This is a genomic window from Actinomyces radicidentis, from assembly GCF_001553565.1.
GTDB classification, from domain to species: domain Bacteria; phylum Actinomycetota; class Actinomycetes; order Actinomycetales; family Actinomycetaceae; genus Actinomyces; species Actinomyces radicidentis.
Window position 1 is genome coordinate 1,034,848 of sequence record NZ_CP014228.1, and the last position, 57,671, is coordinate 1,092,518.

Here is a 57,671-nt window from a genome sequence, read left to right on the forward strand (position 1 = left end):
GCACGCCGGGCGGGTCGAGCACCCCGGTCTCGTGCCCCTCATCACGGACGAGACCGGCGACACCGGCCGGCGGCTGTCGCGCGGCGGCGCGCACGGGCTGCCACATCCCGTCATCTGAGTGCGGACGGCCGAGCATCGGCCGATCGAGTGACCCGATGGGCCGATCCGCACCGGCCCGAACCGTCCGAAGGTGGAGCAAGGAGAGTCCCACCAGCCAGGAGAGGAGGCACCGTGCGCGACGAGTCGAGCCGGCCGCTCTTCGTCCACGGGCGCGCGCCGTCCGAGGCCCCGCCCGCTGAGATCCGCTCCGTCCTGGAGGTCGTGGCGGTCCTGCGGGCCGACCCGGCGCTCCGGGTCCTGGAGATCGGGAGCGGTCGCGGGGGCGTGACCCTGGCCCTGGCCCGCGCGGGCGCGCGGGTGCTCGCCGTCGAGCCGGACCCGCTCGGCGCGGCGGCCCTCCGGGGCGTGCTGGAGGCCGCCGGGCCGGGGGCCTCGCAGGGGGTCGAGGTCCTCGTGGACGGGCCGTGCGGCCTCGCCCTGACCGAGCGCTTCCGCGCGGTCGTCCTCCCCGCGGCCGGGCTGACCCGTCTGGCCCGTCCCGAGCAGCTCGACCTCCTGGAGGAGGCCTCCGCCCTCCTCGCACCGGGCGGGTCGCTCATCGTCTCCACCGAGCACGTCACCCTCACCCGGGCGCGGACCACCACCGTGGACCTCGACGACGGCGGGCGCTACACGGAGGTCGTCGACCCGGCGCGCGGGCTGCGCCGCGCGGTCCTGACCGGATCGGGACCGCGCACCGTCCAGGAGGTCCACTCGGCCCCTCCCGCCTGGATCAGCGCCCGTCTGCGGGCGCTGGGCCTGGAGGTCGACTACCAGCACTCGGTCCCCGACCCCGTTCTCCGCGGTCACGCCGCCGTCGTCATCGCCGCGACCGCCCCTGCTCGCCGCTGACCGGCTCCGGCCGGGCCCTTCGGCCCACCGTCCCCGGGTCGACGAGCGGCATGCTGCGTGCGCGCGGTCCCCGAGGCCCTTCTGCGCCCTTCCGCGCGTACCGCGTCGGCTAGGGTCGACGTCGTCAGGCACGGCCACGGGTGAGGGGCAACCATGAGGCGGTTCGCGCTGCGCGCGGGACGGCACGGCGCACGGACCGCCGACCGCCCGGCCGTCGGCACCCGCATCCCCGTGTCCATCGCGGAGGCCTTCGCTCGGCGACGCACCCTCGTCGCCATCGCCGTGGTCTTCGCGACGGCGAACATCCTCATCAACGGGGTCCTCCCGCCCGCTGTACCACTCGCCGACTGGTCCTTCGTCCTCGTCGCCGGCGTCCTCCTCGTCCTCCTCCCCTTCCGGCCCCTGGCCACGAGCGTCGCCTACGCGCTGACCTGGGTGCTCCTGCTCATCCACCCCACGGCCTACGCGAGCGACCTCCTCGTCACGACCTTCCTCTTCTGCTTCCTCACCGTCTTCCTCCTGCTCAGGCCGCTCGGGGTGCTCATCGGCACCTCCCCCTTCTGGACGAGCGCCGTAACGGTCCTCGCCGGCGGCAGCCCCACCAACAGCGACGTCAACACGCTGTTCATCACGGGCATCACCTGCGGCGTCATGGTGCCCCTGGGCCTCATCGTGTGCGAGCTCGACGTACAGCGGCGCGCCGCCTCCGACACGCTCGAGTCGCTGCGGCTCGAGATCGCGCGCGAGATGCACGACCTCGTCGCGTACTCCATGTCGCAGACGGCGCTGCGCGCCCAGCGGGCCTCCCTCGACGAGCGGTACTCCCCGGAGGCGCGCCAGGAGTTCGCGGCCCTGGAGGCGACGGCCTCGGACGCCCTCCATGAGCTCCGGCTCCTGCTGCGCACCCTGCGGCACTCCACGCCCGACCTGTACCAGGACGTCTCCACGACGACCGGCCTGGGAGGGGGCACCACCGCCCTGCCCGTCGCCGTCCAGGCGATCGCCGACGACGTCGCCGCCGCCGGCTTCGACGTGACCTACCGGTGCGTCGGCCAGGCCGAGCCCTCGATGCTCCAGGCGAGCACCCTGTCACGGGTGGCGCGCGAGATGGGAGCGAACATCATGCGGCACGGCGACGCCGGCGGCCCGGTCACGATGACCCTCTCCCTCGGTCCGACGTCGCTCTGGCTGGTCAGCACCAACAGCATCGCCCGGAGCACCTCCCCGCTCCCGCGATCGGGCACCGGCACGCTCGGGATGCGGGAGCGCCTCAACGCCATCCAGGGGACCCTGACGACCCTGGCGGACGAGGACTCCTGGATCTGCACGGCGACCGTCCCCCTGTCCACCCACCAGCTCGGGGCGGCTGCCGTCGCGGCAGACGCTCCTCCTCCCGACCCTGCAACGGAGAAGCCATGATCCACGTCGGCATCGCGGACGACGACGCGCTCGTCCGCCACACCCTCACCGACCTCCTCGCCACGACCGACGACATCCGTGTGGCGTGGACCGCGTCCGACGGCCTCGAGGCCCTGGAGCACCTGCGCGACCCCGAGCGCGAGGAGGTCACGGTCCTCCTCGTCGACGTCCAGATGCCCCGGCTCGACGGGATCGCCCTGGCGGAGGCCCTCCACGAGGAGATGCCGGACATCGCGATCCTCATCCTCACGACCTTCGTCGCGGACTCGGTCCTCGACCGGGCTCTGGCCGCCGGCGTGCGCGGCTTCATCGCGAAGGAGGACCCCATCGGCACGCTCGCCGACACGATCCGGCACGTCGCCTCCGGGAACATGGTCCTGTCCCCCGCGTCCTCCGCCATCATCGGGCACCGTGTCCCGCCCGCCCTCGCCCCGTCGCCCGCGGCTCCAGTGCGGTCCGCTCCCGCTGCGGGCGCCCTCCCGCCCGCCGTGGCGCTCTCACCGAGGGAGCTCGAGGTCCTCAGCCTCATGGTCGAGGCGCTGTCCAACAAGCAGATCGCCAAGCGGCTCAACCTCTCCGAAGCGACCGTCAAGACCCACGTGTCCACGCTCATCGCCAAGCTCGGGGTCCAGGACCGTGTCGGCGCGGTCGTCCACGCGCTGCGCACCGGGCTGGTCTAACCCACCACCCATCGGAGGAGCGGAGATCACCGATCGGAGGATCCGATCGAAGGATGTGGCGGGGGTCTCCCTCACGGCAGGGTGATCCCTGTCAGACGGGCACCGCCCACCACGCCTCAGAAAGCGTCGCCACCATGCTCCTCCCCATCATCTGCAGCCCCATGTCGACCAACTCCCGCTTCCCCCCGTGGATGCCGTGGCACTGGTTCGGGTGACACGCGGCGCCGGGCCGCGCACGAGCCCTCGCCCGCACGCGCCGACTCCGCGCCGGACGTCCTCCCACCCCTCTGAGCCGCGTCAGCCCTCGACGAGACGCCGCTGCAGCTCAGCCCGGGCGCTCGGCGTCCCGGCCAGCAGCGAGCCGGGCTCGCGCACGTCGACGCGCGTCCCGTCCAGGCGGGTGACGACGGCGCCCGCCTCCGCGCACAGCAGCACCCCGGCGGCCACGTCCCAGGGCTGCAGCCGCGTGTGGACGAGGCCCGCGGCCCGCCCCGCGGCGACCTCGGCGAGCTCGAGGGCGGCCGCGCCGTAGCAGCGCATCCCGCGGGTCGACTCGCAGATCGCGGGCAGGTGGCGCAGGGCCGCGAACCCGTGGGCGTGAGCGATGACGACGCCATCGGCGAGGGGGACGTCCTCGACGCGGAGCAGGTGCGCGCCCGGCACGAGGCGGGCGACCTCCGCGGGGACGACGTCGGCGGGTGCGCCGTCTGCGGCGTCGGGCGCCGCGACCGACGGATCCGCGGAAGAGCCGTCGGCCACTGGTCGCCCGGCATCCGGGGCGCCGGCCACGGCGGCCGACGAGCCCGCCGCAGTGCCGTCGTCACCGTCGTCGAGCCGCGGCACGAGCCGCCCCTCCCAGGCACCCCTGCCCGCGAGCGCGACGTGGAGGCGGTCGTCGACCGGGTCCGCGACGATCCCGAGCACAGGCTCGCCGTCCTCGACGAGCGCGAGCGAGATCGCCCAGTGCCGGTGCACGGCGACGTAGTTGAGGGTCCCGTCGATCGGGTCGAGGACCCACACGCGCCCGGCCCAGGACTCGGCCGCGTGACCCTCCTCCCCCACGAGCGCGCAGCCGGTGGCCGCCAGCCGTCCCGCGATGAGGGCCTCGACGCCGCGGTCGACCTGGGTGACGACGTCGTTCCGGTTGCGCTTCGTCCCGATCTCGAGGGCCTCGCCGGGGTCGAGGGCGAGGCGGGCCCCGGCGCGCACGGCGTCGAGCGCCGTCGGGAGCAGGGTCAGCGGGTCGGGCAGGCCGGCCCCGGCGGCGGGGGCCTGCGGCTGCGTCGTCGTCATGCGTCCTCCTCGGGCGGTTCCGGTCGGTAGCCTATGACCCGGGCCATGCCTCACGAGGGCTGCCCACGGCCAGCTGCGCGACGGCGCGCGGCGCCGACCACCGCACGAGGAGACCCCATGCGTGCACTGCGCAAACCCGCCCCCGGCCCCGGCCTCGAGCTGCAGGACGTCCCCGAGCCGAACCCCGGCTTCCGCGAGGTCAAGATCCACGTCCTGCGCACCGGCCTGTGCGGCACCGACCTCCACCTCGCCGGCTGGGACGACTTCGCCACCGCCCAGCTCCACCCGCCGATGACGCTCGGCCACGAGTTCTACGGCGAGATCGTCGAGATCGGGCGCGGCACCGCCACCGACGCCACCACCGCCGACGACGACACCGACTACCTCTCCGTCGGCCAGCGCGTCAGCGTCGAGGGGCACATCACCTGCGGCCGCTGCCGCAACTGCCGCGCCGGACGCCGCCACCTGTGCATCCGCACCAACTCCATCGGCGTCAACCGCGACGGCGCCTTCGCCGACTACGTCGTCGTCCCCGCCCGCAACGTCTGGCCGCAGGACGACGCCATCGACCCCGACCTCGGCGCCCTCTTCGACCCCTTCGGCAACGCCGTCCACACCGCCCTCCAGTTCCCGCTCGCCGGCGAGGACGTCCTCGTCACCGGCGCCGGCCCCATCGGCGTCATGTGCGCCGCGATCGCCCGGCACTGCGGGGCCCGCAACGTCGTCATCACCGACCTGTCCGACTACCGGCTGGGGCTCGCCGACGCCGTCGGAGCCGTCACCGTCAACACCGCCCGGCAGGACCTGCGCGAGGTCATGGCGCGCCTCGGGATGACCGAGGGCTTCGACGTCGGCCTCGAGCTCTCCGGGGCGCCCGCCGCCACCCGTCAGATGATCGACGTCTGCAACCACGGGGCCCGGATCGCCATGCTCGGACTGCCCAAGGGCGGCTACGAGATCGACTGGAACCAGGTCATCACGCGGATGCTCACCATCCAGGGCGTCTACGGCCGCGAGATGTACGACACCTGGTACAAGGGCTCCTTCATGCTGGGCTCCGGCCCCGAGCTGCGCGACCAGGTGCGCGGCATCATCACCCACCGCTTCGCGCCCGAGCAGTGGGAGGACGCCTTCGACGCCGCGCGCTCGGGCGAGTGCGGCAAGGTCATCATCAACTGGGAGGACTGACATGTACGCCTTCAAGGAGGAGCTCGGAGCCGAGCTCGCCGCCATCCGCGAGGCCGGGACCTACAAGGAGGAGCGGGAGATCACGAGCGCCCAGGGCGCCGAGGTCGAGACCACCACCGGCTCCGCCCTCAACTTCTGCGCCAACAACTACCTGGGGCTGGCCGACGACGCCCGGGTGCGCGACGCCGCCCACGAGGCCCTCGACCAGTGGGGCTTCGGGCTGTCCTCGGTCCGCTTCATCTGCGGCACCCAGACACCGCACCGCGAGCTGGAGCGCGAGCTGGCCGACTGGCTCGGCACCGACGACGCGATCCTCTTCTCCTCCTGCTTCGACGCGAACGGCGCGATCTTCGACGTGCTGCTCGCCGCGGAGGACGCGATCATCTCCGACGAGCTCAACCACGCCTCCATCATCGACGGCGTGCGCCTGTGCAAGGCGGCGCGCTACCGGTACAGGAACGGCGACGTGGACGACCTGCGGGCACGGCTGACGGAGGCCCGCGCGGCGGGCGCGCGGCGGATCATGATCGCCACCGACGGCGTCTTCTCCATGGACGGCTCCTACGCGCCGCTGCCGGAGATCGTGGCCGTGGCCGAGGAGCTCGGGGCGCTCGTCATGGTGGACGACTCCCACGCCGTCGGTTTCATCGGGGCGACCGGCGCGGGAACGCCGGAGATGTTCGGGGTGGAGGTCGACGTGCTCACCGGGACGCTCGGCAAGGCGCTCGGCGGGGCGAGCGGCGGCTACGTGGCCGGGCCGCAGGAGGTCATCGACCTGCTGCGCCAGCGCGGACGCCCGTACCTGTTCTCCAACACCGTGGCGCCGGCGGTGGTCGGCGGGAGCCTGCGGGCGGTGCGGATCGCGCGGCACGCGGACGAGTCCCGCGCCCACCTGGCGCGAAACGCGGCGCTGTTCCGCTCCCTCATGGAGGAGGCCGGGTTCACGCTGCTGCCGGGAAGCCACCCGATCATCCCGGTCATGTTCGCGAGCGAGCGGGAGGCCGTGGCGATCGCGGACCGGATGCTGGCGGAGGGCGTGTACGTCATCGCCTTCTCCTACCCGGTGGTGCCCAAGGGGCGGGCGCGGATCCGGGTGCAGCTGAGCGCGGCGCACACGGAGGAGGACGTGCGCGAGTGCGTCGACGCCTTCGTCCGGGCCCGCGAGGCCGTCGCCGGGTGACGGTTGTCCACCAGGGCGCCTCAGAGGGCTGGAAGCCGGGCTCCTTCTCGGTTCCCAACCGTCTGACCTGCGGTGATGCACCGGCGAGCATCACCCCTGGCGTTCTGAGGCGCCCTGGTGGACAGCCGTCCCAACCCGAGGAGGGCCTGCTCGACCACGGGCACCGCCCGGCTGCTCATGACATCGTCGTACGTGAGACGAACAGTCGGCGTACCGCGGCCGAGCATGGCCTGGTCGCGGTGGCGGTCCTTGGTCCAGGGGCCCGGCGCAGAGTGGTAGGCGTAGCCATCGGTCTCCACGCAGAGGCGGTCATCCACGATCAGATCGACCTCACCCACACCTTCAACCACGACACCGGGGCGGACCGAGTGACCGGCGTCCTCGAGCTCCAGCCGTGCCACGGTCTCGATCATTGATCGGGCCTTCTCGCTGGCGCGAGCGAGGCGTCGGCGCGCCTGCGGGGCACCATGCCTGTTGCCCCGCAGGCGCGCTGCGATCTCCTCACGGGAGGCGAGCCCGCGGTTGAGGATCGCGTCCACGACGACGATGGACTGGACCTCGCTCGCGCACCTCAGCACCCGCGCGGCCAGGATCGGGGGCTCCACGACCGGCGGATCGAGCGGGCCCGGCAGCGTCAGTCCCTTCTCCCGGTGCACCTCACCGCGCTGCGTCCGCACGGGGCGTCCTCGCCTGTTGTCCATCGCCACGTGCGCCGGTCCGCCCGGCCCGTACCAGGGGAGCCCGTAGACCCGCGCGCCGGCCTCGCAGGTCAGGAGGACACCGTCCTCGTGGCAGCGGATGAGCTCCGGATCAGCGCCGGGCAGGTGGATGACGGCACTCCGCCGGATGACGGCGCCCTGCTCGACGAGATCTGTCAGGGCGCGGCGAGTCGTGCGGTCCAGATGAAGGTCAGGCGCCCTCAGTGCTCCGTTGGCGACGAGGAGCAAGTCGATGATCCTGCTGGCGGCCTCTGCACGTCTCATACAGGCAGCCTGCCGGTCGGTGGCACCGCAACGCCCGGGCGAGGCGGAGACCTGTGGAGAAGGTGTCCACGAGGGCGCCTCAGGAGGGTCAAGTCCCTTGTTGTGGTGTTCTTTCAGGCCGTCAGGGTGATGGGCTGGGTGGTGTCGGCGAGGGTGTGGGTGAGTCGTTGCATGGAGGTCTGGGACAGGTAGCGGCGTTCCCCGTACTGCCATTCCTCGTGCTGGTCGAGCAGGACGGCGCCGATAAGGCGGGTGACGCAGTCTGGGTTGGGGAAGACCTGGACGACGTCGGCGCGGCGCTTGATCTCGCGGTTGAGGCGCTCGATGGGGTTGTTGGACCACACCTTGACCCAGTGCTCCCTGGGCAGGACCGAGAAGGCGGTCAGGTCGGCCTCGGCGTCGGTGAGCATGTCGGCGACGTCGGGGAAGGAGGCGCGCAGGGAGTCGATGACCTGGTGGTAGGTGGCGCGCACGGCCTCGGGGGTGGTCTGGGCGAACACGGTGGAGATCAGGGCATTGACGGGCTTGGAGCGCACCGACCCCAGGTGGGAGGTGATGTTGCGGGCGAAGTGGACGCGGCAGCGCTGCCAGGCCGCTCCGGGCAGGATCGCCTTGACGGCGGCGCGGATGCCGGCGTGGGCGTCGCTGGTGACCATGACCACCCCGGTGGGGTCGGAGGGCGAGGGGGCCTTCAGGCCGCGCTCGCGCAAGGACCGCAGGAAGCTGGTCCAGAAGTCGGTGGACTCGCTGTCACCCACCGCCATGCCCAGGATCTCGCGGCGCCCCGCGGCTGAGACGCCGGTGGCGACCACGACGGCCTGGGAGACGACCCGATGCCCGACTCTCACGTCCAGGTAGGTGGCGTCCACGAACAGGTACGGGAACCACGTGTGGTCCAGGGGTCGGTTCAGGAACGCGCCGACAGCCTCGTCGATGTCGGTGCAGATCCGCGACACCGACGACTTGGAGATCCCCGACTCGCATCCCAGGGCCTTGACCAGGTCGTCGACCTTGCGGGTGGAGACCCCCTCGACCCAGGCGGTGGCGACCACGGCGTACAGGGCCTTGTCGATCCTCTTGCGGGGGTTGAGCAGACTGGGGAAGAAGGAGCCCTGGCGGAGCTTGGGGATGGCCAGGTCCACCTGTCCGGCGGTGGTCGCAACCGTCTTGGAGCGCTTCCCGTTGCGGCGGGTGACTCGCTCGGGGGTGCGCTCGTAGCGCGAGGCGCCGATGACCGCCTCAGCCTCGGCGTCAATGAGGTCCTGCAGTCCCGCGCCCAGCAGACGGCGGAAGACGTCATCGTGAGCCAGGTCGGGATCGGCCAGCACTTCCTGGATCAGCGTGGACACGGCAGACTTGGTGGCGGGCATCGTGGGAGCACTCCTAGTGAATCCTGGTCGAGAATCTGGGTCCCACGATGCCCACCCGACGACAAGACCGTCGACGCCGTGGACCCCGCGGGAATTGCCACCACGCTAAGGGACGCACCCCTCAGGAGCCCGGCCTCGGCCAACCGGACCGAGGCTCAGACCCCTGACCAGGGAAGACGCACGGGACCGACGAGTGCCGACAGTTCTGAGGCGCCCTGGTGGACAGCGCGCCTCACGCCGCGGCCCGCGCCGCCCGCCTCTGGTGCAGCCACCACGAGACCCCGAGCGCCAGCACCCACAGGGGGCTCCACGCCACGGCCGCACGGGTGTCGTCCGCGAGCGTCAGCGTCCAGGTGACGAAGACGAAGAACGCCAGGCACGCCCACGCGGCCGCCCGCCCGCCCGGCATCCGGAAGGCGCTGCGCGCCGCCAGCTGCGGCCGCAGCCGCCGGTAGCGCAGGTAGCACACGAGGATGACGCACCACACGAGGATGAAGAGCACGCTCGCCACCGTCGTGACGGCGGTGAAGGCCGCCATGATCGAGTCGGACACGTAGAGCAGCGGGATCGAGGTGAGCAGCGCCGCGCAGGTGAGCAGGAGCGCCGGCGCCGGGACGGAGCGCTTGGACAGCCGCGCGAAGACCGCCGGCGCCTGCCCGGCCTCGGCCAGTCCGAAGAGCATCCGGGAGGTCGAGTACATGCCGGAGTTGGCGCTCGAGGCCGCGGCCGTGGTGACGACGAAGTTGACGACGCTCGCGGCCACGCCCAGCCCGGCGAGCGTGAACATGGCGACGAAGGGCGAGGAGTCCGCGGAGACCTCGCGCCACGGGGTGACGCACATGATGGCGGCGAGGGCCCCCAGGTAGAAGAGCAGGATGCGCACGGGGATCGCGTTGATGGCGCGCGGGAGCGTCACCTCGGGGTCCTCGGCCTCGGCGGCGGTCGTCCCGATGAGCTCGGTGCCGACGAAGGCGAAGACGGCGATCTGGAAGGCGCCGGCGAAGCCGTTGAACCCGTGGGGGAAGAGCCCGCCGTCGTTCCAGAGGTTGGCGAGGGAGGCGTGGGCGCCGTTGGGCGCGGTGAAGCCGGTGGCGACCATCCAGACGCCGACGACGACGAGCGCCAGGATCGCGACGATCTTGATGATGGAGAACCAGAACTCGATCTCCCCGAAGGCCCTCACGGTGGTGAGGTTGAGGGACAGCAGCAGCGCCACGGTGACGACGGGCGGGATCCACAGCGGGAGGGTCGGCCACCAGTAGCGCAGGTAGCCGGTGATGACGACGACCTCGGCGACGGCGGTGACGAGCCAGCAGAAGTAGTAGGTCCAGCCGGTCATGTAGCCGGCCCAGGGGCCGATGAGGTCGTGGGCGACGTCGGCGAAGGACTTGTAGCGCAGGTCGGACAGGAGGACCTCGCCGAGCGCCCGCATGACGAGGAAGAGCGCCCCGCCGATGATGGCGTAGACGACGAGGACGCCCGGACCGGCGAGCGAGATCGTCTTGCCGGAGCCCATGAAGAGGCCGGTGCCGATCGCGCCCCCGATCGCGATGAGCTGGATGTGCCGGTTGGTGAGGTTGCGCTGGAGGTGCTCGTCGCCGGTGGCCACGGCCGTCCTTCCGTCGGGGGGTGGGACCGGGGCAGCCTACGTCCGCGCCGCGCCGCACCCGCGGGACGAGCGGGGCGTCGACGGCGTCTGCCCGGTCACGGTGACGCACGACGGCGCTGGGTAGGCTCGCGGTCGATGAGCACCAGCACCGCGCCGTCCGAGAGCGGCGACCCCCGGGCCACGACGACGGCCGACACCTCCGGACCCGACGCGGCCGCGCGCGCCTCCCGCGACGCCCGCCGGGACCGCCTCACCGACCTCGTCCCGGCGACCACCGCCGTCGTCGTGAGCGCGCTCCTGCTCATCGCCTACTCGCTGGGCCAGTGGCGCTCGATGTACGTGCCGAGCTGGGACCTGGCGATCTTCTCCGAGCTCGCGAAGGACTACGCGCACCTCCAGGCCCCGGTCGTCCCGATCAAGGGCGTCGGCTTCAACCTGCTGGGCGACCACTTCCACCCGATCCTCGTGCTGCTGGGCCCGGTCTGGGCGCTCTTCCCGAGCCCGCTGTCCCTGCTCATCACGCAGGACCTGCTCCTCGCCGTCTCCGCCTGGCCGCTCACCCGGGTCGCCACCCGCGTCGTGGGCCGGGTCCCGGCGCTGGCCCTGGGCCTGTGCTACGCGCTGTCCTGGGGCTTCCAGGGGGCGGTGGCGGCCCAGTTCCACGAGATCGCCTTCGCGGTGCCGATGCTGGCCTGGTCCTGCGCGGCCTTCGTGGAGCGCCGCTGGTGGGCGAGCGCGCTGTGGGCGGCGCCGCTCGTCCTCGTCAAGGAGGACCTGGGGCTCACGGCCCTCATGATCGGGCTGGCGATCGCCTGGCGCGGCCGCCACGAGGAGGCCCCGGTCCACGAGCCGACCGGCCGCCGGCTGCGCGACCGCGCCGCCCGCCTCACGCCGCTGCAGCTGGGGCTGGGTCTGGCGGCCTTCGGCCTCCTCATGTTCCTCCTCACGGTGCTCGTCATCCTGCCGCTGCTGTCCTCGACGGGGACCTGGCAGTACGGCCTGGGCGGCAACGCGGGCGACGGGACGGCGACGACGGCGTCCTCGGACGGTCCGCTCTCGCGCCTGTTCTCCCCGGAGGTCAAGACGGCGACCCTCGCGATGATCGTGTGCACGGCGGGGCTCATCGGCCTGGGGTCCCCGCTCATCGCGGCGGTCCTCCCGACGATCGCGTGGCGCTTCCTGTCCTCGAAGGAGTTCTACTGGGACTGGAAGGCGTGGCACTACAACGCGGTCCTCATCCCGATCGCGCTGGGCGCCCTGCTCGACGTCCTGGCGCGGCTCCGCGCCCGCCGCGCGGCACCGGACGACGTCGACGCGCCGGCGGGCTGGCTGGGGGCGCCGGTGTGGGCGCGGTGGCTGAGCGTCGTCGGCGTCGCGGTGCCGCTGGTGATGACGGTGTTGACGGCGAAGGACCTGCCGCTGGCCTCGATGAAGGACGAGGGCTGGGGCGCGACCTCCTCGCGCGCCGCGGCGGCGCAGCAGGTCATGGACACGATCGCGGAGGGCGCGACGGTGGAGACGGACCTCGGTCTGCTCGCCTACCTCGTGCCGCGCGCCGAGGTGTACTGGGTGGGGACCGCCGGGGTGAGCCCGGAGTACGTCGTCATCGACGAGCAGTCCTCGGCCTGGGGCGGGAACCCGCCGATGGATGCGGCGCAGTGGATCTCTGGCCAGGTGACCGACGGCTCCACCTACACGAACGTCCTCACGGTCGACGGCTACCAGGTGGCGAAGCGCAATGGCTGAGGCCGCCGAACCCGCTGCGCCCGGCGCCCCGACGGCGACGCCGACGCCCCGGCCGATGCCCCGCTGGGCGGAGCTCGTGACGGTCGGGGTCGGCGGCGCGCTCGGCACGCTGACCCGCGCGGCCGCCTCGCACGCCTGGCCGGCCCCTGCCGGCGGCCTCCCGGTGACGACGCTCGCCGTCAACCTCATCGGCGCCCTCCTCCTCGGGCTGCTCCTCGGGCACCTGGCCCTCGCCGGGCCCGACGCGGGCGCCCGCAAGGTCGCCCGCCTCGGCATCGGCACCGGCTTCATGGGCGGGCTCACCACCTACTCGACCTTCATGGTGGAGTCCGAGCGGCTCCTCACCGGCGGGCACGCGGCCCTGGGCCTCGCCTACCTGCTCGGCTCGATCCTGGCGGGCCTGCTCGCGGCGTCCGCCGGGCTGACGATCGCCGCCCGCGCCCACGGGGGTGGTCGCGCGTGAGCCCGCTGACCTGGGTCCTGCTGGCCGTGGCGGGCGGCCTCGGCGCCGTCACCCGCTTCACCGTCGACGCCCGCGTGAGCGCGGCGGTCACGCGGCTTCGGGCCGCCCGCTCGCCGCGTCCGGGCGGCCCGAGCGGGGTGGAGGCGCGCTGGGCGGGGATCCCGTTGGGGACGATCGTCGTCAACGTGACGGCCTGCCTCCTCCTGGGGATCGTGACCGGCTGGACGACGGCGGCCGCGGCGCCGACGGCGGTGGCCTCGGTCCTGGGGACCGGATTCCTCGGCGGCTACTCGACCTTCTCGACGGCCTCGGTGGAGTCCGCACGCCTGCTGCTCGCGCCCCGCGGGCCGGCGACGGCGCTGCACGCGCTGGGCATGGCGGCGGCGAGCCTCGTGGCGGCGGTCCTCGGCCTGGCGATCGGCGGCGCGCTCGGCTGAGCGCGCGACGGGCCCCCTTGTCACCCCGCCCCCGCCGACCACTAGAATGACCGCGCGGTTGTTTTCCGCCGGTCCACTCCCGTCCCCCGGGCCGGGAGCCGCACCCGCTGGCGCGCCCGACCGGGCACACTAGGACCATCACCATCGCCGTCGGCAGGGAAGCCGACCGGACCGAGGAGCGAAGAGGACCATGGCACTGAGCATCGGCGTCGACGTCGGGGGCACGAAGATCGCGGCGGGCGTCGTCGACGACGAGGGCGAGGTCCTCGAGACGATCCGCAGGGACTCCCCCGCCAAGGAGCGCCAGGCGATCATCGACACGATCGTCTCCGTCACCGAGGAGCTCAAGGGCGCCTTCCCCGAGGCCGCGACCGTCGGGATCGGCGCCGCCGGCTTCATCGACGCCGACCGCAACACCATCGCCCACGGCACGAACCTCGACTGGACGGGTCTCAGGCTCGCCGACGTCGTCTCCGAGAAGGTCGGCCTTCCCGTCGTCGTCGAGAACGACGCCAACGCCTTCGGCTGGGCCGAGGCCCGCTTCGGCGCCGCCCGCGGCAAGCAGAACGCCCTCATCGTCGCCATCGGCACGGGCCTGGGCGGCGCGATCGTCGTCAACGGTCAGCTGCTTCGCGGCGCCGCCGGCTTCGGCGGGGAGATCGGGCACATCAACGTCGTCCCGGACGGCCGCCCGTGCGGCTGCGGCCAGTACGGCTGCCTCGAGCGCTACTCCGCCGGCACCGCCCTCGGCGTCAACGGCTGGGAGCTCGCCCAGTACCGGCCCGCCTACGCCGCCCGGATCATCGAGCTCTCCGGTGGGGACCCGGACCGCATCTCCGGCAAGGCCGTCACCGCCGCTGCCCGCGAGGGGGACCCGGCGGCCCTCCAGTGCTACGCGAGCCTCACGCACTGGCTAGGCGTGGGCCTCGCGGACATGTGCGCCATTCTCGACCCCGAGATCATCGTCATCGCCGGCGGCCTCGCCGAGGCGGGCGGCATCCTCCTCGAGCCGACCAAGAAGGCCTTCGCCGAGGCCCTCACCGCCGGCCCGCACCGCCCGGCGATCCCGATCGTCCTCGCCGAGGGCGGCCAGGAGGCTGGCCTCGTCGGCGCCGCCGACCTCGCCCGCCGGAGCGCCTGAGCCCCGGCGTGCACCGCTCCCGACGACGACGCCCCCGCCCGCGCGGGTTTGGACCACTTCCCATCGTCTGGATCGGCCGCGGATTCTTGGGGTGGTCCAAACCCGGTGAGTGCGGAGGGTTCGCGCCCGACCGCGCTCAGACCTCGAAGTGCCAGTCGCGGATCTCGGGCATGTCCTCGAGGTGGGCGACCTTGTAGTCCTCATGGCGAGCGAGCTGCTTCTCGCACCAGCGCTTGAGGTCGGCCGCGCCGCGCACCGTCTTCTTCGCGTTGTTGAGCGCGTCGATGACCAGGTGGTAGCGGTCCACGCGGTTGCGCACGACCATGTCGAAGGGCGTCGTGGTCGTGCCCTCCTCGATGAAGCCGCGCACGTGGAAGCGGTCGGCGTCCGGGCGGCCGTGGACGAGCTGGTGGATCGAGCCCGGGTAGCCGTGGAAGCAGAACAGCACGTCCTTGTCGTTCGTGAAGGTCTCCGCGAAGTCCTCGTCGCTCATGCCTGAGGGGTGGTCCTTCGGGCGGGCGAGGGTCTGGAGGCGCACCACGTTGACGACGCGGACCTTGAGCAGCGGGAGCTGCTGGCGCAGGATCTGCGCGGCGGCGATGGCCTCGGTGGTGACGACGTCGCCGGCGCAGGCGATGACGATGTCCGGCTCCTCGCCGGAGGCGAGGTCCTCGTTGCCGGCCCAGTCCCAGACGCCGTAGCCGCGCTTGCAGTGCTCGTAGGCCTCGTCCTTGGTGAGCCACTGGAACTGCGGCTGCTTGTCCTGGACGATGAGGTTGACCTTGTCGGTCGTGTCGAAGCCGTAGGAGGCGATCTCCAGGAGGCAGTTGGCGTCCGGCGGCAGGTAGGCGCGCACGATCTCGGCCCTCATGTTGAGGATCGAGGAGAGCACGCCGGGCCCCTGGTGGGAGAAGCCGTTGTGGTCGTTGCGCCAGCAGGTCGAGCTCAGCAGGATGTTGAGCGAGGGCACGGGGACGCGCCAGTCGAGGTGGACGCCCTCCTCGAGCCACTTGGCGTGCTGGATGGTCTGCGAGACGGAGACCATGCCGAAGGCCTCGTAGGAGGCCCACAGGCCGTGGCGGCCGGTGAGGTTGTAGGCCTCGAGCCAGCCGTGGGTGTTGTGCTCGGAGAGCACCTCCATGACGCGTCCGGCGGGCGAGATGTTGACGTCGAGGTCCGTGAGCCGCTCCATGAAGGCGCGGTCCGTCTGCTCGAAGACGGCGGAGAGGCGGTTCGAGTCGGCCTCGTCGGGGCAGAAGAGGCGGAAGGTCGTGGGGTTGCGGCGGTAGAGCTCGGCCATGAGGGCGCCGAGGTAGCGGGTCGACTCCTTCTTGACGCGTCCGCGGTCCTCGGGGGCGAGGTCGAGGGCGAGGTCGCGCCAGTCGGGCATGTCGAGCGGGGTGTAGGAGCCGCCGCCGTTGGCCACCGGGTTGGCGCTCATGCGCAGGTCCCCGCTGGGGTTGGCGCGGCGGGCCAGCTCTGTGAGGGACCCGTTCTCGTCGAAGAGCTCCTCGGGTCGGTAGCTGCGCAGCCAGCGCTCGAGGATGGCGAGGTGCTCGGGGTTCTCCTTGACGCCGGACAGGGGCACCTGGTGGGCGCGCCACGTGCCCTCGACGACGGTGCCGTCGACCTCGTGGGGGCCGGTCCAGCCCTTGGGGGTGCGCAGGATGATCATGGGCCAGTGCGGGCGCTCGGCGGTGACGACGCCCTCGCCGCGGGCCTCGATCTGGATCTTCTTGATACGGCCCCAGGCGTAGGCGAGGGCGGCGTCGAGCTGCGGGCCGACGACGGCCGGGTCGTCGCCGCCGACCTCGATGACCTCGTACCCGTGCCCCTCGTAGAGCTTGCGCAGCTCCTCGGGGTCCTTGCGGGCCTGGACGGTGGGGCTGGCGATCTTCGCGCCGTTGAGGTGGAGGATCGGTAGGACGGCGCCGTCGCGGGCGGGGTTGATGAAGGAGATGCTCTTCCAGGAGCCCTCGAGCGGGCCGGTCTCGGCCTCGCCGTCACCGACGACCGCGAGCGCGATGAGGTCGGGGTTGTCCATGACGGAGCCGAAGGCGTGGACGAGGGCGTAGCCGAGCTCGCCGCCCTCGTTGATGGAGCCGGGGGTCGTCACGGAGACGTGGGAGGGGATGCCGCCGGGGGCGGAGAACTGGCGGAAGAGGCGCAGCACTCCGTCGGCGTCCTCGGTGATCCGCGGGTAGACCTCGGTGTAGGAGTCCTCGAGGTAGGAGGCCGCGACGAGGGCGGGGCCGCCGTGGCCGGGGCCGGTGATGTAGATCATCGACTGCTCGGTGAGGCGGATGAGGCGCGAGGCGTGCGTGTAGATGAAGGACAGGCCCGGGCTGGTGCCCCAGTGGCCGAGGAGGCGGGGCTTGATGTCGTCGGCGAGGAGCTCGCGGCGCAGGAGCGCGTTGTCCTTGAGGTAGATCTGGCCGACGGTGAGGTAGTTGTTGGCGCGCCACCAGGCGTCCATCGCCGCGGTGTCGTCCTCGGTGGGGTGGGCCAGCGCGTCGACGAGCTCGTCGACCCGGGCCGCGGTGAGGGTCTCGGTCATCCGTCCTCCTGCGCGGGCGCCGTCGGTCGGGACGGCCCGCGCCCGCGGTGCGGGGCCGTCCGCCTCGAACCTACCTGGGCTGCCGCCCTCCGCGACAGGGGTGCTGGCAACCGACCGACGGCGGGGCGCTCGGGCGGCGCCGACGGCGCACCGCCCGCTGCCGGCACCGGAGGGATCCCGCTGCCGGCCCGGCAGGTCCCCGCCCGACCCCGAGCACGACGAGGCCCCCGGCTCGGATCTTCGATCCGGCCGAGGGCCTTCGTCATCGTGGCGCCGCTCCCGGGTTCCCATTCCCGGGGGGCCTCCTCCTTCGCCGGAGCGCTCCGTTCAGGCTCCCTAGGACCTTCGCGGCTCTCGGTGCGAGTCGGTCATCGGGTTCCCCAACCCTCGCGACCCGTTCCGTCCGGCGGCAGGAACTAGACAACCCTCCCGACCTGGAGGGACACCCCTGAGCAACCTGGGAAGACCATGGGAAGTGCGCCCAGTGACGTCGCCGCCGTCACCGAGCGTCCGACGCGAGGACCGCGGGCTCAGTCCTCGCGGCGGTCGGCGACCGCCGCACCGGGCTCCACCGGGTCGACGTCGTCGTCTGGGTCGTCCTCCCCGACGCCGTCACCGTCGATGTCCGCCTCGTCGAGGGTCTCCTCGTCGAGCTCGTCGGGCCTGCGCACGGGCGAGTCCCCGGCGGACAGGAAGATCCCCACCCAGCGCGAGCGCGGGTCGGAGTCGATGAGGAGCGCCTTGACGAAGAGGGTGAGCGGGACGGCGAGGATGGTGCCGAGCCCGCCGACCACCTGCGACCAGAAGAGCAGGGAGAGGAAGGTCGTCGTCGTGTTGAGCCCGACGGCGTCACCGGTGAACTTCGGCTGGATGAGGCTCTGGATGACGAAGTTGAGGACGCAGTAGGCCACGACGACCCACAGGGCGGTGAGCGGGCCGGAGTCCACGAGCGCCAGGAGCGTCGGCGGGACGAGGCCCACGAAGAAGCCGATGTTGGGGATGTAGTTCGTGATGAAGGACAGCACGCCCCAGGTCACGGCCATGGGGACGCCGAGCAGCCCGAGGGCGATGACGTCGAGGACGGCGACGATGAGGCCGAAGACCGTCGAGACGAGCCAGTAGGAGCGCACGGAGGTCGCGAAGCCGGACATCGCCGTGGCGATCCCGGGCTTGAGGCGGGTGAGGGCCTCGGCGCGCACCTCGATCTTCGACATGTCGAACATGAGGAAGATGACGGTCAGGGCGAGGATCGAGAGGATCGAGCCGAGGCTCGTCACCTGGCTGAAGAGGGTCTGGGCGACCGACACGATCTTGTCGGTGCTCACCGCGTTCTCGAGCTGGGTCTGCAGCGAGCTCGCGTCGACGCCGAAGCGGCCGAGCAGGCTGATGCCCTGGTCCCACAGGGACTCGAACTTCGACGCGTACTGCGGCAGGGTCTCAACGAGCTGGGCGACGGCGATGCCGAGGGCGACGAACATGCCGACGACGAAGGCGTAGATGAGCAGGATCGCGATGACGGCACCGACGACCCTGTGGACGTGGTGCCGGGCCAGCCACGTGACGAGCGGCCTGACGGTGATGACGAGGGTGAGGGCGAAGAAGGCGGGCGCGAAGAGGCTCTTGACGAAGTAGAGGCCGACGCAGCCGACGACGAGGGCGGCGACGACGAGGGCCGTCGTCTCGCCCTGCGTGCGGTCGACCTCGACGGGGACGCGTTCCCCCTCGCGGACGGGGTCGTTCTGGGGGTCGGTGGTCCGGGCTGGGGTCGCCGGTTCGACGTGGGGAGTGTGGGCCATGCCCGGATCCTCGCACGACGGGCACTCAGCTGTCCGTCGAGGACACGGTCCGCTCCGTGTGGGACGCGTCGCCAGCGCTCGTCCCGGTCACGGCCACGGCTCTCGTCGCGGTCGTTGTCGCGTCAGTCGTCGCGTCCTCGCTCGCGCCGACGGCGGTGGCGCCGCCCGCACGGGCTGGGGAGGGCGCGGCGCGCGGCGGCTCGACCCGCGGCGCGGGGATCGTCGTCGACGCCGAGGCGGCCCTCACGACGACGAGGGCCGTGATCGTCTGGGTGAGCATGATCCCGAGGAGGACGACCAGCTGGAACTTCGCGGCCTCCACCGGGCTCGCCCCGCCGAACAGGGCGCCGACGAAGGCGCCTGGCAGGGTGACGAGACCGGTCGCGCCGGTCTGGTCGATGCCGGGCAGGAGGGTCTCGCGCACGGCCTCGCGGGAGACCTCGGCGTGGGCGGCGACCGGCGTCGCTCCGAGCGCCATCCAGCCCTCGACCTCGGCGGCCCGGTCGCGCACGGTCCGCAGGAACATGCGGCCGGCCAGCGTCGCGCCACTCATGGAGTTGCCGATGATGATGCCGCCGACGGAGACGAGGTAGCGGGCGTCGAAGGGGATGAGGCGCAGCGAGAAGATGAGCGCGACGGTCACGGCGGAGCCGACGACGATGCCGGTGGCGGCGGCGCGCCGCCCGTCGTGGAGCTCGCGGACGCGCCCGCCGGAGGTCGCCGACGCCGTCGTCAGCATGAGGAGGACGAACAGGGCGACGGTCCAGGGCACGGCGAGGACGCCGTGCAGGAGCACGGCGATGACGGAGAGCTGGACGACGGCGCGCAGGGCGGCGACGAGCGGTGCCCAGCCGAGCCGCAGGCCCGCCCACCGCTGGATGCTGAGGGTGACGGCGAGGAGGAGCGCGAGGCCGAGTCCGAACTCGAGGAGGGGCATGCCCCGATCGTGCCACCCCGAGGACGCCCGCGACGACGGCGGCGCCGTGCTCCCCGGGGACGACCACCGCGAGCCGGGGCGTCCCCGGCCGGGGCTCAGCCCTCGAGGATCCCCGAGGCGGTGCCCACGCGGACGGCGGCGTCGCGGTCGTGGACGCCGAGGCGCTTGTAGAGGGCCTTCGACGTCGAGCGCACGGTCTCCACCCCGAGGAAGAGCTCGTCAGCGATCTCGGGCAGGGTCCTGCCGGCGGCGAGCAGGGTCGTGCGCGGCGAGGCGTCCGGGACGGCCATCGCCCGGCGCACGAGGTCGAGGCAGCCGGCGTGGTCGTCCTTGAGGTAGGCGGCGGCCGCCTCGACGAGGAGGGCCGACTCCGCCGGGATCGCCTGTCCGACGATCGCGGTGCGCGCGCCGTCGACGTCGCCCTCGCGCAGCTGGATGAGCGCGAGGAGCTCGTGGAGGGGCCACCAGAAGAACTTCGACAGGCCCGTCCAGCGGGCGCGCCCGAGGAAGGTGCGGAGCCACTCGATGGCCGGGTCGGCGCCGCGCTGGACGAGAATGAGGAGGGCCTCCGCCTCGATCTCGTAGGCGGCCGAGTGGGAGCGCTCGTCGACGTCGGCCGTGGGGCGCACCGGGGCGGGGGCGGGGGCGGCCAGGTAGCGGCGGGTCGCCTCGACGATCTCCTCGGGCTCCCACTCGCGCGTGCCGGCCGTCTGGACCGTCTGCTCGTAGGCCGCCAGCGCGGTTCGGGCGTGCTCGACGAGCCCGGAGCGGGCGGCGACGAGGGCGAGGCGGGCGCGCGGCCCGAGCATGGGGACGGGGCTCTGGTCCGCGTAGATGGTGAAGGCCTCGGAGAGGCGCTCCGCCTGCTTGAGGGCGACGAGGGCGAGGTCCGGGCGCCCGAAGGCCAGGGTGGCGTCCGCCATCCCGAGCATGAGCATGAGGGCGACCTTGGCCTCCATCGCCGTCTGGGCCGGGAGGAAGAAGCTCTTGATGGCCTCGCGGTGGAGCTGGGCGATCTCCTCGAAGACCCAGGTCACGAACTCCTCGAAGAGCGGCTGGGCGTTCTCGACGTCGGGCATCTGGAACTGCGACTGCGCCGCCATGAGGCGGTCCCGCACGGCCCGCGTGAAGGGCGTGAGGTACGGCTCCCCGATGAGGGTCGTCGTCCACACGAGGTGGCCCCACGGGATCGGGAGCTCGCCCACGGCAGCTCGTCGTAGGAGACGTACTCCTGGACGGCGCGCGGCCAGCGCCACGTGGCGGGCACCTCGACGGGCAGGGTGGCGCGCAGCTCGCGGCGCTCGCGGGTGGTGAGGAAGGTGAGGACCTCGGCGTGGCGGCAGACCTGCTCGTCCAGGGCCGCCCAGGCCTTGAGCTTGAGGAGGGCGCGCATGGCGATCTCCGGCGCCAGGGAGTCCACGTCGAGCGGGTCCTCCTCGGGCGCTGACAGGCACGTGACGAGCCGCTGGCGGAAGGTGGCGGTCCGCGACGGGTGCTCGTCCAGGAGCAGGCGGATGACCTCGGCGACCAGCGCCGGCGGGGCGCCCGTGGCGATGACGGAGGGGCTGAGGATGCCGGGGACGGCGCTGGTGGCCTCGGCCTCGGTGACCTCCCGCTCGAGGGCGCGGGAGGCGATGATGCCGAGCCAGCGGCTGCTGGTGGCGGGCAGCAGGTGGCGGAGGAGGGCGAGGTCGTCGTCGACGACGGCGGGCACGACGCGCTCGGCCCAGGCGGCCGCGACGGTGTGGAGCGGGCCGGTGGGCACGGCGGCCATGCGCACCCAGGTGCCCCGGGTGATCTCGGCGGCGAGGGAGAGGGCCTCGTCGCCGGACTCGAGCTCCTCGATGCCGGCCACGACGAGCGCGGCGACGCCGTAGGTGACGCTGAGCAGCTCGTCGCGACGGTCGACGTCGGTCCAGTCGTCGCCCAGGGCGATGAGGTCCTCGTCTGAGACGAGGAGGGAGTCGCGACCGAGGGCCACCTGGAAGAGGGAGGCGAGGTCGCCGCCGACGGGCTCGTCGCTGGAGCCCGCGACGATGATGACAGGGGCGGAGCCGTGCTCCGCGGTGGCGCGGGAGGCGGCGAGGAGGGCCTGGCCGGGGTCGTCCCCCCGGGCGATCTCGACGAGGAGGCAGTCGTTCGTGGCGACCTGGGCCGTCCAGGCGTCAGAGGCGAGCACCTCCGCGAGCGGGAGGCGGACGACGCGGTCGGCGGCGCCCTCGGCGAGGGCGACCGCGACCTCAAGGGGCAGGAGCTCGGGCTCGGCGCGCACGAGGACGGAGGCGGCTCCCTCCACGAGGCGCTCGAGGCGCTGGGCGAGGGCGGCGACGAGGTGCTGGCGGACGTTCATCGGCTCATTGTGACCGGTTGAGGCCTGTGCAAGGGGATTGTGTGAGCAAGGTCCGTGGGTTCATCCCCTTCCGCAACCTTCCGCATCGCGGCCCGGTCACAGGAGCCCGGCGAGCCCCCCGACCCTGACGGCGGCGTCGCGGTCGTGGACGCCGAGGCGCTTGTAGAGGGCCTTCGACGTCGAGCGCACCGTCTCCACCCCGAGGAAGAGCTCCCCGGCGATCTCCGGCAGCGTGCGCCCCTGGGCGAGGAGCCGCAGGACGTCGACCTGCCGGGGCGTGAGCGGCGCCGCCGTCGTCGGGCCGTCGTCGTCCAGGCGCAGGCCCGCCTGCCGGGCCGTCACCGGCTCGAGCACGGGCAGGATCCGCACGCGCACCGGGTCCGGCAGGAGCGCGACGAGGCCCGGCTGCTCCGCCCAGGCGGCGGCGTGGGCGCCCACGGCCTCCTCGATCGCGGAGTCGTCGTCGGAGGCGAGAAGGAGGCCCAGGCGGTAGCCGTCGACGACGAGCGTCCAGCGAGGGGAGGCCGAGCCCGTGGCGGACAGGCCCTCGAGGCGGGCCCGGCAGTCGGCGCCGCGGCCCTGGACGAAGTCGGCGGCCGCCTCGACGAGGGACAGTCCGTCCGCGGGCAGGAAGACCGAGCCGGCCCGCTCGAGGGCGGGGGCGACGCGTCCCTCGCGCAGGTCGATGAGGCAGTGCAGCATGTGCAGCGGCCACCACTCGAAGGGCTCGAGCTCGGTCCACTCGGCGCGGCCGAGGAAGGAGGCGATGAGCTCGCGCGCGGCGGCGGGCCCCCGCTGGACGAGGACGAGGAGGGCCTCGGCCTCCACCTCGATCGGCGTGAGCTGGGAGTTGGTCGGGATCTCGGCCGTCACGCGGACGGCGTGGTCGACGCCGGCCGCGAGGAAGCGGCGCGCCACCTGGACGGCGTGCTCCGCCTCGGGCTCGCGGACGCCGCCGCGGCGGGCGAGGCGCTCGTACTCCTCGAGGGAGCCCGCGGCGCGGTCGTTGAGGCCGGCGTACGCCGCGATGAGGGCCTGGCGGGCGGCGAGGCCCACGCACACGACGGGGCAGCGCACGACGTCGATGGTGCACACCTCGATGAGGTTGGCGGCGCGGCGCAGGAGCCGCTGGGCCAGGGAGAAGCGCGCCATGGCGACCGCGGAGTCGGCGACGCCCTCGAGGAGGCGGCACAGGACGACGACCTCGTCGTAGACGGCGTTCGACATGATGTAGTCACCCACCGTGGCGGCGCCGAGGCGCTCGGCCTCCGCGGTCACCCAGGCGACGGTCGCGTCGAGGGTCTCCTCGACGACCTCGACGTGCGAGGAGTGGACGAGGGCGATGGCGCTCATCCCCCGGGCCCCGATCTCCCGCACGAAGGGCGTGCAGCGGGACTCGTCGCAGGTGGTGGCGAGCCAGTTGAGCTCGAGGATGGGCTGGGGCAGCTCGTGCGGCGTGACCTCCTCCAGGCCGAGGAACTCGCGGGCCGAGTGCAGGTGCCTCCAGCCCTGGGGCACCTGGTCCGGGAGGAGGTCCCGCAGGGCGAGGCGCTCCACGTGGGACAGGGCCGCGAGGTGGACGGCGCCTGCGGCGAGCCAGCGGTCCAGGGAGATCCAGGCCTAGTGCCCCACGAGGATCGTGATGACGGCCCGCGCGGGCAGGTCGGTCTCCGGGTCGGTGCAGGCGTCCGTGAGGTCGCGGCGCAGGCGGGCCGCCAGGGCCGGGTCGGTCTCGCGCGTGAGGCGGCACAGCTGGGCGGCAAGCAGCGGCGGGAAGGAGCGGAAGGGCAGGTCCCCGGCCAGGAGGCCGCTGGACCGCTCGACCAGCTCGACCTCCTCGACGTCGACCTCGCGCCCGAGCACCCGGGTGGCGAGGCGCGCGACCGACCAGGGCGAGAGCACCGGGAGGAAGGCGTGGAGGTGGAGCACCGGCTCGGCGAGGACGCGGGCGTGAACGCGCTCCGCCCAGGCCGCGGCGACCGTCTCGGCCGCGTCGCGGGTCGGTCCGACGGCGCGGCCCCAGGCGGCCTCGGCGGTGCGGCGGGCCAGGCCCGTCTCGGTCCCGGGCGCGCCGGGACCGTCCTCGAGGACGGCGAGGACGAGGTCGACGACCCCGCCGGTGAGGGTGAGGAGCTGGTGGCGGGCGACGACGTCGCTCAGCTCCTCGACGAGGTCGACGAGGTCCTCGTCGACGACGAGGAGCATCGCCTCGTCGAGGACCGCGTGGAAGACGCGGGTGAGCTCCTCGGGGACGGGCTCGTCGCAGGCGGCGACGACGATGACGAGCGGCGCGATCCCGCGCTCGCCCGCGCGGTCGAGGACGGCGAGGCAGGCGGAGCCGGCGTCGTCGACGTCCTGCTCGAGCAGGAGGCAGGCGTCCTCGCCGGCCTCGTCGAGGAGCGCGTCGGCGCCGGCGCCGCGGGCCTCGGACAGCGGGCGGGCGACGACCTCGCTCGCGAGGCGCGCCGCGAGGGCGCGGGCGAGCTCGCGGGGGGCGAGCTCGGGGGCGCCCTGGACGAGGACCGAGGAGGTGCCCCGCAGGACGGGGGCGAGTCGCGCGGCGACGCGGCCCACGAGGCGCTCGCGCAGGGCCGTGCCGGCCTCCGGGGTCGTGGGCGTGCTCGCTGCGGGGGTCACGGCGTCTCCTCGTCGTGGTCGGCCGGCGCCTCGATGAGGCCGAGCCGCTGCGCGGTGCGCACGGCGGCGTCGCGGTCGTGGACGCCGAGGCGCTTGTAGAGGGCCTTCGAGGTGGAGCGGACCGTCTGGACGCCGAGGTAGAGCTCCGTGGCGATCTCGGGGAGGGTGGCGCCGGCGGCGATGCGCTCGAGGACGTCGAGCTGCCTCGGGGTCAGGGTGACGACGCCGACGGCGTCGTAGACGATGAGCCCCTCGGCGACGGCGGCCTCCGGCTCGAGCAGCGGGAGGACGAGGAGGCGCGCGTCCTCGGGCCGGAGGGCCGCGACCGCGGGGGCCTCGCGCCAGGCGCGCGCCCGCAGCTGGGCCTGCTGCTCCGCGCGGCTGCCGTCGCCGGTGGCGCGCAGCGCCCCGAGCCGCAGGCCCTGGGCCATGAGCGTCCAGCGGGGCGCGAGGCTCACGTCGGCGTCGAGGCCGGCCAGCATCGCGAGGCAGTCCTCGCCGCGCCCCTCGACGAGGGCGGCGTCCGCCTCGACGAGGGTGACGACGTCGGCAGGCAGGTACTCCTCGGTGAGGCGCGCACGGGCCTGCTCGACGCGCCCCTCACGCAGGTCCAGCAGGGCGAGGATCCCGCGGACGGGCCACCACTCGAACTGGAGCACGTTGGTCCACCGGGCGCGGCGCAGGCAGTCGGTGAGCCACCGGGCCGCGGCCTCGGGGCCGCGCTGGACGAGGACGAGGAGCGCCTCCGCCTCAACCTCGAAGGGGGCCACCTCGTCGACGAGGACGACGTCCGGATTGGCGCGCACGGGCACCGGCGAGGCGTCCGCGAGGAGGCGACGGGCGACGACGGCGGCGCGCTCGGCCCCCGGCTCACGGGCGCCGGTCGCTGCGACGACGGCCGCGCACTGGCGCAGCCGCTCCTCCGCGGTCCCGGGCAGGCCGGCCCACGCGGCGACGAGGGCCTGGCGGGGGACGAGGCCGACCTGGACGACGGCGAAGGAGCCCGGGAACAGGGTGCAGGCCTCGGCGAGGCTCGCGACGGCGGTGAGCGTCTCCTGGGCGACCGCGCCCCGGCCGAGGGCCATCGCCCCGTCGCAGGCGCCGAGGAGGACGAGGCAGAGGAGACCGATCTCGTCGACGAAGTCGTAGGACAGGACGTACCTGCGGGCGGCCTCGCGATGGAGGCGGCCGACCTCGGCGCGCATCCACGCCAGCCCGTTGGAGAAGGAGGCGTCCACGGCTCGCGGGTCGGCGGCGTGGACCTGGGACAGGGCGGCGACCGAGCGGTCGCGGATCTGGCGGACGGTCTCGCTCAGTCCCGTCTCACGAGTGGTGGAGGTCAGGAGCGCCAGCTCGAGCCAGGGCTGCGGGAGCTCGCGCGACCCCGCGGCGCCGTCGACGAGGAGCTCGCGGACCCGGCGCAGGTGCGGCCAGCCGGCGGGGATGTCCGCCGGTACCAGCTCGGCGAGCGCGCGGCGGTGGGCGCGTGTCAGGACGGCGACGTAGGGGGCGCCGGTGGACAGGTACGCGTCGAGCTCGGCCCAGGCGCGCACGCCTGCGAGGGCGCCGATCCGCACGGAGGCGGCGAGGTGGCTGTCGTCGGCCAGGAGGCACTCGACGGTGATCTCGTGGCGGGTGCGCGAGACCAGCAGCGGGTCGTGGAGCGCGGTCAGCCGGACCACCGCGGCGGCGAGGACCGGCGGAAGGGTGACGTGCCCGGCGTCGGTGACGTGCGTGCCGGGCAGGGCGACGAGCGCGTGGACCTCGTCGACGTCGACCTCGCGGCCCAGGACCCGTTCGGCCAGGACCGCGACGGATCGCGGGCTCGCGTTGGGCAGGAAGGCGGCGACGAGGGAGGTCGGGACGGTGCGCAGGGCCGGCTCGATCCTCCCGGCCCAGGCTTGCGCGGTCGTTACGAGCGGACCGGGACCGTCGTCCGAGGACCAGACCGAGCGGGCCACCGCGACGGACAGGTGCGGGCCGGTCGGGGCGAGGCGCCGCTCCTCCAGGGCGGCCGCCACGAGCGCGGGGACGCCGTCGGTGACGAGGAGGACCTCGTGGCGGGTCGCCTCCTCCGACAGGTCGGGACCGCAGCACTCCGGGTCGCAGCCCACCAGGGCGGCGAGGTCGCGGTCGGCGAGGCACAGGGAGGTCTCCCCGAGGCGGACCTGGAAGAGGGCGGCGGTGGCCAGGCGGTCGCCGGCGACGGGTGCCGGCCGACTCACCGCTGCCCCGCGGTCTCGTCGTGCTCCCCGGGGACCAGCAGGCCGGACAGGCGGGCGGTGCGCACCGCCTCCTCGCGGGAGTGGACGCCGAGCTTCTTGTAGACGGCCTTCGACGTGGAGCGGACCGTCTCGACGCCGAGGAAGAGCTCGTCGGCGATGTCCGCGAGGGTCCGCTCGGAGGCGAGGCGCTCGAGGACGTCGGTCTGCCGGGGCGTGAGGACGACGGCGGCCGCGGCGGGCCCGCCGGACAGTCGCAGCCCCTGCTTCCCGGCGACGGCGGGCTCGAGGACGGGCAGGACGCGGGCGCGGGCCGTCTCGGGCAGGACGGCGACGAGGGCGGGGTTGGCGGCCCAGCCGGTGGCGTGCGCGGCGACCTCGCCGTCGAGGTCGGGGTCCCCGAGGGCGGCCATGGCGCCGACCCGGTAGCCGTAGCCGATGAGGGTGACGCGCGGCGAGACGGAGCGGGCGGCGACGAGGCCGCGGACCGCCTCGAGGCAGTCCTCGGCGTCGCCGCGCACCAGGGCGGCGCCGGCGTCGATGAGGAGGCGGACCTCCTGCGGGAGGTAGGCGCCCTGGACGCGGGCGAGGGCGTCGTCGGCGCGCCCCTCGCGCAGGTCGAGGAGGGCGAGCATCGCCAGGTCCGGCCACCACATGAAGGGCATGAGGTCGGTCCACTGGGAGCGGGACAGGAGGGTGAGGAGCCACTCGACGGCGGCCTGGGGGCCGCGCTGGGCGAGGATGAGCTCGGCCTCGGCCTGCACCTCCAGCGGCGTGAACTGCGTGTTCGCCGGCAGGTCCGCGCTCGCGCGCACCGGGTAGGGGGCGGCGCCGGCGGAGAACCGGCGGGCGATCTCGACGACGTGCTCGGGCTCCGGCTCGCGCACGCCGCCGCGGGCCGCGCACATCTCGTACTCCTCGAGGAAGGTCTCGGAGCGCTCGTGCATGCCGGCGTAGGCGGCCATGAGGGCGTCACGGGCGGGCAGGCCGGTGAGGAGGGCGGGGGCCTCGCGGACGTCGGTCGTGAGGGCCTCGACGAGCATGTGCGCCTTGTTGAGGCAGGCCTGCGCGTCGGAGAGGCGGGTGAGGGCGAGGCAGGCGTCCGCGGCGCCCATCATGCCGAGGCACAGGAGGTGCGCCTCGTCCTTGAAGGCGCGGCGCAGGCGGAAGGAGCGGGCGGCCTCCTCGTTGAGGTCACGGAAGCACTCGTCGAGCCAGCCAAGCGCCTCGCCGAGGTCGGCGCTCACCTGGTCCGTCGAGGGAACCTGGACGCGGGAGGTGGCGAGCATGAGTCGGTCGCGGACCTCGACGAGCCGGGGCGTGAAGAGCGCGTCGTTGCCGATCGTCGTCGTGAACAGGAGCCGCAGCCAGGGCTCGGGCAGCAGGCGCGTGGCTCGGTCGAGGTGGGCGGCGTAGTCCTGGATCTCGTGGAGGCTGTGCCAGGCGAGGGGGACCTCGTGCGGCAGGAACGCGGTGAGGGAGGCGAGCTCGGTGGTGGACAGGAGCGCGACGAAGGGGGCGCAGAAGTCGAGGGCGCGGTCCCGGGCGATGATGTCGAGATCCTGGTCCGTGAGGACGGTGGACAGGTCGCGGCGCAGGCTCACGGTGCGCGAGGGGTCGCGGGTCATGGAGACCTGGATGATCTGGGCCGCGAGGGCCGGGGGGAAGGCCGCCGAGCCGGTGACGGATCCGGTGACGGCGGGGACCCGGCCGGGCAGCTCGAGGACCTCCTCGAGGGGGACCTCGCGCCCGAGGGCTGCGGTCGCGACGGTGGCAATGTCCGGGCCGTTCATGGGCGGCAGGAAGAGGTCGAGCAAGGCGAGGTCGTCAGCGGCGACGGCGTCGTGGACCCGTTCCGCCCAGCCGCGGCACACGCGGGTGAGGGCGTCGGCGGCGTCGCGCTCGAACTGGCGGCTCCAGGCGGAGCGGGCGGTGCGCACGACGGGGCCGGCGGGGGCGTCGGCCTCGCAGACGACGAGGAGGACGGGCGCGACGCCGGGGCGGCGGGCGGCGGCGAGGACCGCCATGAGGGGCTCGGCGGGGTCGGAGGCGCCGTCCCAGTCGAGGAGGAGGGAGGTGTCCGCGTCGAGCTCGTCGACCCAGGAGGTGTCCGCGGCGGCCTCGGCGAGGGTCATGTCGAGGTGGCGGGCGTCGATGCGCTCGACGAGGGCGCGGGCGAGCTGGCGGGGGCGGTACTCGTGGGCCGCGCGGACGGGGAAGGAGGCGGTTCCCGTGACGGAGGTGGCGAGCCTGCGGGCGAGGCGTGCGGTCAGGTCCTCGGCAACGGTCAACGGTCGACCTCCTCGGAGGTGTTCACCCCGCTCCTGGTCACGGGGTCGGGCGGGAGGAGCTCGGTGAGGCGGGCGACGCGCACCGCGGCCTCGCGGCTGTGAACTCCGAGCCTCCTGTAGAGCGCCTTCGACGTCGAGCGAACCGTCTCGACGCCGAGGAACAGCCGGTCGGCGATCTCCTGGAGGGTCATGTCCGTGGCCAGGCCGGCGAGGACGTCGAGCTGGCGGGGCGTGAGGACGACGGAGCTGGCGGCGGGGGTCGCCTCGTCGACGCGCATGCCGCGCAGGCGCGCCATCTGCGGGTCGAGGCCCGCCAGGGCGACGCGGCGGCCCTCCTCCGGGAAGAGGGCGACGACGGCGGGGGCCTCGGCCCAGTCGACGAGGTGGGCGTCGGCCTCGGCGGCGAGCTCGGGCGCCTTGCGGCGGGCGAGGATCGTGACGCGGAAGCCGAAGGCGAGGCGGCGCCACCTGTCCGGGGCCTCGGGGTCGCGCACGACCTGCCGGATGAGCGCCTCGGCGCCGTCGAGGTCGTCGACGGCGAGGGCGGCGCCGGCGCGGATGAGCCGGGCGGAGGTCTCGGGGACGTAGACGGTCTCGAGGGTACGCAGGGCGTCCTCGGGGCGGTTCTCGCGCAGGGCGAGGAAGGCGGCGATCGTGTGCAGGGGCCACCACTGGACGGCGCCGAGGTCCGTGAAGGGGGCGCGCGAGAGGAAGGTCTGGACCCAGTCGGAGGCGACCTCGGGGCCCCGCTGCAGGAGGATGAGGAAGGCCTCGGCCTGGACCTCGAACGGCGTGAAGGTCGTGTTGGGGGCGATGTCGCCGGAGACGCGGACCTCGCTGGCGGTGGTCTGGGCGAGGAAGCGGCGGGCGACGAGGACGATGTGCTCGGGCTCGGGCTCTCGGACGCCGGCCTCCTCGACGAGGTCCTCGTACTCGGTCAGGAGCGTCTCGGTGCGGCCGCGCACGCCCGTGAAGGAGGACAGGAGGGCCTGGCGGGAGGCGAGGCCGAGGCGCAGGGCGGGGGCGCGCTCGGCGTCGGCGCCGGTGGCCTCGAGGAGCTGGGAGGCCTCGTTGAGGCAGCGCTGGGCGAGGGTGATGCGGCCCATCGCGAGGGCGCCGTCGGACTCGCCGAGGAGGGCGAGGACGATGAGCGGGGCGTCGTCGACGATGCACGGCGGCAGGGAGTAGGAGGCGGAGGCGCGCTCGTGGATGATGACGGCCCGCTTGCCGAGGAACTCGATGCCGGCGTCGATGGCGTCCTGGAGGGCGTCGATGGACGGGGAGTGCGCGGTGGAGACGGCCATGACGAGGCGGTCCCGCATCTCGGTGGTGAGGTCGTTGAGCTGGCGGCCGTCGGCGACGGACAGGAGCCACAGGAGGTCCAGCCAGGGCGTCGGCAGGGCGTGGGGGCTGACCTCGTCCTGGGTGAGGAACTCGCGGCACCAGTGCAGGTAGGGCCAGGCGGAGAGGACCTCGGTCGGCACGATCGCCGCCAGGGTGCGCCGCTGCTCGGTGGTAAGGAGGGCGATCGACGGCAGGACGCGGGCGAGGAGCTTGTCGAGCGAGGCCCAGGAGGCGGTGCCGACGAGGACGGAGACCCGCTCGAGGGCGTCCAGCGGGAGGCTGCGTTCCAGGGCCGCCTCGGCGACGGCGCGGCGCAGGACGAGGACGGTGCCCGGGTCGCGCTCGGCGACGAGGCGCACGATCTGGGCGGCGACGGCGGGGGCGAAGGCGTCGCGGCGGGACTGCTGGCGGTGGATCGCCGGGAAGAGCCGGGCCTCCATGACGTCGTCGACGGTGACCTCGCGGTCGAGGACCTTCGTGGCGACGTCGGCCATCTGCTGGGCGGACAGGGCCGGGAGCATGGCGTGGAGGAGGACGAGGTGGTCGTCGGCGGGCAGGAGGTCGACGAGGCGGGTCGCCCAGGCGCGGGCGGCGAGGGTGAGGGGGGTGTCGTGGGTGCCGCGGGCTCGGCCCGCCTGGCGTGCGACCTCGACGGACAGGGGCAGGGCGGTCTCCCCGCGGGACTCGACCTCCTCGACGGCGGCGAGGACGAGACCGGTGGAGCCAGCGGTGACCTGGAGGACCTCGTGGCGCAGGGAGACGTCGTCCCAGGCCTCGCCGAGGCGGGTGAGGTCGGCGGAGCGCACGGCCATGGACATGGGGCCCAGGACCACCTGGAAGTGCTGGAAGACCTCGACGGGCGGGACGACGTCGGACTCGGAGACGACGATGACGAGGGGGAGGCGCTCGTGGGCGGCGACGTCGACGAAGGCGGTCCAGGCGGGGACGAGCTCGTCGGAGGGGCCGTCCCAGTCGAGGAGGAGGACGCTGAGCGGCGTGAGGGCCTCGCGCCAGGAGCCGGACTCGGTGGCGCCGCGCAGCGAGCGGCGCACGGGGGTGAGGCCGAGGCGGGCGACGGTGGCCTCGGCGACGTCGCGGACGTGGAACTCGGGCGGGCCGTAGAGGACGGCCGAGGCGGCGCTCTCGAGGGTGACCGCGAGTCGGTCGGCGTGCCTTCTCAGCAGGGTGGTCAGGTGGGACGTCACGTCGCCTCGCTTCCTCCAGATGACGCTGGGGACGACCCGCGCCGCCCCCGGGACCCGCCGCTCCGGTGGACGGGCGTCGGACACCCTAGTCCGTGGGGACCGGCGGCAGATCGCCGCAAGGTCTCGATCGGGTCAGGATTGCGGCACGCTCGCGGACGGCGTGCCCGGGGGTCAGTGCTCCAGGTCACCCGCAGAGATCACGGTGCGGTCACGGCTGCGGTCGAGGATGCGGGCCAGCCAGGGGTCCACCGCCGTGTAGAAGCCCTCGGGGCGGGTGCGCCGCACGTCGTGCCCCGCGCCCGGGACGAGGACGGTCTCGACGTGCGGGTTGGCCAGGCGGGCGAGGACCGCGAGGCCCTCGGTGCCGACGCGCGCCGAGCCTCGGCGGTCGCCCGTGACGAGGAGGGTGGGGACGCGCAGGGCGGCCATGCCCTCCTCCCATGGGACCTCGGGTGCGACGACACCGGTGGCCAGGAGCTCCGGGTCGGTGCGCTGGGAGGCCCAGGCGCCCGGGAGGGCCTCGACGTCAGGGACCTCGGCGTCCGCGAGCGCGCGGGCGGCGGTGGCGGGGAGGTCGGCGGCCTCGGCGGCGCGCGCCCGGGCTCGGGCGGCGCCGCGGGAGCGGAGCTCCTCGGGGGTGCGGCTGCCGTAGCGGGCGGGGTCGCCGAGCACGGCGCCGGAGACGAGGTCGGGACGGCGGCCGGCGACGACCATGGCGGTGGCGGCGCCCATGGAGTGGCCGACGAGGACGGGCGGCGGCGCGGCGGTCAGGCCGAGGGCGGTGCGGCCTCGGGACTCCTCGGCGAGCTCGGCGAGGACGGCGACGGCGTCGTCGACGAGCTGCTCGCCGGCGCGCTCGAGCTGGTCGGGGGTCCAGCGCGGGGAGAGGCCGTGGCCGCGGGCGTCGACGGCGACGACCCGGTAGCCGGCGGCGGCCCAGTGCTCGATGGCGTCGGCCTGGGAGAGGGCGGAGCCGGTGATGCCGTGGAGGAGGACGAGGGTCGGGGCTCCGGGGGCGCCGATGACGATCCGGGCGGGTGGGGCGGGCGGGGTCGCCGGCGGGGCCGGCTCGGTGCTGGAGGGGGCGGGGGCGCCGTCGTCGGTCATGGGTGGCATTGTGGCCCGGACGGGGCGGGGGCGCGTCCGGCGGGCGGGCCTAGGGTTGGGGCATGAGCGAGCCGACGACGCACAACGAGTCCTACACCGACACCCCTGAGGGCGCCGCGCGCATGAACGTCGAGTCCTTCAACCTCGACCACACCAAGGTCCGGGCGCCCTTCGTGCGCGTCGCCGACCGCAAGACGCTGCCGGGCGGGGACGTCCTCGTCAAGTACGACGTCCGCTTCTGCCAGCCGAACGTCGAGCACCTCGACATGAAGGCCGTGCACTCCATCGAGCACCTCACCGCCGAGCTCATGCGCAACCACACCGACCGTCTCATCGACTGGGGCCCGATGGGTTGCCAGACCGGCTTCTACGCGCTGACCCTGGGGCTGGAGCCCGAGGAGTTCGAGCCGCTGCTGCAGGCCGCCTTCGAGGACGTCCTGTCCGCGACCGAGGTGCCGGCCGCGAACGAGGTCCAGTGCGGCTGGGGCGCCAACCACTCGCTGGAGGCGGCCCAGGAGGCCGTGCGCGCCTTCCTCGCGAAGCGCGACGAGTGGGACGTCGTCATCCCGGGCGCGGACGACTGAGCCGGTCACGGGCGCGCTCCTCGGCGGAGCCGCCGCCCGGGCGGGGGTCCTCGGTGCCGCCGGGACCGGCGCGCTCTCCGCGACGCCGCAGAGCCCGGACCTCCTCCTCATCGTCCTCCTCCAGCCGGCCACGCTCCTGCTGGCCTGGCTCGTGGGGCTGGGCACGCGGCGCGCCATCCGTCGGCGGGCGACCATGTCCCCGGCCGCCGCGACGCTGACGGCCCTCATCGGCCTGTGGGCCGGGGCCGCCGGGGCGTCGTGGGTCTTCGACGAGACGCACCTGTGGGCGCCGCGCGTCGCCATCGCGGCGGCTCTCGTCGCCGCCGTCGTCGTCACGGTGACGGCCCTCGTGGACACGCGCCTCCAGCACGAGCCCGCGCTCGCCCCGATCGCCGAGGTGGCGCGCCGCGGCGAGTCCCGCAACCTCGAGTTCAAGTCCTCCGCGCGCGTCAACGTGCGCACGGGCAAGCGGGAGGACGCGATGGGGACGGTGGCGGCCAAGACGGTCGCGGCCCTGCTCAACTCGCGCGGCGGCACGCTGCTGCTCGGCGTGGACGACGTCGGACGGCTCATCGGGCCGGCGCCGGACTACCAGACGCTGCGACAGCCGGACGCTGACCGCTTCGAGCTGTTCCTGCGGGACCTGTGGCGCAACCGCCTCGGCGCGAACGCCGCCGCGCTGCCGCGGCTGGACTGCGCGCCGGCGACGGACGGGGAGGGCGAGGTGTGCCGCGTGACGGTGCCCGCCTCGCCCGTGCCGGTGTACATGAGCGGCGCGAAGGGCAAGGGCGGGCGCGAGCTGTGGGTGCGCGCCGGGAACTCGACGCAGCGCCTCGAGGTGGATGATGCGGTGGCATACGTGGCGCAGCGCTTCCCGAGGCAGCTGCGCCCGACGCTGCGCAGCAGGGTCGGCACCTACCTGCTGTACCACCGCAAGGCGGCGAATCCCGTGGTGCCTGCCGTACCCGAGGTGGCGGCGGCTGCCGGGCCGGCCGTGCCGGCGGTGGCACCGGCCCCTGCGCCCGTCCCTCTCACCGAGGGCTGAGCCTCCCGTCATCTGAGCCTCCGCGCCCTGCCAGCGCCCGGGAACTGTCCAGAACTCGTCACTTCTGCGACACGCAGGGCCAGTGGGGCGGATGAACGGTTGGAACGCCGCGAAAGGGGTTCCCTCGTGCGAGGCCGTGCGCGCAGAACTGACGAGTACTGGACAGTGAGGTCAGGGGGTGGGCCAGCATCCCAAGCGACGCGCCACTGGTTCCACGATCCACGGGGTCTGACGGGCCAGCACCTGCTGCGAGGTGAGGCGAACCGGGGTGATGCCTGCAGCCAGCAGCCTCTGATCCCGGAACCTGTCGTGCGTCCAGTCCTCCCATGACGAGTGGTACTGGTGCCCGTCCGTCTCCACGTCCAGCCTCCCCCCGAGGAGCAGGTCCAGCTCACCGGCTGGTGAGGGCGCGGCGACCTCCGGGAACACGCCCGCCTCCTCGAGGTCGTACCGGGCGATCGTCTCCAGGAGGGACCGGGCACGCGGGTCCGCCCGTCGGACCACGGCCCGGAGCCGAGCGTTGCGCTTGCCGGGCAGGTGACTCAGGAGCTCGCTCCGGCTCACGGCTCCCGTACGGAGCGCGGCGTCAAGTGCAATGAGAGCATCGACCTCCACGGCGCACCGCATGTGCGTCAGAAGCAGGTCAGCCCCCTTGGCGAAGGGCGAGCCCAAGGGGTCGACCGTGACGCGGTGGTCCTGATGGATCGTGACCCTGCCGGCCCCGAGCACCGCACGCGCCGGGTCATCCGGGCTCAGGAGATGCACCCTCCGACCTGGTTTGTCCCTCACAGGAAGCCCCGCGGCCGCGAGCCCGTGGTCACAGCAGATGAGGCCCCCGAGTCTGCGGGCGAGGACCACCCGGCGGTCGGCCTCAGGCAGTGAGACCACGTGCTGCGGATGAGGAACAAGACGCCCTGCGTCGCTCAGTCTCTGGATCGCACGGCGCTCCGCCCGCGACCGGCACAGGGCCGAGGTCCTGACGGCCCCGTGGGCGGCGGCAACGCGCGCCACGAGCTCGTCGTCATCCACCGTTCTTCGCACGAGATGATGCTGCGGGAGACGCGCGCAGAGCTGATCGACCCGGCTCCGGTCCTGGGGACGCACCCCTCGACGGAGACTCCTGTGGGGCCGCGCTCCGGACCAGATCGCCCTACCAACACTGTCCAGAACTCGTCACTTCTGAGCGTCTGACTCGTACAAGACCCAGGACAACCGCGGAATCACGCCGACCGCCTCACCAACGGGCCGGATTTGGCACCTGAACTGACGAGTTCTGGACAGTTCTCAGCGCGCGAGGTCGCCCTCGCCCCAGCGGGGGCGGTCGAGGTGGACGCCGAGGAGGTCGAGGCAGCGCCCCACCGTCTGGTCGAGGATCTCGTCGACCGTCTGCGGCCGCGTGTAGAGGCTCGGCACGGGCGGCACGACGATCGCTCCGGCCTCGGTCACCGTGGTCATGTTGCGCAGGTGAATGAGGGACAGCGGCGTCTCCCGGGTGACGAGCACCAGGCGGCGCCGCTCCTTGAGGTGGCCGTCGGCGGCCCGGCTCACGAGCGAGCTCGTCACCCCGGAGGGGATCTCCCCGAGCGTCCTCATCGAGCACGGCGCGATGACCATGCCATCGGTGAGGAAGGAGCCCGAGGCGATGGCGGCGGCCATGTCGGTGGGCTTCCAGACGCGGTCCGCGAGCGCCTCCACCTCGTCCTTGGAGTAGTCGGTCTCCAGGGAGCGGGTCAGCTGCCCGGAGGCGGAGACGACGAGGTGCGTCTCGACCCCGGCCTCCCGGAGACCGCGCAGGATCCGCACGCCGTACTCGGTGCCGGAGGCCCCGGTGATGCCGACGACGACGCGGCGGGGCGCGGCTGCGCGGGGCCCCCGGCTGTGCGCCGAGGGCGCGTCAGCGCGCCGCGCGGCCCCCTCCTGCCCAGTGGTGCCCGGGATGGCCAGCCGGTCCCGGTCCCCAGCGGGAGCGCCCGCTCCGGCGTCGACCGCGCTCACTCGCCGCTCCCGGCGTAGGGCTGCGCCGCATCGAGCCAGGGCTCCGGGTCCACGTCGAGGAACTGGGCCCGCTCGAAGACGTCCCTCATCCGCCACGGGTAGGTGGCGTCGTAGATCGTCTTGGTCGTGACGCCCTTGGTGGGGACGCGCGGGTCGTAGGCCGGCTGCTGGGTGGGGTCGAGGACGTGCCCGGAGACGCCGGGGATGGTGACGATGTCGGTGTCGCAGACCATCCGGGTGGTCATGGCCCACAGGTCGTCGCCGGAGTCGAAGACGTCGACGTCGTCGTTGACGAGGATGACGTTCTTGAGCTCGTGGTAGGTAGCGGGCGCGGCCGTCGTCGAGGTCCTTGGTCTTGCGGACCTGGAGGACCGCCAGGAACTTCCCGCCGCCGGCCGTGTGCGCGTAGACCTGCGTGACCAGGCCGGGCAGGGCGTCGTCGAGGGTGTGGAGGAGGGAGGCCTCGGTGGGGATGCCGGCGAGGCTCGTGTGCTCCTCCCCCGGGCCGACGAGCGTGTGGAGGATGGGGTCCTTGCGGGTGGTGACGGCGGTGACGCGCATGACCGGGAGGGACGGGTTGGCGGGCTCGTCGTAGCCGAAGGGGGTGGTGGGGGCCTCGAAGCAGGCGCCGATGGTGATCGCCGGGTCCAGGCCCATGTTGATGGTGATGGGCAGGGGCTCGCCGGCGGCCTCGGCCTTGGCGCGGAAGGCGTCGATGTGACGGCCGGGGGCGAGGAAGATGGAGAGCTCGTCCCTGCCCTGGACGCAGATGCGGTGGATGGTGACGTCGCTGTGGCCGGTCTCGGGGTCGGTGCCGTGGAGGAGGCCGAGGCAGAAGTACGGGCCGGCGTCGACGGGCGTGTTGGTGGGGGCGGGCAGGAGGGTGCGGACGTCGAAGTCGGGGTCGGTGGCGAGGTGCACCTCCTCCTGGCAGGGGGCCAGCGACGGGTCGGCGGCGATCTCCTCGGCGCTGCGCACCACCGGGGGATGGCGGCGTCGATGGCGTCGGACATGGTGCGGCCGAGGTTCTCCGGCTCGCAGCCGAGCAGCCGGGCGACGCGGCGGCGGTCGGCCACGAGTCCGACGAGGACGCGCGAGCCCGGGTAGCCGGTGACGTCGGTGAACGTCATGGCGGGGCCGCGCTTGGTTGGGCGGGCGACGGTGCCGGCGGCGCCGACGCGCTTGTAGACGCCGGCGAGCTCGGCGTCGGGGTCGACGGCGCGGTCGGAGACGATGAGCTGGGCGGGGTCGTCGGCGAGGAGGTCGAGGGCGTCGCGCAGGTCGCGGACGCGCGGGGCGCGCTCCTGGCTGGTGCTCGCGCCGGTCGCGTCGGTCATGTGCTCTCCGCTCCCCCTCCCCCCCGCTCCGGGGCGACGGGCTCGTTGTGGTGCAGGTGGTGGCGGGCGGCGAGGAGGTCCTCGCCCGGTGAGGGTCAGGCCGTCCGCATCGCGGTGACACGGGCGGCGGCGCGCCGGGACTCGCCGCGCCGCCCCGCAGCCCGCCCGAGCCCGGCCCGGACCCGGCCCGGGCTCAGCCGAGGTGCTCCTTGAGGAAGCCGTCGACGACGTCGAGGACCTCGTCCTGCCAGAAGGCAGGGCCGCCGTGGTCGGCGCCGGCGAGCCGGTAGGAGGTGACGTCCTGGCCCTTGGTCTCGAGGTCCTCGACGAGCCGGACGGACTGGGAGAAGGACACGATCCGGTCCTTGTCCCCGTGGATGACGAGCAGCGGCGGCAGGGCCCGCTCGCCCGCGGGCGGGACGTGGTCCCAGACGACGGTGGGGGCGACGAGCTCGGGGTGCTCGTCGACGCGGACGCCGCCGATGAGGCAGCCCTCGGGGGACTCGGCGTCGCGGTGGTCATGGATCGAGGGGTACTCGTTCGTGCGGCCGATGTGGGTGGGGCCGTAGTAGTCGACGAAGGCGCGCAGGCCGAGCTCCTCGGTGACGGGCTCGTCGGAGTAGGCGGGGTCGTCGTCGGCGCCCGCGGTGCCGGTCGCGTAGGTCATGAGGGTGGTATGGCCGCCGGAGGAGTCGCCCCGCATGGCCATCCGGCCCGAGTCGACGTGGTACTCGGCGGCGTGCTCGCGCAGCCAGCGCACGGCGGTCTTGGCGTCCTTGGCCTGGGCGGGGAAGGGCGCGATCTCGCTGCCGCGGTACTGGACGATGGCGATGACGTAGCCGCGGCGGGCGAAGCCGGCGAGGTTGGCGAGCTCGAGGCCGAGGTCCTGCTCGTGGAAGGCGGAGCCCTGGACGTAGAGGATCGTGGGGTAGCGGTCGTCGGCAGTGCCCGGCCGCGCGCGGTGGCGCGGCGGCATGATGATCTGGAGGTGGCGGGCGACGCCGTCCTTGACGGCGTACTCGACGTCGAGGTGGACGACGCCGAAGCGGGGCTCGTCGACGGCGTCGATGGTGCGCATGGTCGGCGTGGAGAGCTCGACGGCGGGGAAGTCCGCGAGCGCGACCCAGGCGGCGGGGACGACGGGACGGGGCCCGTTCACCCGTCCCCCCTCATCGGCGCCGTGTGAGTGATCAGTCACCGGTGCGGTCATGGCGGTTCCTCCTCGCGGTCGGGGTGTCGGGTCGATCCTGCACCGTCCGCCTGGGAGGGCGCCTGTCCCCCAGGCGCACCGGGGCGGCACCGGGGGTTTACGCGGTCAGGACGCCGATCGACACCCGATCTTCCCTCCGTTCTGCAAGAACGAGCACTCACCCTCGGGTGACAAGACACCACACCCACTCTTCCGGCGCCTTCGTGATCGGAGACACTTATACGCCCGCAATTTCGCGGAATCGTGCGGACGTCGAGGTCAGACGACTCCCCCGGGCGATGGGATGATTCACCCATGCGAGCCGTCCCTGACTCCGTCGCCGCGTACAACTCGGCACTGCCTTCCGTCCGCGACCTCGTCGCCCCGGGCACCACGGTCCTCTTCACGACCATCGACTCCGAGGGGCCGCACACGCGCCCCGTCCTCACCCAGCCGGACCCTGCCGGCCGGGCCGACCACGTCGGCGTCCTCACCACGCGCACCGCGCACAAGATCGAGCAGATCAACGGCGACGCGCGCGTCACCCTCGCCGGCCCCACCCCGGCCCCGCACACCGGCTGGTTCTCGTGCACCGCGTCCGCGGCCGTCGAGGACGTCCCCGAGGCCATGGGCGGGCCCGACGTCGTCCGCATCGACCTCACCCTGACCTCCGGGCGGGTGTGGACCGTGTACTCCTCCGCGCCGCGCGACAACGAGGTCCACGAGATCCCGATCGTCTGAGGTGACGGGCGCGCACCACCCGACCGCGCAACCCCACCGGCCGAGTCGCCTCCCCTCCTGGGCTCCCCGCACCCGCCGCCTCCCTCGAGCGCCGTCCGCCGAGCATAGGCTCGCCCCGTGACCTCCGCCGAGGCCGTCGAGCCTCTTCCCGCACCGGGCGACGCCGTCCCCGCACCCGGCGACGCCAGGGCCGACGACGTCGCAGCGCACCAGCGGCCGGCCCCGGCCGCCGAGCCCATCGCCCGCCACCTGCACGGCACGCTCGACGACGCCGACGCGCCCGTCCTCGTCCTGTCCCACGGCATCACGGACTCGGCCGCGTGCTGGGCCGGCGCCGTCGAGCACTGGACGGCCGCCGGCTACCGCGTCGTCGCGCTGGACGCCCGCGGGCACGGGGACTCGCCCCGCTGGGAGGACGCCGACCTCGTCTCGCAGACGACGGCGGGCGCCCGCCTCGCCGAGGACCTCGAGTCGACCCTCGAGGACCTGCGCGCCCACGGCCTGCGCCCCTCGCCCGACGCCCCGGACGCCGGACCCCTCACGGCGCCCCTCGTCGTCGTCGGGCACTCCATGGGCGGGGTGACGAGCCTCGAGGTCGCCGCGCGGCGCCCGGACCTCGTCGACGCCGCGATCGGGGAGGACCCGGCCTTCACGACGCCCGCCTGGAACCGGCTCCTGCGCCTCAACGCGTACCGGCAGGTGCGCGAGATGCGCGGGATCGCGGCGGACCCGGTGGCTCGCTTCGCCCTCGAGACGCGCGACAACCCGACGTGGTCGCACGAGGAGGTGCGGGCGAGCGTCGAGGCCTCCAGCGGCGTCGACCTGCGCTTCATCGCCCTGGGCTGCGTCGCCCCGCCGACCCCGTGGGAGACGATCGTCGACGACCTGGCGGTCCCGACCCTCATCATCACGGGCACGCGCCGCGTCGTCCTGCGCGGCAGCTACTTCCCCGCCGTGACGGGCCGCGGGAACCCGAACGTGGCCGGGGCGGTCGTCGTCGGCGCCCCGCACTGCGTGCGCCGCACCTTCCCGGAGCGCTTCCACTCCCTCACCGACCCGTGGCTCGAGGAGCACCTCGAGCACCCCGCACGGCCGCCCCGACCGCACTGAGATCGGGACTTCCTGACCGCGAGATCGGGCCGGCACCCCCATGCTGGGGATACCGGCCCGATCTCAGAGTCGACATGTCCCGATCTCGGCGGGCTGGGTGCGGACGGCCGCCGGGCCGGCGGTCTTCCGCCGCTCAGGCGGCGGCGAGGTCGTGGCGCAGGCCGGCCAGGCTCGTCGCCCGGCGACGGCGGACCGACAGCGTCATGGCGAGGGCCGAGCCCGCCCCCCAGACGACGAGGGTGACGACGGCGCTGGCCGGGGTGACGACGCCCGAGGCGCCGAGCATGACGCCGCGCAGCGCCGAAGCCAGGACAGTGACCGGCATGAAGCCGTTCGCCGTCGAGTACAGGCCCGTGAGGGACTGCGGGACCGTCGTCGCGAAGAGGCACGCGGCCTGCAGGACGAGCGCCAGCAGCGAGACCGCGGTACCGCCGCGCGAGCCGAGGGCGGCGACGAGGGCCGCGTGCAGCACCGTCATCGACAGGGCCGCGACGACCGAGAGCAGCAGGACCTTCCAGACGCCGTTCACGTGGGCGCCGGCGAAGGCGACGATCGCGACGAGCGCGAGGGCCTGGACGGCGGCCAGGACGAGTGCGGGCTTGAGCGAGGCGGCCGCGAGCCGGGCCGGGCTCATGGGGGCCTCGACGCGGCGGCGGCTCATGAGGCCGAGGCCGGAGACGATGACGAGGGCGCCGATCCACAGGGCGACGGCGATCGCGTTCGGGGCGATCGAGGTGGCCGTGGAGGCCTCACCGGACTCGTCGGTGCTGACGTCGACCGGCTGGGCGAGGGCGGTGGCCAGCGCGGAGGCCTCCTCGTCGGTGTAGGAGGGCACCTTGTCCTTGGCCGAGGACAGCCCGTCGGAGAGGGTCTGGGTGCCGTCCTTGAGCTCGGAGGAGCCGTCGGCGAGCTTGCCGGTGCCGTCCGCCAGGGTGGAGGCGCCGTCGGAGAGCGTCGTGGCGCCGGCGGCGGCGGTGCCCGTGCTGGTCGCCAGCGTGGAGGCGCCGGTGGCCAGGCGGTCGAGGCCGTCGGCGAGGCTGGAGGCTCCGGCCGAGAGGCTCGTGGCGCCGGTCGACAGGGCGGAGGCGCCCGTGACGAGCTGCGAGGTGCCCGAGTGGAGGCTGCTCGCGCCGGTCGACAGGGTCGAGGCGCCGGAGGAGAGCTGCGAGGCGCCGGAGGTGAGGGTGGAGCTCTGGGCGACGAGGTAGTTGAGGACGCCGGTCTCGGTCCTGCCCGTGCCGGTGCTCGGGTCGTACACGTCGGAGGAGGTGCCGAGGCCCTTCGAGATGGCGGCGGCGCCGTTGTTGAGCTGGGTGGCGTTGGAGCCGAGGAGGTTGGTCTTGATGCCGGAGGAGACCTGGTTGACGCCGTTCGAGACGCTGCGGGCGCCAGTGGCGAGGTCGTTCATCGTGCTCGTGCCGGTGGTCGGGTTCTTCTGGAGCAGCTCGGTGAGGGCCTGCATCTGGGTCGCCGCGGTGCTGAGGTCCGTCGAGGCGGTCTTCACCTGGTTCTGGACGTCGCTGCCGGCGAGGGCGTCGTCGAGGGCCTTGCAGGCGGCGGCGAGGTTCGCGTCGTTCGCGGCGTCCTGGCACAGCGCGCTCGCGGCCTGCTGGACCTGCTGGGCGTCGCCGAGGAAGGCGGAGAGGTCGGAGGCCGCGGTCGCAGCCTTCGCCAGCTTGGTGGTGTCGACGGTGCTGGTCGCGGCGTCGAGCTGCTCGAGGCCGTCGGCGACGGCATCGGCACCGTCGACGAGGGACGTGCCGTCCTTCGTCTGAGGCTGCGTCATGCCGTCGTAGACCGTCTGGACGCCGCCCGTGTACTGGGAGACGCCCTGGGCGAGAGCGGCGGCGCCGTCGTCGAGCGACTGCGTCTGGCCGGGCTGCACGGTGGTGAGTCCGTCGCGGGCCTGGGCGACGCCGCCGGCGTAGGAGCTCACGCCGTCGGACAGGGTGCTGGCGCCGGTGGCGAGGGCGCTGGCACCGGAGTCGAGCTGGGCGGCGCCGGAGTCCAGCCTGCTCACGCCCGAGGCGGCGGTCTGGGCGCCGGAGGCGAGGGTGCTCGCGCCGGTGGCCAGCGTGTTGGCGCCGGAGTCGGCGGTGGAGGTGCCGGAGCTCAGCGTCGCGGCGCCGGACTCGAGCTGGGCGAGGCCGTCGGCGAGGCTGTCGGCGCCGGTCGAGAGCTGCTGCGCGCCGTCGTCGGCCGAGTCGATGCCGTCGTCGAGCGCGGCGGCGCCGGAGGCGAGGGCGGTCGCGCCGTCGGAGGCCTCGCCGAGCTTGTCGTGGAGGGTCGTCATCGCGGTGAGCGAGCCGTTGAGGTAGGCCACGGAGACCGTCGTGCCGAGGGAGTCGGCGGCGGCGGAGACGATGTCGGAGCTGACCGAGCCGATCGAGGAGGAGCCGGCGTCGTTCGTCTGAACCTGGACGCTCGCCTGCGTCGGCGTGCCGTCGAGGGTCTTGACGATGGCCTCGGAGAAGCCCTTCGGGATGGTGACGACGACGTCGTAGGTGCCGTCCTCGAGCCCCTTCTTCGCGGCGTCCTCGTCCACGACGGAGTAGTCGAGGGTGGAGGTGGTGGCGCCGGTGGAGGACTTCTCGGTGAGGGCCTCGTCCGGGTTGGTGAGGCGGCCCACGAGGAGGCGGCCGGCGGGCAGGGCGGTGCCGTCGGAGGTGGTGGCGCCGGTGCCGTCGAGGTTGACGACGGCCGCGGGCACGCTGGCGGCCTGGGCGGTGCCGGAGGTCGCCGCGGTGACGACCATGACGCCCGCGAGCGCGGGCACGAGGATGACGAGGATCGCGAGGATCCAGCTGCGGCGGTTCATGCGTGTGCCTCGGTTCCGGAGGTGGGGGTGGCGTGGAGGATCGAGTGGCGCCCGGGGCGGCCCGGCGCGGCGTCCGGGGAGCCGGCGTCCGGGGTGCCGGCGTCGTCCCGCTCGGGGGCGGCGGCGCGGCGCTCGGGGGCGCGGCGGACGTGGGCGGTGCCGTCGGCGGCGACGTCGATGAGGGTTGTGATCGCGACGTCGGCGCTCGGCGGGGCCATGGAGGGCTTCTCGGCGTCGGTGGTGACGATGACGGCGACGCCCTGCCGGGCGAGCTCGGCGGCGCGCCTCCAGCGTCGCTCGCCGGGGTCGTCGACGACGACGACGCGGACGCGCTCGTCGATCTCGTCGTCGTAGGCGTGGACCGCGGTGGTCATGGCCTGGATGGCGGCGGTGCCGTCGGGCAGGACGTGCCCGCCGATGACGAGGATGCCGCTGGTGGGCTGGAGGCGGCCGCCGATGAGCGCCTGGAGGGCGCGTCGGGCGATCGGCTCGGCGGTGCGGACGAGGGCGACCTCGCCGGCGGCGACCGTGAGGTCGAGGTGGGCCAGGGCGGCGCCGTCGGCGTCGGAGACGCGGACGTCGTCCGCTCGCACCGCGACCTCGCCGTGCTCGGCGGTCCAGTCGTTGTGCTCGAGGGTCCGCTGGAGGCCCTCGCCCTCGACGTCGATGATCGGCAGGTTGCGGTCGAGCCAGGCCGGCATCCACCAGGCCTTCTCGCCGAGCGCCATCATGATCGCCGGGATGAAGGTCTGGCGGACCAGGAAGGCGTCGAAGAAGATGCCGAAGGCCAGCGAGACCGCGATGGGCTTGATGATGACGAGCTCGGCCGGGATGAATCCGGCGAAGACGGCGGTCATGATGACGGCGGCGGCGGAGACGACGCGGGCGGAGCCGGTGTACCCGGACAGGACGGCCTGGCGGGCGTCGTGGTGGTGCGTCCACTCCTCGCGCATGCGGGAGACGAGGAAGACCTCGTAGTCCATGGCCAGGCCGAAGAGGATGCCCATGGTGATGACGGGCAGGAAGCAGATGACCGCGCCGACCTTGGGGACGTCGAAGAAGTCGGCCAACCAGCCCCATCCGAAGATGGCGCCGGTGACGCCCATGCCGGCGCCCAGCGACAGGATGTAGCCGAGGGTCGCCGTCACCGGGACCGCGACGGAGCGGAACACGATGAGCAGGAGGACGAGGGACAGGCCGACGACGACGATGCCGAAGGGGAGCATGGCGTCGGAGAGCGACTGGCCGATGTCGATGGCGACGGCGGTCTGGCCGGTGACCATGACGTCCGTGATGCCGTACTCGGACTTGTAGTGGGAGGCGTTGTTGCGGATGGTCTTGACGACGTCCTCGGTGCGGGTGTCGGCCTGGCCGTATGCCGGGCGGATCTCGATGACGCCGAGGGTGCCGTCGGAGTTCGGGGTGGCCATGGCGACGTCGTCGACGCCGGGGATCTTGCCGATCTCGTCGGCGAGGTCGTTGACGGTGTCGATCGGGGTCCTGGTGTTGGTGATGTCGGCGATGACGATGATCGGCGAGTTGTAGCCGGGGCCGTACGCGTCGGAGATGGCGTCGTAGGTCTGGCGGGCGACGGTGTCCTTCGCCTCGTAGCCGTCGTCGGTGAGGGCGAGGTGGAGGGCCTTGGCGGGGAGCGTGAGGGTGCCGAGGATCGCGATGACGGCGACGACCGTGATCCAGGGCTTGGCGGTGACGAAGGCGACCCAGCGCTGCGGGAAGGACTTCGTGCCGGCGGCGGCCTTGGCGGCCTCGCGGCGGGCGCGCAGCGGGTTGGGGCGCATGCGCACGCCGATCATCCCGATGAGGGCCGGGGTGAAGGTGAGGGCGACGAGGACGGCCATGGCGACGACGAAGGCCGCGGCGACGCCCATGAGGGTGAGGAAGGGGATGCCGCAGACGGCGAGCCCGAGGAGGGCGACGACGACGGTGGTCCCGGCGAAGACGACGGCGGACCCCGCGGTGGCGACGGCGCGGCCGGCGGCCTCGGCCGGGGTGGCGAGCTCGCGGTCGGGGTGGGCGGGGTCCTCCGTCAGGTACTCGCGGGCGCGGGAGATGATGAAGAGCGCGTAGTCGATGCCGACGGCGAGGCCGAGCATCATGGCGAGCGTCGGGGCGAGCGGGACGACGGGGCTCCACTTGGACACGGCGAGGACGCCGAGCATGCCGGAGGCGACGCCGATGAGGGAGGAGACCAGGGGGGCGCCCGCGGCGAGGAAGGAGCCGAAGGTGATGAGCAGGACGATGCCGGCGACGACGACGCCGATGACCTCGGCGGCGCTGGCGCCCATCTGCACCTCCTTGCCGATCGCCTCGGACTGGTGGATGGTGAGGCCGGTCGACTTCTCGGTGGAGGAGACGAGGGTGCTGAGCTCCTTGGCGAGGTCCTTCGCCTTGTCGGTCTGGCCGGTGTTGACGCTGCCGTAGTCGGCGTCGGCGATGACCTGGACGATGACGGACCTGCCGTCCTTCGAGACGGTGGACTCCTGGGCGGGGGTGCTGGTCGCCTGGTCCTGCTTCGCGCCGAAGGGGGCGGAGACGGAGGCGACGCCGTCGATCTCCTTGACCTCGTCGACGAAGTCCTCGATCTCGGCCTTGTGGGACTCGATGTCCCCGTCCTCGGAGGTGAAGAGCACCTCGTCGGAGGTGCCGGCGATCTGCGGGAGGCGGTTCTGGAGGACGGTGAGGCCCTCCATGGACTCGGTGCCGGACAGCGTGTAGGGGCCGTTCATGTCGAAGCCGTGGAGGACGACGACGGCCGCGAACAGCGCGATGATCGCGAGCCACGCGGCGACGACGCGCTTCGCGTGGGACGCGCACCAGCGTCCGAGGCGGTACAGGAGTGCGGACAACGCACGATCCTTTCGGGAAGCCCACCGGGAGGGTGAGCAGGGGCTCTTTCCGTATACGAAATGTACTCGATATACTCGTGTACGGAAATCAGGTGGCCGTGTGAGGCCGCCGACAGGGCCTACCCTGGTCACCCCACCCGCTCCTGGAGAAGACATGCCCCCTCGCCCCAAGCTCCTCAACGCCGAGGTGCTCAAGGAAGCACGCAGCGACGTGCGCCAGTCACGCGACGAGAAACGACTCCGCAAGCGGGAGAACACCCGCGCGGCCCTCGTGCGCGCCGCCGCCGACGTCGTCGCCGCCAAGGGCCTCGAGGGCGCCCGCATCGACGACGTCGTCAAGGCCGCCGGCTTCACGCGCGGCGCCTTCTACTCCAACTACTCCTCCCTCGACGAGGTCCTCTCCGAGGCGATCATCGGGCGCTCCCAGGCGCTCATCGCCCGGGTCGAGGAGGTCGTCGCCGGGCTCGAGGGGGACGTCACCGTCGACGTCCTCATGGGCCTGCTCGACTCCATCCGCCCCGACGCCCGCACCATGTACCTCATCACCACCGAGTACACGCTGCGCCGGATGCGCCACCCCGAGACTCCCGAGATCCCCGTAGCCACCCGCGAGGAGTTCACGGCGACGCTGTCCGGGATCGTCGAGGACCTCCTGGCCCGCATGGGGCGCCGCCCGCTCGTGCCGGCCTCCGCCGTCGCCGACGTCGTCGTCCTCTTCTTCCTCGACTCCATCTCCCAGGAGGCGGCCTCGACGCCGAGCGCCTCCAGCCTGGGGATGCGGCCCGACGACGCCCTGCGCTTCGTCATCAACGCGATCATCCTCGGCCTGTCCGTGCCCGTCGACGACGACGCCGAGCCGGCGGCCGACCTGGCCAGCATGGACCCGGCGATCCTCACCCGCCTCGCCGCGGCCGCCTCCTCCGAGGACTGCCCCCGCACCTGACGCTGCACCCACCGAGATCGGGACATCGTGACCCCGAGATCGGGACATCGTGACCTCGCGATCGTCCCGGCTCCAACGGACCGCCCCAGCCGTGGACACCTGACCGAGCTCAGCGGCAGCGCGGGTCAGTAGGGTCGGGGCATGACCGCCACCGAGCCCCGCCCCGTCGCCGCCGTCGTCCTCGCCGCCATGCCCGAGGAGGCGCAGCCCTTCCTCGACGCCCTGCCCCGGCTCGAGGACGCGCCCGCCGTCGAGCTCCTCGGCGACGCCGCGCAGGCCGTGGGCCTCGACCTCGACGGCCGCGAGGTCCTCCTCGTGCGCACCGGCATCGGGCTCGTCGCGGCCGCGAGCGCGCTGGCCGCCGCGCTCCTCCAGGTGCGCCCCGAGGTCGTCGTCTCCGCGGGCACCACCGGCGGGCTCGGCCGCGCCGTCGAGGTCGGGGACGTCTGCGCCTCGACGACCCTCGCCTACAACGACGTCGACGCCACCGCCTTCGGCTACGACCTCGGCCAGACCCCGGGCCAGCCGGCCGTCTTCCTCGGCGACGAGGGCCTCCTCGCGCTCGTCCAGGAGCGCGCCGAGGGGGCACTGCGCGCCGCGACCCCGACCTCGGGCGGCGCCCACGTGCACACCGGGCAGATGCTCGCGGGCGGCTCCTTCGTCACGGCGGCGAACGTCGCGGACACGCGCGAGCTCTTCCCCGGCGCGGTGAGCACGGACATGGAGTCGACGGCGCTCGCCCAGGTGGCGACGACGGCCGGCGTCCCCTTCGCCTCGGTGCGCGGGGTCTCCGACCTGTGCGGCCCGGAGGCCGGTCAGGACTTCCACATCGGCGCCGACGAGGCGGCGGCGCGCTCGGCCGCCGTCGTCCTCGCTCTGCTGCGCTGAGGCGGGGCCCAGGGCGGGGCGGGGAGGCCCGCCGAAGGCGTGGACGGGCTTGGCGGGAGCGGCCCGAGGAACGAGGACCGCGGATGGTAGCCGAGGCGGACCTCCCCGCCCCGTCCTCCCTCAGCCCTCGGCATCGAGGATGGCGTTGACGCGGTCGACCTTGGCGGTGAGCTGACCGTCCCAGCCGGGGCGGATGTCCGCCTTCATGACGAGCGCGACGCGGGGGCTGACCTCGGCCACCGCCATCGTCGCCTCCTTGACGACGGCCATGACCTCGTCCCACTCCCCCTCGAGGGTCGTGAACATCGAGGTGGTCTCGTTGGGCAGGCCGGAGTCGCGCACCACCTTGATGGCGCGGGCGACGGCCGCGGAGACGGAGCCGTCGGGGTCGTCGGTGGTGGTGGGGGACACGGAGAAGGCGAGGAGCATGCCCCCATGGTGCCCCCTCACAGCGCGACGAGCACCTGGACCATGACGATCTTGACGACGATCGCCAGGGCGAAGAGGGTCGCGTAGCCGGCCTCGACCCGCTCGTCGTCGCGCTTGGACAGGGCGAAGGCGAGGATCGCCGGCTGCCCGACGAGCCCGGCCAGGCCCCCGGCGGCCCGCGGCGCGCTCACGCCGGCCCACTTGGCGCCCGCGAGCAGGACGACGGCGTTGACGACGACGATGAGCGCGGACAGCCCGCCGACAGCCAGCCCCGTCAGGGAGAAGGCGCTCGCCGCGAAGGCCTGCCCGGAGGCGAGCCCGATGGCCGCGAGGAAGAAGAGGAGCCCGAGCTGGCGGATGGTCGCGTTGGCGGCGTGCGGGAGGACCCAGACGAAGGGGCCGGTGCGCTCCACCCATCCGAGCACCATGCCGACGACGAGCGGCCCCGCGGCCACGCCGAGCTTGAGAGTGATGCCGCCGGGCAGCGGGACGGGGACGAGCCCGACGAGGACGCCGAGCGCCATGCCGAGCCCCACGGAGAAGGCGTCGATCTGGGAGATGGACTTCTCGGAGTCGCCGAAGAAGTCGGCGGCGTCCTCGAGGCGGCCGGAGGGGACGACGGCGAGGACGCGGTCCCCGAACTCGAGGACGAGGTCGTCGCGGGCGAGGAGGTCGAGGTCGCCGCGCTTGACGCGGGTGACGGTGCCCTGGAAGCGGTCGTGCATGTCGAGCTCGCCGATCGTCATGCCGGCGACGCGGGTGGAGGAGACGGTGAGGCGGCGGTAGTCGACGACGGTGCGGTCCTTGGCGAGGCAGCGGTTGAAGCCGGTGCCGAGGTCGTGCACGGCCTCCTCGATGGCGCCGGGCGCCCCGACGATGACGACCTTGTCCCCGGGCAGGAGCTCCTCGCCGGGGTGGACGACGCGGGTGACGCCGTCGCGCTCGAGGTAGGAGATGCGGATGCGGTTCTCCTTGAAGGCGCGCATCTCGGTCAGCCGCACCTTCTGGAGGAGGTAGACGCTCGTGGCGGTGATGCCGTCGGCGGAGGCGGGGCGCGGATCGCGGCGGGCGGGCCAGGGGCGGTTGATGACGACGGAGACGATGATGATGGCGACGGCGACGCCCACCGGGTAGGCGAGGGCGTAGCCGACGCTCGGCTCCTGGTTGCCGGCGGCCTCGATGGCGGCGTCGAGCACCGGGGAGGTGAGCGCCCCGGCGTAGGCGCCGGAGTCCATGGCGGCGCTGACCCCGGTGAGGTGGGAGTAGAGGGCCCCGGCCCCGCCGGCGACGACGAGCGCGGCGACGCACAGGCTCATGAGGGGCAGCTGCCGCTTGAGGTCGCGGAAGAAGGTGCCACCGGCCCCGATGCCGACCGTGTAGCAGAACAGGCCGAGGCCGAGCGCGCGCAGGAGCTCGAGGTTCGCGCCGAGGCGCGGGTCGAGGGCGCCGACGGCGAGGCCGACGAAGAGCGCGCCGGCGGCGCCGAAGCGGATGGGGCCGAGTGGGATCTGCCCGACGGCGGTGCCCAGGCCGATGACGAGGAAGACGGTGAGCAGGGGCGCCGAGACGAGGAGGTCGACCACTGGGGAGAGGAGGTCGTGCACGGGCTCAGCCTACGGGCCGCCGCCTGCGGGCCGCCTCCTGCGAGCACCGACCGTGACCGCCGGCGGCGCCGGCTCAGGCGGCGCCGGGGCCCGACAGACGCGCTCAGGCGTCGGGCGTCGTCGTCCCGACGGCGCGCCCCGCGCGCACGTCCGCGAGCGCGGCGTCGACCATGGCGTGCAGGGTGGCGATGTCGGCGTCGTTCGAGGCGAGGTCGAGGCGCTCGGTGTCGACGGTGAGGACCTGGGAGGCGGAGTAGGAGTTGTAGACCCAGTCGTCGTAGCCGGACCACAGGCGCCGGTAGTACTCGACGAGGGAGTCGTCCTGCTCGAAGTCGCGGCCGCGGGCGGCGATGCGGCCCATGAGGACGTCGAAGGGGGCGCGCAGGTAGACGAAGAGGTCGGGGGACTTCTTGGGGAGCTCGTCGATCTCCTCGATCATGTTGTCGAGGAGGTTCTCGTAGAGGGCGAACTCGTCGGGGCTGATGCGGCCGAGGTCGGTGTTGACCTTCGCGAAGTACCAGTCCTCGTAGATGGAGCGGTCCAGGACGTTGTCGTCGTGGACCATGGCGCGCTTGATGGAGCGGAAGCGGGAGGAGAGGAACTCCAGCTGCAGCATGAAGGGGTAGCGGCGGGCCTCCTGCTCCTCAGGCGGGGCCGTGTAGAACAGCGGCAGGATCTTGGAGGAGGTGACGTCCTCGTAGAAGACCTCGGAGCCGAGGTGCTCGCCCAGGAGACGGGCCGTCGTCGTCTTGCCGGCGCCGATGGCGCCTCCCACCACGATCACCGACACGACCTCATCTTCCTGCGTAGGGCACGGGGGTGCGGCACCCGGGTCGGTGCCGCGGCCCCGCGAGCGTAGGGGGCGCCGGGCGCCGGGCGGAAGACGCGGCTGCGTGAGATGCGTCGGGGTGGGCCTCCCGGGGCCCGGGCCTCCCGGGGCCCGGGCGTGCGGCGGGCCCGGGCGTGCGGCGGGCCCGGGCGTCGCGGTCCCACCGGCGGGGCCGCTACGATCGGGAGGGTGAGCGACGAGCAGAGCACGACCACCCGCAAGCCCTTCGACGACGGCGCCACCTCCGACGCCGCCCCCGACCGCGAGGAGCTCACCTGGGAGCTCTTCGGCCAGGCGGAGCGCGAGCTCTCCGCGCAGATCGTCGCCTCCGGGTGGATCCCGGACCTCATCATCGCCATCGCCCGCGGCGGCCTCATCCCCGCCGGCGCCATCGGCTACGCGATCGGCATCAAGGCCATGGGCGCGATGAACGTGGAGTTCTACACGGGCATCGGCCAGACCCTCGAGGAGCCCGTCATCCTGCCCCCGCTCATGGACGCCTCCGAGCTGCCCGGCAAGAAGGTCCTCGTCGTCGACGACGTCGCCGACTCCGGCAAGACGCTCAAGATGGTCATGGAGCTCCTCCGGCACCAGGGCCTCGACCTGGGCGGCGAGTCCGTGCCGGTCGACGCCCGCTCGGCCGTCATCTACAGGAAGCCCCGCAGCGTCTTCGAGCCCGACTACTGCTGGCGCGAGACCGACAAGTGGATCAACTTCCCCTGGTCGGTGCTGCCGGTCATCACGCCCGCCTCCGTCGCGGCGCAGGCCGGGACGGCTGCCGCCGAGGCGGACCAGGAGGCGGCCGACCAGGCCGACGCCCGCGCCCAGGACTGACGCGGCGCTCCACCAGGCTCACGGCGCCCGCCGCCCCCTTCGCGGGGCGGCGGGCGCCGTCGTCGTCCCACCCGTCCGGCCGACACGGAGCGGCCCTCAACCGCCCGAATGTCAGACATCCTCCTGCGCGTCCCCTAGACTTCTCCCTGTCCGCGCGGCCCCACGCGCAATCCCGAGCTCCCAAAGGCGGAAGCACCATGGATACCCAGGAACAGCAGGCGCTGCCCGCGTACACCGCGGAGGAAGAGCGCTACGTCATCAGGAACAAGGCAGGCGTCCCCGTCGGCGTCCGCCCCCACCACACGTGGACCCCGCGGTCGATCGCCACGTGGGTGGTCATCACCGCGCTCGGCGTGCTGGGCTGGTGGATGCTCGCCGTCGTGCGCGGCGAGAACGTCAACACCGTGTGGTTCGTCGTCACGGCCGTGTGCACCTACGCGATCGGCTACCGCTTCTACGCGCTCTACATCCAGCGCACCATCATGCGGCCCGACGACTCCAACGCCACCCCGGCCGAGCGCATCAACAACGGCCGCGACTTCGACCCCACGCACCGCGTCGTCCTCTACGGCCACCACTTCGCCGCCATCGCCGGCGCCGGCCCGCTCGTCGGCCCCGTCCTCGCCTCCCAGATGGGCTACCTGCCCGGGACGCTGTGGATCATCCTCGGCGTCGTCCTCGCCGGCGCCGTCCAGGACATGCTCGTCCTGTTCTTCTCGATGCGCCGCGGCGGCCGCTCGCTCGGCCAGATGGCCACCGACGAGATCGGCCGGATCGGCGGCGTCGTCGCCACCGTCGTCGTCCTCGTCATGCTCATGATCGTCCTCGCGGTCCTCGCCATGGTCTGCGTCAACGCGCTGGCCGAGTCCCCCTGGGGCGTCTTCAGCGTCGGCATGACCATCCCGATCGCCATCTGCATGGGCCTGTGGCTGCGCTTCGTCCAGCCCGGCAAGATCACCCAGGTCTCGCTCGTCGGCTTCGCCATCCTCATCGGCGTCATCATCGGCGGGCGCTGGGTCGCCGAGTCCTCCTTCGGCCAGTACCTCCACCTGTCCCCCACGACCCTCGTGTGGGCCATGATCGTCTACGGCTTCCTCGCCGCGGTCCTGCCCGTGTGGGTCCTGCTCACCCCGCGCGACTACCTGTCCACCTTCATGAAGGTCGGCACGATCGTCGTCCTCGCCGCCGGCATCCTCATCGTGCGACCCGTCGTGCAGATGGCCGCCGTCACCGAGTTCGCCACCAACACCGCCGGCCCCGTCTTCGCCGGCAAGCTCTTCCCCTTCCTCTTCATCACGATCGCCTGCGGCGCCCTGTCCGGCATGCACGCCACGGTCTCCTCGGGCACGAGCCCCAAGATGATCCAGAAGGAGTCCCAGGTCCGCATGATCGGCTACGCCGGCATGCTCATGGAGTCCTTCGTCGCGATCATGGCGCTCGCCGCCGCCGTGTCCCTCTCCCCCGGCATCTACTTCTCCATGAACACCTCCGAGGCGACCATGGACAAGCTCGCCGGGGACGACGTCGTCGCCACCGCCCAGTCCCGCGAGGACGTCGCGGCCGCCGCCGTCGCCAACATGGGCGTCACCGACGCCCACGGCGACTCCCTCATGCCCGTGTGGGAGTCCTGGGACGAGAACGGCACCCCGGCGACCTACACCGGCGCGGACGCCCTCAAGCAGGTCGCCTCCGACGTCGGCGAGCCGAGCGTCATCTCCCGCACCGGCGGCGCCCCCACGCTCTCCGTGGGCATGGCGCACATCCTCCACCAGATCGGCGGAGGCCGGACCATGATGGGCTTCTGGTACCACTTCGCCATCATGTTCGAGGCGCTGTTCATCCTCTCCGCCGTCGACGCCGTCACCCGCGTGGCCCGCTTCCAGCTGGGCGACGCCCTGGGCAACGTCTGGCCGAGGTTCAAGGACCCGTCCTGGCACGTCGGCGCCTGGGCCACCACCGCCGTCGTCGTCGCCGCCTGGGGCTCCCTGCTCCTCATGGGCGTGACCGACCCGCGCGGCGGCATCCAGACGCTCTACCCGCTGTTCGGCATCGCCAACCAGCTCATCGCGGCGGTCGCGCTGCTCCTGTGCCTCGTCATGACCGTGCGCAAGGGCTACCTCAAGCACGCCTGGATCCCGGCGCTGCCGCTCGTGTTCGACACGGTCGTCACCTTCACGGCGTCGTGGCAGAAGATCTTCTCGACCGACCCACGCGTGGGCTACTTCCAGCAGTGGCGCGACGCGAAGGCCCTCCTGCCGACGCTCACCGACGCGCAGGCCGTCTCCGACACCCAGGCGGTCATCCGCAACACGATGATCCAGGGGACGCTGTCGATCGTCTTCCTCGTCATGGTCGCCTTCGTCATGGTGTGCGCCTGCATCACGATGATCCGCTCCGTGCGCGCGGGTGACACGAAGACCTCGGAGGACCCGTACCAGGAGTCGAACTTCTACGCGCCCGAGCACCTCTTCGCCTCGAAGCTGGAGAAGAAGCTCGTCACCGAGTACGAGGTCGTCGGCGATCCGGCCCTCATCCCGGGGAGCGGTCACGCGAAGGCGGAGGCCTGAGCGATGGCGCCCAGCGGCACCGCGGGCGGGACGCGGGGGACGACGGCGGCGACGCCGTCGGCCGGCTCCCGTGTCCGCTCGCGCCTCGCGCAGGCCCGTGGGCTGTGGCGGGACTTCACGGGTGAGTCGGCCTACGACCGCTACGTGGAGCGGCACCGCCGCGAGCATCCGGACCACCCGCCCATGAGCGAGCGCGAGTGGTGGCGGGCGAAGGCCGACTACGACGAGTCCAACGTCCAGGCCCGCTGCTGCTGAGCGCCGCACCCGCCACGACGCCCGCCGTTCCCCCGAGGGAACGGCGGGCGTCGTCGTGCGTGACTCGTGGTCGGTTTTCGCGCTTTCTGAACCGCCGGTGAGTGCCGGATCCCGCAGATCGGCGCGATGACGCGGGCGCACCCGCTCTCAGCGCCGGCCGGATGGCCGGAAGGTGCGAGAACCGACCACGAACGACACCGACACTGTCCAGAACTCGTCACTTTCAGGGTCAGAAGCAGCCGCCGCCGTCCAAGAACTAGGAGATTCCACCGACCGCCGTGCTGCCGGATCCCGGCGGGACGCTGAAGTGACGAGTTCTGGACAGTACGAGCGCCCGGCGCCCCGAAGGGCACCGGGCGCTCAGTCGTCCGGGCCAAGCGGGCTCTCAGCCGCGGCCGGGGATGACGCCGGCGGGCGGGCCGGGGCGCACCGGCGTCCTGAGGAGCTCAGTGACGTCCTCCGCGTAGGGGAAGGTGCCCGGCTGGTACGAGCAGGACTCGTCGGTGGCGTGCAGGTTCCCCGTCATGTTGTAGGCGCGGGCGCGCGAGCCGCCGCAGACCCGCTTGTACTCGCAGGCGCCGCACTTGCCCTCGAGGAGGTCGGGGTTGCGCACGCCGGTGAAGACCTCGCTGGACCGGTAGATCTCGGTCAGCGACGACTCGCGGACGTTGCCGGCGCTCTTCTCGAGGAAGCCGGACGGGGTCACGTCGCCGACGTGGGAGACGAACATGAAGCCGTTGCCGGAGGACACGGTGATCGGCGGGCGACGACGGCGCTCCCCGTGGTCCAGCCCGAGCGCCACGATCTTCTCGTGGAGTCGGCGGTAGAGCGGCCCGAGGTGCATCGCCTCGATCATCTCCTCGCCCTCGATCCCGCGCTGGGCGAGGACGTGGCGCTGCAGGGAGACGCGGCGGAAGTGGTGCCCCTCCGTGGTGCGCACGGGCACCACCTCGCCCATGTCGTAGAAGGCGTTGAGCACGTCCTCGACCTCGTTGGCGTCCAGGGCGCCGAGGTCGACGCCGCGGCCGGTGGGGACCAGGAGGAAGCCGGACCAGGTCATGGCGCCGTGCTCGCGGACGAGGGCGGCGATGTCGGGCAGCTCGAGGACGTTGTGGCGGGCGACGACGGAGTTGATCTGGACGCGCATGCCGAGCTCGCGGGCGGCCTCCCAGCCGGCGATGGTGCGGTCGAAGGTCTTCTCCAGGCCGCGGAAGGCGTCGTGGGTGGCGGCGGTGGCGCCGTCGAGGGACAGGGAGATGACGTTGACGCCGACGTCCTGCAGCTCGGCGAGGTGCTCCTTGGTGAGCTTGTCGGTGCCCGAGGGGGACAGGGCGACGTGGAGGCCGATCTCGGTGCCGTAGGCGGCGAGCTCGGCGAGGTCGGGGCGCTCGAAGCAGTCGCCGCCGGTGATGATGAAGATGACGGCGGGCTGGCCGAAGGAGGCGGCCTCGTCCATGAGGGCCTTGGCCTCGTCGAGGGTGAGCTCGTTCGGGTCGCGGAAGGGGACGGCCTCGGCGCGGCAGTGGCGGCAGGCGAGGGCGCAGGCGCGGGTGGCCTCCCAGGTGACGAGCATGGGGCGCATGGCGGGGTCGTGGCGCTGCGTGCGCACGGGCTTGCCGCCAGTCCTCGAGCCGGCACTGCCGCCGGGGCGGGGCTGCTTGCTGACGTCGTGTGCGGTCGTGGGAGGTGCCTGGGTCACGCACCGATACTACGGATGACGCCGGGACAATACCGAGGACCTCCGCGCGGCCGACGTCGGGCGATGCCCGACGGCGCCCGACGGCGCGACGAGCCTCACGTCCACGGCGCCCCGCCGTACCAGGTGCCGTCCAGGCGCCCCGCCTAGCCTCGGCCCGTGCCGCAGACCTCCGACGCCGTCTCCCCCGCTCTCCCGACCGCCGCCTCGACGGCGACCGCCGGGACCGGCGCCCGCACCCGCCGTCGTCCGCACCTGGGTGAGAAGGGGCGCCACCGCGCCCGCCTCATCGCCGGGGCCTACCTCGCCGTCGTGCTCGTGGCCGTCACCTGGCCCTCGGGGTCCGACGTCGCCGGCGCGAAGTCCCTCCTCGGGCTCTGGTTCCTCACGCCCGAGCAGAAGGACGTCACCCTCAACCTCGTCATGGTCGCGCCGCTCACCCTGCTCGCGACGCTGGGCTGGCCGCGCGTGCCGTGGTGGGCCTGGGCGCTCATGGGCTGCGGCCTCGGCTGCGGCGCCGAGCTCACGCAGCACCTGCTCCCCGCCCTGGGCCGCCGCGCCTCGTGGTGGAACGTCCTGGAGAACGGGGCGGGTGCGTGGGCGGGGGCCGTCGTCGCCGAGCTCGCCGTGCGCTGGGCCCTCCGAGATCGGGCCTGAGTCCAGCGGGCACGGCAGAGGGCCCGGGCTGATCTCTCAGCACCGGGCCCTCGGCTCGTTCGTGCGCGGGGGGGGACTCGAACCCCCATGAACGTAAGTTCACACGGACCTGAACCGTGCGCGTCTACCAATTCCGCCACTCGCGCGAAGCGAGGACGACGATAGCGGCACCGGGCCCGCCCCGTCCAATCCTGCCGCGAAGGCGACTCCGTGAGACCGCTCACGAGGACCGGCCGTCCCCACGCCACGGGGCCTGCCCGCCCGGGCGGGCGCAGCCGCTACCATGTCACCGACTGTCGCAGGTCGCGTCACCGCGGGGACCCCCACGGCCACCGCGCTCCGCGATGCAGCCGTCACCACCTGGAGGAGGGTCCATT

The 57,671-nt window shown here is 73.3% G+C and carries 46 protein-coding genes, 1 tRNA gene and 2 pseudogenes (2 of these 49 only partly in view); 21 read left to right on the plus strand and 28 right to left on the minus strand.

Translation table 11 applies throughout. The features are described 5' to 3' along the window. The 4 genes from AXF14_RS04375 to AXF14_RS04390 form a co-directional block, all read left to right on the plus strand. Positions 1-118: the end of a YcaO-like family protein gene (locus AXF14_RS04375; protein ID WP_067941157.1), read on the plus strand. The gene continues 971 nt to the left of window position 1, outside the view; 118 of the gene's 1,089 nt are visible here — the last part of the coding sequence; the start codon falls outside the window, past its left edge; its stop codon occupies positions 116-118. Between the two features lie 113 nt (positions 119-231). Then, on the plus strand, positions 232-951 hold the full coding sequence (locus AXF14_RS04380; protein ID WP_067941159.1) for a class I SAM-dependent methyltransferase: 720 nt from the start codon (positions 232-234) through the stop codon (positions 949-951). A 153-nt stretch (positions 952-1,104) separates the two neighbouring features. Further along, complete coding sequence (locus AXF14_RS04385; protein ID WP_084355348.1) at positions 1,105-2,370, plus strand: sensor histidine kinase; 1,266 nt, start codon at positions 1,105-1,107, stop codon at positions 2,368-2,370. Further along, positions 2,367-3,050, plus strand: coding sequence for a response regulator transcription factor (locus AXF14_RS04390; RefSeq protein WP_067941161.1), 684 nt, complete (start codon positions 2,367-2,369; stop codon positions 3,048-3,050). The genes AXF14_RS04385 and AXF14_RS04390 overlap by 4 nt, the downstream gene beginning before the upstream one ends. Before the next feature lie 297 nt (positions 3,051-3,347). On the opposite strand, the gene AXF14_RS04395 is transcribed toward AXF14_RS04390, so the two are convergent. Further along, positions 3,348-4,343, minus strand: coding sequence for an inositol monophosphatase family protein (locus AXF14_RS04395; protein ID WP_067941163.1), 996 nt, complete (start codon positions 4,341-4,343; stop codon positions 3,348-3,350). A 117-nt stretch (positions 4,344-4,460) separates the two neighbouring features. Between AXF14_RS04395 and tdh the strand changes: the two genes are divergently transcribed. Together tdh and AXF14_RS04405 are read left to right on the plus strand one after the other, a co-directional pair. Beyond that, positions 4,461-5,531, plus strand: coding sequence for an L-threonine 3-dehydrogenase (gene tdh, locus AXF14_RS04400; protein ID WP_067941165.1), 1,071 nt, complete (start codon positions 4,461-4,463; stop codon positions 5,529-5,531). A gap of 1 nt (position 5,532) precedes the next feature. Next, on the plus strand, positions 5,533-6,711 hold the full coding sequence (locus AXF14_RS04405) for a glycine C-acetyltransferase (RefSeq protein WP_067941167.1): 1,179 nt from the start codon (positions 5,533-5,535) through the stop codon (positions 6,709-6,711). A 20-nt stretch (positions 6,712-6,731) separates the two neighbouring features. Here the strand turns inward: AXF14_RS04405 and AXF14_RS04410 are convergent, their stop codons facing one another. From AXF14_RS04410 to AXF14_RS04420, 3 genes are all read right to left on the minus strand, one after another. After that, positions 6,732-7,658, minus strand: coding sequence for a hypothetical protein (locus AXF14_RS04410; RefSeq protein ID WP_211260134.1), 927 nt, complete (start codon positions 7,656-7,658; stop codon positions 6,732-6,734). Between the two features lie 149 nt (positions 7,659-7,807). Continuing rightward, positions 7,808-9,064: an IS256 family transposase gene (locus AXF14_RS04415; RefSeq protein WP_067941169.1), complete on the minus strand. Its 1,257-nt coding sequence runs from the start codon at positions 9,062-9,064 to the stop codon at positions 7,808-7,810. Positions 9,065-9,296: 232 nt separating this feature from the next. Then, entirely contained in the window at positions 9,297-10,673 is a 1,377-nt protein-coding gene (locus AXF14_RS04420; protein WP_067941172.1) for an amino acid permease, read from the minus strand. A gap of 135 nt (positions 10,674-10,808) precedes the next feature. Between AXF14_RS04420 and AXF14_RS04425 the strand changes: the two genes are divergently transcribed. The 4 genes from AXF14_RS04425 (at position 10,809) to AXF14_RS04440 (ending at position 14,460) form a co-directional block, all read left to right on the plus strand. Beyond that, entirely contained in the window at positions 10,809-12,419 is a 1,611-nt protein-coding gene (locus AXF14_RS04425) for a DUF2079 domain-containing protein (protein ID WP_084355349.1), read from the plus strand. Then, positions 12,412-12,882: a fluoride efflux transporter FluC gene (locus tag AXF14_RS04430; protein WP_236755939.1), complete on the plus strand. Its 471-nt coding sequence runs from the start codon at positions 12,412-12,414 to the stop codon at positions 12,880-12,882. Before AXF14_RS04425 ends, AXF14_RS04430 begins: the two co-directional genes overlap by 8 nt. Beyond that, positions 12,879-13,319, plus strand: a complete 441-nt coding sequence (locus tag AXF14_RS04435; RefSeq protein WP_067941176.1) for a fluoride efflux transporter FluC — start codon at positions 12,879-12,881, stop codon at positions 13,317-13,319. Before AXF14_RS04430 ends, AXF14_RS04435 begins: the two co-directional genes overlap by 4 nt. A gap of 190 nt (positions 13,320-13,509) precedes the next feature. Then, positions 13,510-14,460, plus strand: a complete 951-nt coding sequence (locus AXF14_RS04440; RefSeq protein WP_067941178.1) for an ROK family glucokinase — start codon at positions 13,510-13,512, stop codon at positions 14,458-14,460. Between the two features lie 136 nt (positions 14,461-14,596). Here the strand turns inward: AXF14_RS04440 and AXF14_RS04445 are convergent, their stop codons facing one another. The 11 genes from AXF14_RS04445 to AXF14_RS04490 all read right to left on the minus strand — a co-directional run bounded on the left by AXF14_RS04445 (position 14,597) and on the right by AXF14_RS04490 (position 32,906). Further along, positions 14,597-17,017: a phosphoketolase family protein gene (locus AXF14_RS04445; RefSeq protein WP_067941180.1), complete on the minus strand. Its 2,421-nt coding sequence runs from the start codon at positions 17,015-17,017 to the stop codon at positions 14,597-14,599. A gap of 530 nt (positions 17,018-17,547) precedes the next feature. Beyond that, on the minus strand, positions 17,548-18,813 hold the full coding sequence (locus AXF14_RS04450; RefSeq protein ID WP_084355350.1) for an AI-2E family transporter: 1,266 nt from the start codon (positions 18,811-18,813) through the stop codon (positions 17,548-17,550). Between the two features lie 25 nt (positions 18,814-18,838). After that, a complete protein-coding gene (locus tag AXF14_RS04455) occupies positions 18,839-19,750 on the minus strand; it encodes an ABC transporter permease (RefSeq protein WP_084355351.1) in 912 nt (303 codons plus the stop codon). 95 nt (positions 19,751-19,845) lie between these two features. Beyond that, positions 19,846-20,853, minus strand: coding sequence for a helix-turn-helix transcriptional regulator (locus tag AXF14_RS13175; protein ID WP_169798250.1), 1,008 nt, complete (start codon positions 20,851-20,853; stop codon positions 19,846-19,848). Continuing rightward, complete coding sequence (locus AXF14_RS14720) at positions 20,784-22,100, minus strand: hypothetical protein (RefSeq protein WP_067941182.1); 1,317 nt, start codon at positions 22,098-22,100, stop codon at positions 20,784-20,786. The genes AXF14_RS13175 and AXF14_RS14720 overlap by 70 nt, the downstream gene beginning before the upstream one ends. A 96-nt stretch (positions 22,101-22,196) precedes the next feature. Beyond that, entirely contained in the window at positions 22,197-23,657 is a 1,461-nt protein-coding gene (locus tag AXF14_RS04465) for a helix-turn-helix transcriptional regulator (protein WP_067941185.1), read from the minus strand. A 63-nt stretch (positions 23,658-23,720) separates the two neighbouring features. Next, positions 23,721-24,737, minus strand: a complete 1,017-nt coding sequence (locus AXF14_RS13930; protein WP_067941187.1) for a hypothetical protein — start codon at positions 24,735-24,737, stop codon at positions 23,721-23,723. Next, positions 24,734-26,962, minus strand: a complete 2,229-nt coding sequence (locus AXF14_RS04475; RefSeq protein ID WP_067941189.1) for a LuxR C-terminal-related transcriptional regulator — start codon at positions 26,960-26,962, stop codon at positions 24,734-24,736. The genes AXF14_RS13930 and AXF14_RS04475 overlap by 4 nt, the downstream gene beginning before the upstream one ends. Continuing rightward, positions 26,959-29,250, minus strand: a complete 2,292-nt coding sequence (locus AXF14_RS04480) for a helix-turn-helix transcriptional regulator (protein ID WP_067941191.1) — start codon at positions 29,248-29,250, stop codon at positions 26,959-26,961. The genes AXF14_RS04475 and AXF14_RS04480 overlap by 4 nt, the downstream gene beginning before the upstream one ends. Then, positions 29,247-31,799, minus strand: coding sequence for a response regulator transcription factor (locus AXF14_RS04485; protein WP_067941193.1), 2,553 nt, complete (start codon positions 31,797-31,799; stop codon positions 29,247-29,249). The genes AXF14_RS04480 and AXF14_RS04485 overlap by 4 nt, the downstream gene beginning before the upstream one ends. Before the next feature lie 171 nt (positions 31,800-31,970). Then, positions 31,971-32,906 carry an alpha/beta hydrolase gene (locus AXF14_RS04490; protein WP_084355353.1) on the minus strand — a complete coding sequence of 312 codons (936 nt, stop codon included), beginning with the start codon at positions 32,904-32,906 and terminating at the stop codon, positions 31,971-31,973. A gap of 122 nt (positions 32,907-33,028) precedes the next feature. Here AXF14_RS04490 and AXF14_RS04495 point away from each other — a divergent pair, with 122 nt between their 5' ends. Next, positions 33,029-33,490, plus strand: coding sequence for an S-ribosylhomocysteine lyase (locus AXF14_RS04495; RefSeq protein WP_150118517.1), 462 nt, complete (start codon positions 33,029-33,031; stop codon positions 33,488-33,490). Positions 33,491-33,683: 193 nt separating this feature from the next. After that, positions 33,684-34,535: an AlbA family DNA-binding domain-containing protein gene (locus AXF14_RS04500; protein ID WP_236755946.1), complete on the plus strand. Its 852-nt coding sequence runs from the start codon at positions 33,684-33,686 to the stop codon at positions 34,533-34,535. Positions 34,536-34,706: 171 nt separating this feature from the next. On the opposite strand, the gene AXF14_RS04505 is transcribed toward AXF14_RS04500, so the two are convergent. The 6 genes and pseudogenes from AXF14_RS04505 to AXF14_RS04520 all read right to left on the minus strand — a co-directional run bounded on the left by AXF14_RS04505 (position 34,707) and on the right by AXF14_RS04520 (position 39,026). After that, positions 34,707-35,300 carry a hypothetical protein gene (locus tag AXF14_RS04505; protein ID WP_150118420.1) on the minus strand — a complete coding sequence of 198 codons (594 nt, stop codon included), beginning with the start codon at positions 35,298-35,300 and terminating at the stop codon, positions 34,707-34,709. A 519-nt stretch (positions 35,301-35,819) separates the two neighbouring features. Further along, on the minus strand, positions 35,820-36,626 hold the full coding sequence (locus AXF14_RS14755; RefSeq protein ID WP_335338923.1) for a UbiX family flavin prenyltransferase: 807 nt from the start codon (positions 36,624-36,626) through the stop codon (positions 35,820-35,822). Next, positions 36,527-36,829 (minus strand): hypothetical protein, encoded by a 303-nt coding sequence (locus AXF14_RS14760; RefSeq protein ID WP_470207151.1) that lies wholly within the window; start codon positions 36,827-36,829, stop codon positions 36,527-36,529. Before AXF14_RS14760 ends, AXF14_RS14755 begins: the two co-directional genes overlap by 100 nt. Positions 36,830-37,196: 367 nt before the next feature. Next, a pseudogene (locus AXF14_RS14765) lies at positions 37,197-37,511 on the minus strand (UbiD family decarboxylase domain-containing protein); the annotation flags it as partial. Positions 37,512-37,543: 32 nt separating this feature from the next. After that, a pseudogene (locus AXF14_RS14770) lies at positions 37,544-37,867 on the minus strand (hypothetical protein); the annotation flags it as partial. Positions 37,868-38,060: 193 nt separating this feature from the next. Then, on the minus strand, positions 38,061-39,026 hold the full coding sequence (locus AXF14_RS04520) for an alpha/beta hydrolase (protein WP_067941202.1): 966 nt from the start codon (positions 39,024-39,026) through the stop codon (positions 38,061-38,063). Between the two features lie 345 nt (positions 39,027-39,371). On the opposite strand from AXF14_RS04520, the gene AXF14_RS04525 reads away from it, so the two are divergent. Together AXF14_RS04525 and AXF14_RS04530 are read left to right on the plus strand one after the other, a co-directional pair. Next, positions 39,372-39,797 (plus strand): pyridoxamine 5'-phosphate oxidase family protein, encoded by a 426-nt coding sequence (locus AXF14_RS04525; RefSeq protein ID WP_067941204.1) that lies wholly within the window; start codon positions 39,372-39,374, stop codon positions 39,795-39,797. A gap of 117 nt (positions 39,798-39,914) precedes the next feature. Then, positions 39,915-40,907 carry an alpha/beta hydrolase gene (locus AXF14_RS04530; protein ID WP_067941206.1) on the plus strand — a complete coding sequence of 331 codons (993 nt, stop codon included), beginning with the start codon at positions 39,915-39,917 and terminating at the stop codon, positions 40,905-40,907. A 133-nt stretch (positions 40,908-41,040) separates the two neighbouring features. On the opposite strand, the gene AXF14_RS04535 is transcribed toward AXF14_RS04530, so the two are convergent. Both AXF14_RS04535 and AXF14_RS04540 read right to left on the minus strand, forming a co-directional pair. Then, complete coding sequence (locus tag AXF14_RS04535) at positions 41,041-43,725, minus strand: YhgE/Pip domain-containing protein (RefSeq protein WP_067941208.1); 2,685 nt, start codon at positions 43,723-43,725, stop codon at positions 41,041-41,043. Next, positions 43,722-46,592 carry an MMPL family transporter gene (locus tag AXF14_RS04540; RefSeq protein WP_084355355.1) on the minus strand — a complete coding sequence of 957 codons (2,871 nt, stop codon included), beginning with the start codon at positions 46,590-46,592 and terminating at the stop codon, positions 43,722-43,724. Before AXF14_RS04540 ends, AXF14_RS04535 begins: the two co-directional genes overlap by 4 nt. Positions 46,593-46,746: 154 nt before the next feature. Between AXF14_RS04540 and AXF14_RS04545 the strand changes: the two genes are divergently transcribed. After that, entirely contained in the window at positions 46,747-47,535 is a 789-nt protein-coding gene (locus tag AXF14_RS04545; RefSeq protein WP_084355356.1) for a TetR/AcrR family transcriptional regulator, read from the plus strand. A gap of 141 nt (positions 47,536-47,676) precedes the next feature. Beyond that, complete coding sequence (gene mtnN / locus AXF14_RS04550) at positions 47,677-48,423, plus strand: 5'-methylthioadenosine/S-adenosylhomocysteine nucleosidase (RefSeq protein ID WP_067941210.1); 747 nt, start codon at positions 47,677-47,679, stop codon at positions 48,421-48,423. A 120-nt stretch (positions 48,424-48,543) separates the two neighbouring features. On the opposite strand, the gene AXF14_RS04555 is transcribed toward mtnN, so the two are convergent. From AXF14_RS04555 to AXF14_RS04565, 3 genes are all read right to left on the minus strand, one after another. Continuing rightward, positions 48,544-48,852 (minus strand): MTH1187 family thiamine-binding protein, encoded by a 309-nt coding sequence (locus tag AXF14_RS04555; protein WP_067941212.1) that lies wholly within the window; start codon positions 48,850-48,852, stop codon positions 48,544-48,546. Positions 48,853-48,869: 17 nt separating this feature from the next. Next, entirely contained in the window at positions 48,870-50,456 is a 1,587-nt protein-coding gene (locus tag AXF14_RS04560) for an aspartate:alanine exchanger family transporter (protein WP_067941215.1), read from the minus strand. Positions 50,457-50,559: 103 nt separating this feature from the next. Next, a complete protein-coding gene (locus tag AXF14_RS04565; RefSeq protein WP_067941217.1) occupies positions 50,560-51,246 on the minus strand; it encodes a deoxynucleoside kinase in 687 nt (228 codons plus the stop codon). A gap of 228 nt (positions 51,247-51,474) precedes the next feature. Here AXF14_RS04565 and AXF14_RS04570 point away from each other — a divergent pair, with 228 nt between their 5' ends. The 3 genes from AXF14_RS04570 to AXF14_RS04580 all read left to right on the plus strand — a co-directional run bounded on the left by AXF14_RS04570 (position 51,475) and on the right by AXF14_RS04580 (position 54,941). After that, positions 51,475-52,119 (plus strand): phosphoribosyltransferase, encoded by a 645-nt coding sequence (locus AXF14_RS04570; RefSeq protein WP_236755950.1) that lies wholly within the window; start codon positions 51,475-51,477, stop codon positions 52,117-52,119. A gap of 197 nt (positions 52,120-52,316) precedes the next feature. After that, entirely contained in the window at positions 52,317-54,686 is a 2,370-nt protein-coding gene (locus tag AXF14_RS04575) for a carbon starvation CstA family protein (protein WP_067941219.1), read from the plus strand. A gap of 3 nt (positions 54,687-54,689) precedes the next feature. Then, a complete protein-coding gene (locus tag AXF14_RS04580; RefSeq protein ID WP_067941221.1) occupies positions 54,690-54,941 on the plus strand; it encodes a YbdD/YjiX family protein in 252 nt (83 codons plus the stop codon). A gap of 385 nt (positions 54,942-55,326) precedes the next feature. Here AXF14_RS04580 and AXF14_RS04585 read toward each other — a convergent pair whose 3' ends face one another. Beyond that, complete coding sequence (locus AXF14_RS04585) at positions 55,327-56,640, minus strand: TIGR04053 family radical SAM/SPASM domain-containing protein (protein WP_236755963.1); 1,314 nt, start codon at positions 56,638-56,640, stop codon at positions 55,327-55,329. Between the two features lie 156 nt (positions 56,641-56,796). Between AXF14_RS04585 and AXF14_RS04590 the strand changes: the two genes are divergently transcribed. Continuing rightward, positions 56,797-57,294: a VanZ family protein gene (locus AXF14_RS04590; protein ID WP_236755983.1), complete on the plus strand. Its 498-nt coding sequence runs from the start codon at positions 56,797-56,799 to the stop codon at positions 57,292-57,294. Positions 57,295-57,356: 62 nt separating this feature from the next. Here the strand turns inward: AXF14_RS04590 and AXF14_RS04595 are convergent. After that, positions 57,357-57,440, minus strand: a tRNA-Leu gene (locus AXF14_RS04595). A gap of 229 nt (positions 57,441-57,669) precedes the next feature. Here AXF14_RS04595 and AXF14_RS04600 point away from each other — a divergent pair. Beyond that, positions 57,670-57,671, plus strand: a 2-nt sliver of a protein-coding gene (locus AXF14_RS04600) for an FhaA domain-containing protein (protein WP_067941223.1). It continues 706 nt past the right edge of the window; a 2-nt sliver of its 708-nt coding sequence is all that appears in the window; only part of the start codon is in view: it crosses the right edge, with 2 bases visible at positions 57,670-57,671; the stop codon falls past the right edge of the window.

Coding starts and splice junctions, on each gene's coding strand:
- AXF14_RS04385 (WP_084355348.1), top strand. CDS start 1,105: ATGAGGCGGTTCGCGCTGCGCGCGGGACGGCACGGCGCACGGACCGCC.
- AXF14_RS04390 (WP_067941161.1), top strand. CDS start 2,367: ATGATCCACGTCGGCATCGCGGACGACGACGCGCTCGTCCGCCACACC.
- AXF14_RS04395 (WP_067941163.1), bottom strand. CDS start 4,343: ATGACGACGACGCAGCCGCAGGCCCCCGCCGCCGGGGCCGGCCTGCCC.
- tdh (WP_067941165.1), top strand. CDS start 4,461: ATGCGTGCACTGCGCAAACCCGCCCCCGGCCCCGGCCTCGAGCTGCAG.
- AXF14_RS04405 (WP_067941167.1), top strand. CDS start 5,533: ATGTACGCCTTCAAGGAGGAGCTCGGAGCCGAGCTCGCCGCCATCCGC.
- AXF14_RS04415 (WP_067941169.1), bottom strand. CDS start 9,064: ATGCCCGCCACCAAGTCTGCCGTGTCCACGCTGATCCAGGAAGTGCTG.
- AXF14_RS04425 (WP_084355349.1), top strand. CDS start 10,809: ATGAGCACCAGCACCGCGCCGTCCGAGAGCGGCGACCCCCGGGCCACG.
- AXF14_RS04430 (WP_236755939.1), top strand. CDS start 12,412: ATGGCTGAGGCCGCCGAACCCGCTGCGCCCGGCGCCCCGACGGCGACG.
- AXF14_RS04440 (WP_067941178.1), top strand. CDS start 13,510: ATGGCACTGAGCATCGGCGTCGACGTCGGGGGCACGAAGATCGCGGCG.
- AXF14_RS04445 (WP_067941180.1), bottom strand. CDS start 17,017: ATGACCGAGACCCTCACCGCGGCCCGGGTCGACGAGCTCGTCGACGCG.
- AXF14_RS04450 (WP_084355350.1), bottom strand. CDS start 18,813: ATGGCCCACACTCCCCACGTCGAACCGGCGACCCCAGCCCGGACCACC.
- AXF14_RS04455 (WP_084355351.1), bottom strand. CDS start 19,750: ATGCCCCTCCTCGAGTTCGGACTCGGCCTCGCGCTCCTCCTCGCCGTC.
- AXF14_RS13175 (WP_169798250.1), bottom strand. CDS start 20,853: ATGGCGGCGCAGTCGCAGTTCCAGATGCCCGACGTCGAGAACGCCCAG.
- AXF14_RS14720 (WP_067941182.1), bottom strand. CDS start 22,100: ATGAACGTCCGCCAGCACCTCGTCGCCGCCCTCGCCCAGCGCCTCGAG.
- AXF14_RS04490 (WP_084355353.1), bottom strand. CDS start 32,906: ATGACCGACGACGGCGCCCCCGCCCCCTCCAGCACCGAGCCGGCCCCG.
- AXF14_RS04495 (WP_150118517.1), top strand. CDS start 33,029: ATGAACGTCGAGTCCTTCAACCTCGACCACACCAAGGTCCGGGCGCCC.
- AXF14_RS04500 (WP_236755946.1), top strand. CDS start 33,684: ATGTCCCCGGCCGCCGCGACGCTGACGGCCCTCATCGGCCTGTGGGCC.
- AXF14_RS04525 (WP_067941204.1), top strand. CDS start 39,372: ATGCGAGCCGTCCCTGACTCCGTCGCCGCGTACAACTCGGCACTGCCT.
- AXF14_RS04535 (WP_067941208.1), bottom strand. CDS start 43,725: ATGAACCGCCGCAGCTGGATCCTCGCGATCCTCGTCATCCTCGTGCCC.
- AXF14_RS04545 (WP_084355356.1), top strand. CDS start 46,747: ATGCCCCCTCGCCCCAAGCTCCTCAACGCCGAGGTGCTCAAGGAAGCA.
- mtnN (WP_067941210.1), top strand. CDS start 47,677: ATGACCGCCACCGAGCCCCGCCCCGTCGCCGCCGTCGTCCTCGCCGCC.
- AXF14_RS04555 (WP_067941212.1), bottom strand. CDS start 48,852: ATGCTCCTCGCCTTCTCCGTGTCCCCCACCACCACCGACGACCCCGAC.
- AXF14_RS04575 (WP_067941219.1), top strand. CDS start 52,317: ATGGATACCCAGGAACAGCAGGCGCTGCCCGCGTACACCGCGGAGGAA.
- AXF14_RS04580 (WP_067941221.1), top strand. CDS start 54,690: ATGGCGCCCAGCGGCACCGCGGGCGGGACGCGGGGGACGACGGCGGCG.